Origin of the sequence: Micromonospora sp. WMMD961 (genome assembly GCF_029626145.1) — a bacterium.
Classification (GTDB): domain Bacteria; phylum Actinomycetota; class Actinomycetes; order Mycobacteriales; family Micromonosporaceae; genus Micromonospora.
The window spans coordinates 436,034-492,798 of the sequence record NZ_JARUBJ010000002.1; the positions used below are offsets into that span (position 1 = coordinate 436,034).

55 protein-coding genes (1 of these 55 cut by a window edge) are annotated in these 56,765 nt (G+C 71.3%); 32 read left to right on the forward strand and 23 right to left on the reverse strand.

Annotated features, from left to right (window positions below; genetic code table 11):
- The 9 genes from O7614_RS02135 to O7614_RS02175 all read left to right on the forward strand — a co-directional run.
- Positions 1–374 carry the 3' portion of a TetR/AcrR family transcriptional regulator gene (locus O7614_RS02135; RefSeq protein ID WP_278136820.1) on the forward strand. The gene continues 271 nt to the left of window position 1, outside the view, so the window shows 374 of its 645 coding nt (coding positions 272–645); its start codon lies off the left edge, out of view; the stop codon is at positions 372–374.
- A gap of 86 nt (positions 375–460) precedes the next feature.
- The gene (gene clpB, locus O7614_RS02140; RefSeq protein WP_278136821.1) at positions 461–3,052 is read left to right on the forward strand and encodes an ATP-dependent chaperone ClpB; all 2,592 of its coding nucleotides are present in this window, start codon (positions 461–463) and stop codon (positions 3,050–3,052) included.
- Positions 3,053–3,166: 114 nt separating this feature from the next.
- Positions 3,167–3,547, forward strand: a complete 381-nt coding sequence (locus O7614_RS02145) for a hypothetical protein (RefSeq protein ID WP_278136822.1) — start codon at positions 3,167–3,169, stop codon at positions 3,545–3,547.
- 121 nt (positions 3,548–3,668) lie between these two features.
- On the forward strand, positions 3,669–4,253 hold the full coding sequence (locus O7614_RS02150) for a DUF4178 domain-containing protein (protein WP_278136823.1): 585 nt from the start codon (positions 3,669–3,671) through the stop codon (positions 4,251–4,253).
- Between the two features lie 90 nt (positions 4,254–4,343).
- On the forward strand, positions 4,344–5,111 hold the full coding sequence (locus O7614_RS02155; RefSeq protein ID WP_278136824.1) for a hypothetical protein: 768 nt from the start codon (positions 4,344–4,346) through the stop codon (positions 5,109–5,111).
- 72 nt (positions 5,112–5,183) lie between these two features.
- Positions 5,184–5,849 carry a hypothetical protein gene (locus O7614_RS02160; protein ID WP_278136825.1) on the forward strand — a complete coding sequence of 222 codons (666 nt, stop codon included), beginning with the start codon at positions 5,184–5,186 and terminating at the stop codon, positions 5,847–5,849.
- 10 nt (positions 5,850–5,859) lie between these two features.
- The gene (locus tag O7614_RS02165; RefSeq protein ID WP_278136826.1) at positions 5,860–6,669 is read left to right on the forward strand and encodes an SDR family oxidoreductase; all 810 of its coding nucleotides are present in this window, start codon (positions 5,860–5,862) and stop codon (positions 6,667–6,669) included.
- Between the two features lie 169 nt (positions 6,670–6,838).
- Positions 6,839–7,378 (forward strand): orotate phosphoribosyltransferase, encoded by a 540-nt coding sequence (gene pyrE / locus O7614_RS02170; protein WP_278136827.1) that lies wholly within the window; start codon positions 6,839–6,841, stop codon positions 7,376–7,378.
- A gap of 57 nt (positions 7,379–7,435) precedes the next feature.
- A complete protein-coding gene (locus O7614_RS02175; RefSeq protein ID WP_030332125.1) occupies positions 7,436–7,813 on the forward strand; it encodes a metalloregulator ArsR/SmtB family transcription factor in 378 nt (125 codons plus the stop codon).
- A 169-nt stretch (positions 7,814–7,982) separates the two neighbouring features.
- On the opposite strand, the gene O7614_RS02180 is transcribed toward O7614_RS02175, so the two are convergent.
- Complete coding sequence (locus O7614_RS02180) at positions 7,983–8,807, reverse strand: DedA family protein (RefSeq protein WP_278136828.1); 825 nt, start codon at positions 8,805–8,807, stop codon at positions 7,983–7,985.
- Positions 8,808–8,935: 128 nt separating this feature from the next.
- On the reverse strand, positions 8,936–10,528 hold the full coding sequence (locus tag O7614_RS02185; protein ID WP_278136829.1) for an LPXTG cell wall anchor domain-containing protein: 1,593 nt from the start codon (positions 10,526–10,528) through the stop codon (positions 8,936–8,938).
- Positions 10,529–10,709: 181 nt separating this feature from the next.
- Here O7614_RS02185 and O7614_RS02190 point away from each other — a divergent pair, with 181 nt between their 5' ends.
- Positions 10,710–11,189, forward strand: a complete 480-nt coding sequence (locus O7614_RS02190) for a SigE family RNA polymerase sigma factor (RefSeq protein WP_278136830.1) — start codon at positions 10,710–10,712, stop codon at positions 11,187–11,189.
- A 2-nt stretch (positions 11,190–11,191) separates the two neighbouring features.
- Positions 11,192–12,253, forward strand: a complete 1,062-nt coding sequence (locus O7614_RS02195) for an LCP family protein (protein ID WP_278142115.1) — start codon at positions 11,192–11,194, stop codon at positions 12,251–12,253.
- Positions 12,254–12,294: 41 nt separating this feature from the next.
- Here O7614_RS02195 and O7614_RS02200 read toward each other — a convergent pair whose 3' ends face one another.
- Positions 12,295–12,507, reverse strand: a complete 213-nt coding sequence (locus O7614_RS02200; protein WP_278136831.1) for a hypothetical protein — start codon at positions 12,505–12,507, stop codon at positions 12,295–12,297.
- Positions 12,508–12,629: 122 nt separating this feature from the next.
- Between O7614_RS02200 and O7614_RS02205 the strand changes: the two genes are divergently transcribed.
- Positions 12,630–13,013, forward strand: coding sequence for a phage holin family protein (locus O7614_RS02205; protein WP_269681659.1), 384 nt, complete (start codon positions 12,630–12,632; stop codon positions 13,011–13,013).
- A gap of 136 nt (positions 13,014–13,149) precedes the next feature.
- Positions 13,150–14,175, forward strand: a complete 1,026-nt coding sequence (fbaA, locus tag O7614_RS02210; RefSeq protein WP_124771129.1) for a class II fructose-bisphosphate aldolase — start codon at positions 13,150–13,152, stop codon at positions 14,173–14,175.
- Positions 14,176–14,233: 58 nt separating this feature from the next.
- Here fbaA and O7614_RS02215 read toward each other — a convergent pair whose 3' ends face one another.
- Positions 14,234–15,427: a hypothetical protein gene (locus O7614_RS02215; RefSeq protein ID WP_278136832.1), complete on the reverse strand. Its 1,194-nt coding sequence runs from the start codon at positions 15,425–15,427 to the stop codon at positions 14,234–14,236.
- A gap of 247 nt (positions 15,428–15,674) precedes the next feature.
- Between O7614_RS02215 and O7614_RS02220 the strand changes: the two genes are divergently transcribed.
- Positions 15,675–16,103: a DUF3151 domain-containing protein gene (locus O7614_RS02220; RefSeq protein ID WP_278136833.1), complete on the forward strand. Its 429-nt coding sequence runs from the start codon at positions 15,675–15,677 to the stop codon at positions 16,101–16,103.
- Between the two features lie 45 nt (positions 16,104–16,148).
- On the opposite strand, the gene O7614_RS02225 is transcribed toward O7614_RS02220, so the two are convergent.
- Both O7614_RS02225 and O7614_RS02230 read right to left on the reverse strand, forming a co-directional pair.
- The gene (locus O7614_RS02225) at positions 16,149–18,197 is read right to left on the reverse strand and encodes a chromosome partitioning protein (protein WP_278136834.1); all 2,049 of its coding nucleotides are present in this window, start codon (positions 18,195–18,197) and stop codon (positions 16,149–16,151) included.
- A gap of 93 nt (positions 18,198–18,290) precedes the next feature.
- Positions 18,291–19,352, reverse strand: coding sequence for a hypothetical protein (locus O7614_RS02230; RefSeq protein WP_278136835.1), 1,062 nt, complete (start codon positions 19,350–19,352; stop codon positions 18,291–18,293).
- A 124-nt stretch (positions 19,353–19,476) separates the two neighbouring features.
- Between O7614_RS02230 and O7614_RS02235 the strand changes: the two genes are divergently transcribed.
- From O7614_RS02235 to purD, 3 genes are all read left to right on the forward strand, one after another.
- Positions 19,477–20,766, forward strand: a complete 1,290-nt coding sequence (locus tag O7614_RS02235; RefSeq protein ID WP_278136836.1) for an adenylosuccinate synthase — start codon at positions 19,477–19,479, stop codon at positions 20,764–20,766.
- Between the two features lie 211 nt (positions 20,767–20,977).
- Positions 20,978–21,907, forward strand: coding sequence for a type IV toxin-antitoxin system AbiEi family antitoxin domain-containing protein (locus O7614_RS02240; RefSeq protein WP_278136837.1), 930 nt, complete (start codon positions 20,978–20,980; stop codon positions 21,905–21,907).
- A 102-nt stretch (positions 21,908–22,009) separates the two neighbouring features.
- Complete coding sequence (purD, locus tag O7614_RS02245) at positions 22,010–23,275, forward strand: phosphoribosylamine--glycine ligase (protein WP_278136838.1); 1,266 nt, start codon at positions 22,010–22,012, stop codon at positions 23,273–23,275.
- On the opposite strand, the gene O7614_RS02250 is transcribed toward purD, so the two are convergent.
- From O7614_RS02250 to O7614_RS02260, 3 genes are all read right to left on the reverse strand, one after another.
- On the reverse strand, positions 23,266–24,828 hold the full coding sequence (locus O7614_RS02250; RefSeq protein WP_278142116.1) for an AMP-binding protein: 1,563 nt from the start codon (positions 24,826–24,828) through the stop codon (positions 23,266–23,268). The two genes, purD and O7614_RS02250, sit on opposite strands and share 10 nt — an antisense overlap.
- 193 nt (positions 24,829–25,021) lie before the next feature.
- Positions 25,022–26,236 carry an acyl-CoA dehydrogenase family protein gene (locus O7614_RS02255; RefSeq protein ID WP_278136839.1) on the reverse strand — a complete coding sequence of 405 codons (1,215 nt, stop codon included), beginning with the start codon at positions 26,234–26,236 and terminating at the stop codon, positions 25,022–25,024.
- Between the two features lies 1 nt (position 26,237).
- A complete protein-coding gene (locus tag O7614_RS02260; RefSeq protein ID WP_278136840.1) occupies positions 26,238–26,690 on the reverse strand; it encodes an SCP2 sterol-binding domain-containing protein in 453 nt (150 codons plus the stop codon).
- A gap of 68 nt (positions 26,691–26,758) precedes the next feature.
- Here O7614_RS02260 and O7614_RS02265 point away from each other — a divergent pair, with 68 nt between their 5' ends.
- Complete coding sequence (locus tag O7614_RS02265) at positions 26,759–27,397, forward strand: TetR/AcrR family transcriptional regulator (RefSeq protein WP_278136841.1); 639 nt, start codon at positions 26,759–26,761, stop codon at positions 27,395–27,397.
- Here the strand turns inward: O7614_RS02265 and O7614_RS02270 are convergent.
- Positions 27,372–28,037 (reverse strand): VTT domain-containing protein, encoded by a 666-nt coding sequence (locus tag O7614_RS02270; RefSeq protein WP_278142117.1) that lies wholly within the window; start codon positions 28,035–28,037, stop codon positions 27,372–27,374. The two genes, O7614_RS02265 and O7614_RS02270, sit on opposite strands and share 26 nt — an antisense overlap.
- A gap of 167 nt (positions 28,038–28,204) precedes the next feature.
- On the opposite strand from O7614_RS02270, the gene O7614_RS02275 reads away from it, so the two are divergent.
- Positions 28,205–29,356: a histidine kinase gene (locus O7614_RS02275; protein WP_278136842.1), complete on the forward strand. Its 1,152-nt coding sequence runs from the start codon at positions 28,205–28,207 to the stop codon at positions 29,354–29,356.
- Positions 29,353–29,994, forward strand: coding sequence for a response regulator transcription factor (locus tag O7614_RS02280; RefSeq protein ID WP_278136843.1), 642 nt, complete (start codon positions 29,353–29,355; stop codon positions 29,992–29,994). The genes O7614_RS02275 and O7614_RS02280 overlap by 4 nt, the downstream gene beginning before the upstream one ends.
- A gap of 11 nt (positions 29,995–30,005) precedes the next feature.
- On the opposite strand, the gene O7614_RS02285 is transcribed toward O7614_RS02280, so the two are convergent.
- Together O7614_RS02285 and O7614_RS02290 are read right to left on the reverse strand one after the other, a co-directional pair.
- Complete coding sequence (locus O7614_RS02285) at positions 30,006–30,626, reverse strand: DedA family protein (protein ID WP_278136844.1); 621 nt, start codon at positions 30,624–30,626, stop codon at positions 30,006–30,008.
- 193 nt (positions 30,627–30,819) lie between these two features.
- Positions 30,820–31,749: an SMP-30/gluconolactonase/LRE family protein gene (locus O7614_RS02290; protein WP_278136845.1), complete on the reverse strand. Its 930-nt coding sequence runs from the start codon at positions 31,747–31,749 to the stop codon at positions 30,820–30,822.
- 108 nt (positions 31,750–31,857) lie between these two features.
- Here O7614_RS02290 and O7614_RS02295 point away from each other — a divergent pair, with 108 nt between their 5' ends.
- Positions 31,858–32,352, forward strand: a complete 495-nt coding sequence (locus O7614_RS02295) for an Lrp/AsnC family transcriptional regulator (protein ID WP_278142118.1) — start codon at positions 31,858–31,860, stop codon at positions 32,350–32,352.
- 11 nt (positions 32,353–32,363) lie between these two features.
- On the opposite strand, the gene O7614_RS02300 is transcribed toward O7614_RS02295, so the two are convergent.
- The 6 genes from O7614_RS02300 to O7614_RS02325 form a co-directional block, all read right to left on the reverse strand.
- Positions 32,364–33,626, reverse strand: coding sequence for an adenylosuccinate synthetase (locus O7614_RS02300; RefSeq protein WP_278136846.1), 1,263 nt, complete (start codon positions 33,624–33,626; stop codon positions 32,364–32,366).
- Positions 33,623–34,582: a hypothetical protein gene (locus O7614_RS02305; protein ID WP_278136847.1), complete on the reverse strand. Its 960-nt coding sequence runs from the start codon at positions 34,580–34,582 to the stop codon at positions 33,623–33,625. Before O7614_RS02305 ends, O7614_RS02300 begins: the two co-directional genes overlap by 4 nt.
- Positions 34,583–34,591: 9 nt before the next feature.
- Positions 34,592–35,563 (reverse strand): serine/threonine protein kinase, encoded by a 972-nt coding sequence (locus O7614_RS02310; protein WP_278136848.1) that lies wholly within the window; start codon positions 35,561–35,563, stop codon positions 34,592–34,594.
- A complete protein-coding gene (locus tag O7614_RS02315) occupies positions 35,560–36,312 on the reverse strand; it encodes an NUDIX domain-containing protein (protein ID WP_278136849.1) in 753 nt (250 codons plus the stop codon). The genes O7614_RS02310 and O7614_RS02315 overlap by 4 nt, the downstream gene beginning before the upstream one ends.
- A gap of 79 nt (positions 36,313–36,391) precedes the next feature.
- Complete coding sequence (locus O7614_RS02320) at positions 36,392–37,207, reverse strand: MaoC/PaaZ C-terminal domain-containing protein (RefSeq protein ID WP_278142119.1); 816 nt, start codon at positions 37,205–37,207, stop codon at positions 36,392–36,394.
- A 140-nt stretch (positions 37,208–37,347) separates the two neighbouring features.
- Positions 37,348–38,703, reverse strand: coding sequence for a 3-oxoacyl-ACP reductase (locus tag O7614_RS02325; RefSeq protein ID WP_278136850.1), 1,356 nt, complete (start codon positions 38,701–38,703; stop codon positions 37,348–37,350).
- A 55-nt stretch (positions 38,704–38,758) separates the two neighbouring features.
- Between O7614_RS02325 and O7614_RS02330 the strand changes: the two genes are divergently transcribed.
- Positions 38,759–40,051: an acetyl-CoA C-acetyltransferase gene (locus O7614_RS02330; protein WP_278136851.1), complete on the forward strand. Its 1,293-nt coding sequence runs from the start codon at positions 38,759–38,761 to the stop codon at positions 40,049–40,051.
- A gap of 60 nt (positions 40,052–40,111) precedes the next feature.
- Positions 40,112–41,536, forward strand: a complete 1,425-nt coding sequence (purB, locus tag O7614_RS02335) for an adenylosuccinate lyase (RefSeq protein ID WP_278136852.1) — start codon at positions 40,112–40,114, stop codon at positions 41,534–41,536.
- Positions 41,537–41,654: 118 nt separating this feature from the next.
- Here purB and O7614_RS02340 read toward each other — a convergent pair whose 3' ends face one another.
- A complete protein-coding gene (locus tag O7614_RS02340; protein ID WP_278136853.1) occupies positions 41,655–42,218 on the reverse strand; it encodes a YbjQ family protein in 564 nt (187 codons plus the stop codon).
- A 23-nt stretch (positions 42,219–42,241) separates the two neighbouring features.
- The gene (locus O7614_RS02345; protein ID WP_278136854.1) at positions 42,242–42,922 is read right to left on the reverse strand and encodes a DUF1986 domain-containing protein; all 681 of its coding nucleotides are present in this window, start codon (positions 42,920–42,922) and stop codon (positions 42,242–42,244) included.
- Between the two features lie 356 nt (positions 42,923–43,278).
- Here O7614_RS02345 and purS point away from each other — a divergent pair, with 356 nt between their 5' ends.
- The 4 genes from purS (at position 43,279) to O7614_RS02365 (ending at position 47,728) form a co-directional block, all read left to right on the forward strand.
- On the forward strand, positions 43,279–43,542 hold the full coding sequence (purS, locus tag O7614_RS02350) for a phosphoribosylformylglycinamidine synthase subunit PurS (protein ID WP_030491392.1): 264 nt from the start codon (positions 43,279–43,281) through the stop codon (positions 43,540–43,542).
- Positions 43,539–44,222: a phosphoribosylformylglycinamidine synthase subunit PurQ gene (gene purQ, locus O7614_RS02355; RefSeq protein ID WP_278136855.1), complete on the forward strand. Its 684-nt coding sequence runs from the start codon at positions 43,539–43,541 to the stop codon at positions 44,220–44,222. The genes purS and purQ overlap by 4 nt, the downstream gene beginning before the upstream one ends.
- 88 nt (positions 44,223–44,310) lie before the next feature.
- On the forward strand, positions 44,311–46,968 hold the full coding sequence (gene purL / locus O7614_RS02360; protein ID WP_278136856.1) for a phosphoribosylformylglycinamidine synthase subunit PurL: 2,658 nt from the start codon (positions 44,311–44,313) through the stop codon (positions 46,966–46,968).
- A 4-nt stretch (positions 46,969–46,972) separates the two neighbouring features.
- On the forward strand, positions 46,973–47,728 hold the full coding sequence (locus tag O7614_RS02365; RefSeq protein WP_278142120.1) for a 2-phosphosulfolactate phosphatase: 756 nt from the start codon (positions 46,973–46,975) through the stop codon (positions 47,726–47,728).
- Between the two features lie 238 nt (positions 47,729–47,966).
- Here the strand turns inward: O7614_RS02365 and O7614_RS02370 are convergent, their stop codons facing one another.
- Positions 47,967–49,982 carry a carboxypeptidase-like regulatory domain-containing protein gene (locus O7614_RS02370; RefSeq protein WP_278136857.1) on the reverse strand — a complete coding sequence of 672 codons (2,016 nt, stop codon included), beginning with the start codon at positions 49,980–49,982 and terminating at the stop codon, positions 47,967–47,969.
- A gap of 161 nt (positions 49,983–50,143) precedes the next feature.
- Between O7614_RS02370 and O7614_RS02375 the strand changes: the two genes are divergently transcribed.
- From O7614_RS02375 to amcA, 5 genes are all read left to right on the forward strand, one after another.
- Positions 50,144–50,506, forward strand: a complete 363-nt coding sequence (locus O7614_RS02375; RefSeq protein ID WP_278136859.1) for a sterol carrier family protein — start codon at positions 50,144–50,146, stop codon at positions 50,504–50,506.
- Between the two features lie 158 nt (positions 50,507–50,664).
- On the forward strand, positions 50,665–52,203 hold the full coding sequence (gene purF, locus O7614_RS02380) for an amidophosphoribosyltransferase (RefSeq protein ID WP_278136860.1): 1,539 nt from the start codon (positions 50,665–50,667) through the stop codon (positions 52,201–52,203).
- 57 nt (positions 52,204–52,260) lie between these two features.
- The gene (gene purM / locus O7614_RS02385; protein ID WP_124777677.1) at positions 52,261–53,415 is read left to right on the forward strand and encodes a phosphoribosylformylglycinamidine cyclo-ligase; all 1,155 of its coding nucleotides are present in this window, start codon (positions 52,261–52,263) and stop codon (positions 53,413–53,415) included.
- A 131-nt stretch (positions 53,416–53,546) separates the two neighbouring features.
- Entirely contained in the window at positions 53,547–54,638 is a 1,092-nt protein-coding gene (amcB, locus tag O7614_RS02390; protein ID WP_347404392.1) for a cyclophane-forming radical SAM peptide maturase AmcB, read from the forward strand.
- A complete protein-coding gene (gene amcA, locus O7614_RS02395; protein ID WP_278136862.1) occupies positions 54,619–54,846 on the forward strand; it encodes a multiple cyclophane-containing RiPP AmcA in 228 nt (75 codons plus the stop codon). The genes amcB and amcA overlap by 20 nt, the downstream gene beginning before the upstream one ends.
- A 136-nt stretch (positions 54,847–54,982) precedes the next feature.
- On the opposite strand, the gene O7614_RS02400 is transcribed toward amcA, so the two are convergent.
- Both O7614_RS02400 and O7614_RS02405 read right to left on the reverse strand, forming a co-directional pair.
- A complete protein-coding gene (locus O7614_RS02400; RefSeq protein ID WP_030332207.1) occupies positions 54,983–55,198 on the reverse strand; it encodes a DUF3073 domain-containing protein in 216 nt (71 codons plus the stop codon).
- A 301-nt stretch (positions 55,199–55,499) separates the two neighbouring features.
- Complete coding sequence (locus O7614_RS02405) at positions 55,500–56,582, reverse strand: Glu/Leu/Phe/Val dehydrogenase (protein ID WP_278136863.1); 1,083 nt, start codon at positions 56,580–56,582, stop codon at positions 55,500–55,502.
- Between the last annotated feature and the right edge of the window lie 183 nt (positions 56,583–56,765).

The following is a 56,765-nucleotide window of genomic DNA, read 5'->3' on the forward strand; positions in this document are numbered from 1 at the left end:
CGTTCGGCACCTTTCTGGCCGGGGTGGTCGAGGCGGACGTCCACTCGCTCACCGTCCACCTGGCCGGCACCTTCACCCCCACCGAGGAGATGGGTCGGGACGCGATGCGCGCGAGCGAGTTGGCCACCGCACTGTTCGAACGGGCTCGCGCCAGTGGTCGGATCCGCCCGGACGTGGTCGTACAGGATCTGGGGTTGTTGTTGGAGGCGTGTGCCGCGGCCCGCGTACCCGATCCGGAGCGGACCGGCCAACTGCGCCGGCGGCAGCTCGCGGTGCTGTTGGCGGGCCTGTCGGTCGGGCCGGCAACGGATCCACTGCCCGGCCCGGCGCCCGCCGCGGGCGAGTTCGACTGGCGGTGGCGACGCCGGGAGTGACAGGCGTCACAGCGCTAAGGTTGAGTGGAATACGCTCAACTCTGGTTGTGTCCAATCCAGTGGACAACGCCGATCCGGGGGAGCCCATGAACGCCGAAAAACTCACCACCAAGAGCCGCGAGACCATCACGGGCGCCGTCACGCTGGCCAACCAGCGTGGTCACGCCACCGTGGAGCCCTGGCACCTGCTGCTGTCCCTCCTGGACACGGACGGCTCGACCGCTACCGGTCTGCTGCGCGCCGTCGGGGCCGACCCGACCGAGCTGCGCCGGGCCGCCCAGCGCGCGGTCGACGCCCTCCCGGCCGCCCGGGGCTCCAGCATCGCCGAGCCGACACTGGCCCGGGAGTTCGTCAACGCCATCGGTGCCGCCGAGCAGATCGCCCGCCCGTTGGGCGACGAGTACACGTCCACCGAGCACCTGTTGGCCGGCTTGGCCCGCGTGGGCGGCGCGGTGTCCGGCGCGCTGAAGACCGCCGGTGCGACCGAGGAGGCTCTGGTCGCGGCCTTCCCGACCGTCCGGGGTGGCGACCGCCGGGTCACCACCGCCGACCCGGAGCAGACCTACCAGGCGCTGACCAAGTACGGCGTCGACCTCACCGCCAGCGCCCGGGACGGCAAGATCGACCCGGTCATCGGCCGGGATTCCGAGATCCGCCGGGTCATCCAGGTGCTCTCCCGGCGTACCAAGAACAACCCGGTGCTGATCGGTGAGCCCGGCGTCGGCAAGACCGCGATCGTCGAGGGCCTGGCCCAGCGGATCGTCACCGGTGACGTGCCCGAGTCCCTGCGGGACAAGAAGCTGATCTCGCTGGACCTCGGCGCGATGGTCGCCGGAGCGCAGTACCGGGGCCAGTTCGAGGAGCGGTTGAAGTCCGTCCTTGAGGAGATCAAGAACTCCAACGGGCAGGTCATCACGTTCCTCGACGAGCTGCACACCGTCGTCGGCGCCGGCAAGGGCGAGGGCTCGATGGACGCCGGCAACATGCTCAAGCCGATGCTGGCCCGCGGTGAGCTGCGGATGGTGGGCGCCACCACGCTGGACGAGTACCGCGAGCACATCGAGAAGGACCCGGCTCTGGAGCGCCGTTTCCAGCCGGTGCTGGTCGGCGAGCCGACGATCGAGGACACCATCGGCATCCTGCGCGGGCTCAAGGAGCGCTACGAGGTGCACCACGGCGTCCGGATCACCGATGCCGCCCTGGTCGCCGCCGCCACGCTCTCGGACCGCTACATCACCGACCGGTTCCTCCCGGACAAGGCGATCGACCTGGTCGACGAGTCCGCGTCCCGGCTGCGCATGGAGATCGACTCCCGGCCGGTCGAGGTCGACGAGATCGAGCGCGCGGTCCGCCGGCTGGAGATCGAGGAGATGGCGCTGGCCAAGGAGCCGGACGCCGCCTCGGCCGAGCGGCTGGAGCGGCTGCGTAAGGAATTGGCCGACAAGCGGGAGCAGCTCACCGTGCTCTCCGAGCGGTGGCAGACGGAGAAGAGCCACATCGCCAAACTCTCCACCGCGAAGGAGGAGTTGGAGCGCCTCGGCGGCGAGGCCGAGCGGGCCGAGCGCGACGGCGAGCTGGAACGCGCCGCCGAGCTGCGCTACGGCCGGATCCCCGCCCTGAAGGTCGAGCTGACCCAGGCCGAGGAGGAGCTGGCCCAGCTCCAGGCCGACGGCGCGATGCTCAAGGAGGAGGTCGGCGCGGACGACATCGCCTCCGTGGTCGCCTCCTGGACCGGCATCCCCGCTGGCCGCCTGCTCGAAGGCGAGACGGCCAAGCTGCTCCGGATGGAGGAGTCGCTGGGCGGCCGGGTGGTCGGCCAGTCCGAGGCGGTCGGCGCGGTCTCCGACGCGGTACGTCGCGCCCGTGCCGGAATCGCCGATCCGGATCGCCCGACCGGCAGCTTCCTCTTCCTCGGCCCCACCGGTGTCGGCAAGACGGAGCTGGCCAAGGCCCTCGCCGAGTTCCTCTTCGACGACGAGCGGGCGATGGTCCGCATCGACATGAGCGAGTACGGCGAGAAGCACTCTGTCGCCCGCCTGGTGGGTGCCCCGCCCGGTTACGTCGGCTACAACGAGGGTGGCCAGCTCACCGAGGCGGTGCGCCGTCGGCCGTACTCGGTGGTGCTGCTGGACGAGGTGGAGAAGGCCCACCCGGACGTCTTCGACGTGCTGCTCCAGGTGCTCGACGACGGTCGGCTCACCGACGGCCAGGGCCGTACGGTGGACTTCCGCAACGCGATCCTGATCCTCACGTCCAACCTCGGGTCGTCGGTGATCGGTGACCTGACGCTGGCCGAGGAGCAGCGCCGGGAGGGGGTCCTCGCCGTGGTCCGGTCGCACTTCAAGCCGGAGTTCCTCAACCGGCTGGACGACATCGTGGTCTTCGCCTCGTTGCGGGGTGACGATCTGCGCTCCATCGTCGACATCCAGTTGGACCGGATGCGACGGCGGTTGGCCGACCGCAGGCTGGGCCTGGAAATCACCGACGACGCCCGCGACTGGCTCGCCGAGCACGGCTACGACCCCATCTACGGTGCTCGCCCGCTGCGTCGCCTGGTTCAGACCGCGATCGGAGACCAGTTGGCGAAGGCCCTCCTGGCCGGTCAGATCCGCGACGGCGACACGGTGAAGGTCGACCGCGGAACCAACCCGAACACCCTCGAGGTAACCGCCGCCTGACACGTGCCCCATTGACGTTGATCATGAAGTTGTTGCCCGACAGCTCGGCGTGTCGGGACAATAACTTCATGATCAACGGGGTCAACGTGGGCTGGGCGGGGAAGAGGTGGGGGCATGTTTGGTATCGGCAAGAAGTGGGAGCGGGACCTCGAGTCGGCAGTTGACGCCTTGGTCACGGCGGACACGCTCGCCTTTGGTGGGGTCGGTATCGCCGGCACGTTGTTGCCGGTGACCGAGGCATACCACCAGGTTGCGGCCACCCTCGACGACCACCCCGAGGAGGTACGCCGGCAGCTCGACCGGGTGCTCGCCGACGGCACACCCGCCGGCCGGGCGTACGCGGCGACGCTGCTGGAGCGGATCGACCCGGCGGCGGCCCGAGCGGCGTGGACGTCGCTGCGGGACGACCCGAGCGAGTTCACCACCTTCGTCGGCTGCGTGATGGACCGCGAAACCATCGGGAACTACGCCACCCAACGGCTCGCCGCAGCATGATCCATTCGCCGATCGGTGCTGCCCGATCGGTCCTGCGTGGCTGAGCTGTCGGCCACAGCGCGGGCCTTCCAGGTGCCGAAGGTTGTTACCGTCTGGCCGACGTACCTGGGGAGGTGGTCGGGTGGACGCGGTGACGACGTGCCTGGTGGCGGCAGCCGCCGTACTCGCGGTGGTCGCGATCCTGGTGCGGTCCCGCCAGCGGGCGACGAGCCGGACCGACGGCCAGTCGGCAGCACCGCCGCGCAGGGGCCCGCTGCGCCTGGCCCTGCACGACCGCGTCCGCATCCGCGACCGGGAGTACGCGGTGAGCGGCACCATCCGCCTCGTCGAGGGGGACTGGAGTTGGGTGCAGCACCTGCTCGACGACGACTCCGGCACCCGCCACCGGCTCTCCGTGGAAAACGGGCCCGAGGTGGAGTTGGTGCTCTGGACGGCCGAGCCGGGCGCGACAGTCACCCCGGGCGCCCCGACCATCGAGGTCGGCGGGCGGCGCTACACCTGGACCGAGACCGGGCAGGCGCGCTACACCGCCATCGGGGAGACCGGGCTGCCGTCGGCCGGAACGGTGCGCTACCACGACTACCAGTCGGGTGGTGCCGCGCGTCTCTCCTTCGAGGCGTACGGCGAGGAGGGCTGGCGGGTGGCCCGCGGTGACCTGCTCGACCCCGCCGACCTGACGATCCGCCCGACGACCGAGGACCGCTGAGCCGAACGGACGGGACGCGCGGGTCGCGACGGCATGCCGAAGTGGCCGGTTGTCGATACGGTGTGGGCGCGATCTTAGGAAAGGAGAATCGTGGTCGATTCCCAGAACACGCCGGCCCGTCAGCGGCCGTCCATCGTGTCGATTTCCAGCTATCTGATCTTCGTGTTCCTGGCCTGCCAGGTGATCAGTCTGATCATCACGCTCAGCACCATCGGTAAGACGCGCGACGCTCTCCGCGACGCGTACGAGGGCAGCACGGTCGAGAATGCCGACCAGGTGGTCGACGTCTTCGTCGCCGTCGGCGTCGGAGCCGGCATCCTGCTGTTGCTGCTCGCCATCGTGCTGGGCGTTCTGGCTCTGTTCAACAACCAGGGCCGCAACGGTGCCCGGATCACCACCTGGATCGTCGGCGGCATCATGGTCTGCTGCGTCGGTGGGGGCCTGTTCAGCAACGCGGCCGGCGGTTTCACCGGTGGTCAGACCAGCGGTGGCGGGCCGAGCGGCGAGGAGGTTCGGCGCAGCCTCGAGGATGCGCTGCCCTCCTGGATCACCCCGGTCAGCCTCCTGCTCGGCGTGATCAGCCTGATCGCGCTGATCACGGCGCTGATCCTGCTGGCGCTTCCGAAGGCCAACGAATTCTTCCGCAAGCCCACCGCGGCCTGGGAGCCGCCGACCCCGGGCGCCAGCTACCCGGGGCAGCCCCAGGCCCCTGGTCAGCCCGGCTACCCGCAGTCGACGGGCGAGCCCGGCTACCCGTCGGGCGGGGAGCCGAGCTACCCGCCGCCGCCGGCCACGAACCGACCGGACGACACTCCGCCAGCGGATCGTCCCGGGTCGACCCCGCCGTCGACGAGTTGACCGAGGGATAAGCACGACTCCGACGATCCCTCCGAGTAGGTTGCAACCCGACGCCTACCGGAGGGATTCGTCGTGTCGTACCCGGAATCGGCACCGGCCCGCCGGCCCGCCGTCGTCCTGCTGGCCTCGGGCGCGCTGCTGGTGATGGCGGTCGCCGCGCTCGCGTACGCAGTGGTCGACCTGGCAGTGCTGGGCGGGACTGTCGACGCGTTCCGCTCCGCGGCCCGGGACACCTCGGCCAGTCCGGAGCAGATCGCCGACGTGGTGACCCTGCTCCGCGCGTCAGTTGTGCTGTCCGCGGTGGTGGCCGCGCTCTCCGCTCCGGTGCTCGCCGGCCTGGCCCTGGGGCTGTTGGCGGGTCGCAGCGGCGCGCGGGTGGCCACCTGGGTGGTCAGCGGACTCGGCCTGCTCGCCGGCTGTTGCAGTGTGGCGGTGTTGGTCGGTGAACGGGCCGCGCCCCTGCAACTGGGCTCCGGCGAGCAGGCTGTCGCCGAGTTGCTGGGGCTGGTGGGCGACGCGTACCCGTCGTGGTGGATCCCGTTGAACGCCGGGCTTTCCGTCGCGCAGGGGCTCGGTTACCTTGTAGTAGCTACGCTGCTGGCGCTGCCGGCGGCCAACGCCTGGTTCGGTCGCCACCGCTCGACCGCGCCGACCATGCCGTCCGCACCACAGGCGTTCACGCCTGCCTCGTACCAGCCGCCGTCGGCGCCACCCGCGCCCCCGTACCCGCCCAGGTGAGGAATCCGCCGTGCCGCTCGATCCCACGACCGTTGAGCGCCGGGCCCTGATCACCGGGGCCACTGCGGGCATCGGCGCGGCGTTCGCCCGGCGGCTGGCCGCCGACGGCTGGCATCTGGTGCTGGTCGCCCGCGACGCGGCCCGGCTGACCGAGATGGCCACCGAGCTGGGCTCGACCCACGGTCGCGTCGTGGAGACGATCCCGGCGGATCTGTCCACGGACGACGGCTGTGCCGTGGTGGAGCGGCGGATCGCCGACGGCAGCCCGCTGCACCTGCTCGTCAACAATGCCGGCATCAGCCTGAACAAGCCATTCCTGCGCTCCACGGCGGAGGACGAGGCCCGCCTGTTGCGGCTCAACGTGCACGCGGTCATGCGGTTGACGCTGGCGGCGCTGGGACCGATGACCGAACGACGGGACGGGGCAGTGATAAATGTCTCTTCGGTCGCCGGTTTCGGCACGGCGATGCCCGGCTCGACGTACTCGGCCAGCAAGGCGTGGGTCACCAACTTCAGCGAGTCGGTGGGCCTTTCGGCGCGACCATTCGGTGTCCGGGTGATGGCTCTCTGCCCCGGCTACACCCGCACGGAATTCCACCAACGGGCCGGCATCAACATGTCCAAGACGCCGGAGTGGCTGTGGCTGCGGGCCGAGGATGTGGTCGACGAAGCCCTGCGTGACCTGCGCAAAGGCAAGATGGTCAGCGTCCCGGCGTGGAAGTACAAGGTGGTCGTGGCCGGCATGCGGCATGCGCCGCGCAGGTTGCTCCAAGCCGTCGCGAAGGACACTCGCGGTCGCATCGGTCGCGACGAGCGCTGACCCTCGGCAGGCCCACCGCGCCCCAGGGGCCGCCGCGTCACCGTTGGCGCGCCGCAGTCACGCCGGTAGCTGAGCGTAGTCGAACATCGCCAACCATCGGTCCCCCACCGGGTCGGTCAGGGTGGACCCCGCACGCGGCGTTCAGACTTGAGCAGTAACCTCTATCGCCATGGGGGACCACGACGACCTGCGTAAATTCATTACCGACCTGGCTGTGGTCCACGGACGGGTCGTGCTCTCCTCGGGGCGTGAGGCAGACTGGTACGTGGATCTGCGACGCGTCACGCTCCATCACCGGGCTGCCACTCTGGTCGGTCGGGTGTTGCTGGACCTCACCGCCGACTGGGAGTACGACGCCGTCGGTGGCCTCACTCTGGGCGCGGATCCTGTCGCGCTCTCGATGCTGCACGCCGCCGCTCCGACCGGTCGGGCCCTGGACGCCTTCGTGGTGCGCAAGGCGGGCAAGGCGCACGGTCTGCAGCGGCGGATCGAAGGACCGGAGGTGGCCGGCCGCCGGGTGTTGGCGGTGGAGGATACGTCCACGACAGGCGGAAGTGTGTTGACCGCTGTCGAGGCACTTCGCGAGGCCGGGGCGGAAGTCGTGGGCGTGGCGGTTATTGTTGATCGAGGTGCCGGCGACGCGGTGCGAGCCGCCGGATTGCCGTACCGGGCGGCCTATACGTTGGCTGACCTCGGCCTTGTGGCGTAAAAGTTTGCCGATTCGGATCTGCTGATATGCAGGCGGATCGATGCTGCTGGTGGAAGGATGGAATACGTGGGAACTGCGTTGGCCGAAATGACTATGCCTCAGATCTCGCCGCTTAACGGCGAGCCGATCGAACGTGCCGATGCCGAGCGTCTCGCCGGGGTCCTCAAGGCCCTTGCCGATCCTGCTCGGTTGCGGCTGCTCAGCCTGATCCAGTCGGCCCCCGAGGGCGAGGCGTGCGTCTGTGACCTGACCGCGCCGCTCGGCCTCTCCCAGCCGACGGTCAGTCATCACCTGCGTATCCTCACCGAGGCCGGTTTGCTGCAGCGGGAGAAGCGCGGTGTCTGGGCGTACTACAGCCTGGTCCCGAGTGCGATCGCGACGATCGCCGACCTGCTGACCCCGCCGCGTAAGCGAGCCACCAAGAAGGCCCGCTGACGTAGGGACAACACGCCGTCCCGCGTCGGGGCGGCGTCCGGTGACGAGCCAGGGGTGGCGTCACCGGTAGGTGACACCTGCTCGCCCCCGGTCGCACCACCGGAGGCCGGGTACGACATGCCGACGGCCGACCCCCTCTCCAGGGGGCCGGCCGTCGTCGTTCGTCGGGTCAGCGGTCCTGACCGTGCTCCGGGCGCCGGCGGTCGTGCTGGTGGTGCCCGTCGTGGTCGAACGCCTCCCGGGCCGCCTCCACCGCACCGGCGGCACTGGCTGCCGCGATCACCGCGACGGCCTCGCCGCGCTTACGGGCCCGCCGGTCACGGAGGAACTCGAAGAAGATCGGCAGCACCGAGATCACGATGATCAGGGCCACCACCGGCAGGATGTAGTGGTCGATCTTGTCGCCGATGGCCTGGTAGATCTGCTCCGCCAGCAGGTAGCCGATCAGCAGGATGCCGTCCACCCAGAGGACCGCGCCGACGATGTTCCAGAGCAGGAACTTCTTGGCCGGCATGCCGAGTGCGCCCGCGACCGGGTTGAGGAAGGTCCGAACGATCGGGATGAAACGCGCCAGCACCACTGCCTTCGCCGGGCCGAACTTCTGGAAGTAGTACTCGGCCTTCTCCACGTACTCCTTCTTGAAGAGTCGGGAGTTCGGCCGCTCGAACATCGGCCGGCCATACCGGGCGCCGAGCCAGTGCCCCAGCTGGGCGCCGACGATCGCGCAGATCGGCCCGCCGATCAGCAGGCCGGTCAGGGAGAGGCGGGTGCCGTCGCCGAAGATCGCGTCCGCCACCGGCGACGAGGCCACCCCGGCGAGGAACAGCAGCGAGTCGCCAGGGAAGAAGAAGCCCACCAGCAGGCCGGTCTCGGCGAAGAGGATCACCCACACGCCGATCAGCCCGAAGGTCTGCAAGAGTTCCTTGGGATCGAGCGGGTTCAGGGCGACGCTCTCCCCGAGAGCGCGGATGTTCTCAGCTGTGTCCACGGCCACAAAGGGTACCGAAGCCCAGGTCTCGTGCCGCGCCGGACCGGCCCTCCACCACCCGCCCGCGTGGTGGGGCCCAACGACGGTGCCCCGCCGACCTGGTGGCCGACGGGGCACCGGTGGTGCGGGATGGATCAGGCGACGAAGCGGGTCCGGCGACGCTTGGCCACCAGGTATCCGCCGACGCCTGCGGCGAGCAGCAGCGCGCCGAGGCCGGCGATCAGGCCGGTGGACTGGCCGGTGACCGGCAGACCGCCTCCGTCGCCGCCCTGGCCGCCACCATTGCCGCCGTTGCCGTTGTCGTTGCCACCGTTGTCGTTGCCACCGTTACCGCCGTCCGTGGAGGTCGGGTTGATGACGATCTTGGCGGTGTCGTTGCTCTTGTTCGGGTCACCGGTGAGCGTGGTGGTGAGGGATCCTGCGGCGTCCGGGACGACCGTGTCGATCCGCAGTCCGAACGAGTACGAGGTGTCGTCGTCCTTCCAGATCTCCAGGACCTGGCAGGCGTACTCCTTGGCGCCCGGCTCACCCCATGCTGCGTTCCACGGGTTCCACTCCTTCACGGGAACGAACGGCACGCAGTCGCCGGGGGCCTCGACCACCGTCGTGCCGGCCGGAACGGAGACCCGCACCGGCAGGTCCTCGAGTTGGATGCCCGGCGTCGCCTGGCCCAGGTATTCGAGCACAGCCGGCCCGAGGTTGGTGAAGCTCGGCTCGACGGTGACCACGTCACCCTTCTTGCCGCTCGCGGTCGCGCCCTTGGTCGCCAGATCAGCGTGGTTGCTGCCGGTCACCCGCACGGTCCCGACGGTGGTGTCGTTCGACCGGTCCAGATCGGTCTGCGGCACTCGCGCAGCTTGCATCGACTGCTCGACCAGGCGAAGCTTCCCGCCCTTGCCGGGCTTGACGTCCACAAACCAGTCCTTGAATGCCATATTCCAGTCGTCGGTGGTCCACCAATCCAGCAGGACCGGGAACCTGGCACCCGTGCGTACCTCCGGGGCGAGCTTGATGGGCAGGTTCCCGGCAAGCTTGTACGACTTGCCCGGCTCGATCTTCGTGTCGAACGTGCAGAACGAGGCCATTCCCCATTCGTCCGTCGTGCAGTTCGAGAAGTCTCCGCCGTAGGCGGCAAGGTACTCGGCTTGGATGACGAGGACAGCGCCATCGACGGCGGTCTCACCGGCGTTGCGCACGACGGCCGGCAGGCCGGCCGTGCCACCCGGAACGCCGCTGCTCTCGACGGTCGGGTCGCTGACCAGGTCGACGCCTTCGGCGATGGTGATGTCGGCCGTCGCCTTGGCGGTCTTGCCACCGGCGGTCATGCTGATCGCCAAGGAGCCCTTCTGGCCAGGCTTCGCGTCGTCCTTCGCGGTGACCATGTAGTCGAACGAGGGCGACTGCTCCTCCTCGATGTCGGTCTCGCAGTGCAGCTTCGTCGCCGAGACGTCGCAGGTCCAGCCCCAGGCCGGCTCCACGGTCGCGAAGGCGGCGACCGCCGACAGGTCGATGTCCACGGACGTCCGACCGAAGTTCATTCCGGACTCGGTGTCGGTCTGTTGGGCGTACAGGTAGCCGTAGTCGGTGTGGCCGGGTGCCACGAGCAGGTCATGTGTCGCGATCTCGAAGGGGGCCTCGGCGGCGACGGCAGGGCTGGCGGAGGCGGCGACGAACGCGCCTGCTACGCCGACTCCCGCGAGCCAACGCCGGGTGGAGTGAGAAAGCATGAAGGGGTTCCTCCAGTTGGGGGATCAGGTGGAGCCTGCGGATCTTAAGGAATCACTAAGGTTCGCCGCCGCCCCCGCCGCCGCTCATCGGCCAAGAGCAACCAAAAGGTTGATCAACGGCACCGCAATGTTCGGTCGGTCCGCTCCCGTCATCTGAGGCAGGAGCCCTCCGGGAGGTGCAGTGAGGTACGAGGAGTTCGCGGACACGCGGCTGGCCCCGCTACTGCGGTACGCGGTGATGCTCACCGGCGATCCGCACCAGGCCCAGGATCTGGTCCAGGAGACCATGGTCCGGGTCCAACTCAACTGGCGACGGGTCGCCCGAGCGGACTCGCCCGAGCGATACGTACGCCGGATGCTCACCAACCAGTACATCGACTGGCGGCGTGGTTCCTGGGTTCGCCGGGTGCTGTTGCGCGGGGAGCCCGACGCGTCGGCGCCGGCGCCCACCGATCACGCCCAGTCCGCCGTGGATCGGGACCAGATCTGGTCCTGGCTGTCCCGGCTGCCGCGTCGCCAACGCGCCGCCCTGGTGCTGCGCTACTACGAAGACCTACCCGACGCCGAGATCGCCGACATCCTCGGCTGTGCCGTCGGGACCGTACGTTCGTCCATCTCCCGGGCCCTGGCCACGCTCCGGGCCGAGTACGTGGAGGCGTGAACATGATCGAGGACGACCTGCGTGCCGCCTTCGCCCGGCACGAGCAGTTGACCCCGTCGACCGGCCCACTGCGGGCCGCGATCGACCGGCTCGCCGCCACCCGCCGCCGCCGTCGGCAGCGGTTCCAGGCCGCCGGCGTGACGGTCGCCCTGCTCGCCGCCCTCGGCGTCGGGATTCCGCAACTGCGACCTGATCGGGCGGTGCAGGGCCCGTTGTTGCCTGAGCGGCCGGCTGCCCCGCCGGCCGGGGCGCTGAACGTCCTGCTGCTCGGGGTGGACGGCTTCGGCGAGGAACCGCCGTACCGGTTGGCGGACTCCATCCTGCTGGTGCACATCCCCGCCGACCGGAGCCGGCCGTACCTCATCTCGTTGCCCCGCGACCTGGAGGTGTCGATCCCCGGCCGGGGGACCGACAAGCTCAACAGTGCGTTCTTCACCGGCGCCGGCGAGCCCCGACCCGACCTGGACGCCGGCTACGACCTGACCCGCCGGGTGGTCGCCGACCTGACCGGGGTACGCGTCGACGCCGGGGCGGTGCTGACCTTCGCGGGGCTACGCCGGATCACCGACGCCGTCGACGGGGTGGAGGTCTGCCTGCCGAACGAGGTCCGGTCCTGGCACACCCGGCGGATCTTCCCGGCCGGTTGTCAGGAACTCGACGGAGCTGCCTCAGTCGACCTGCTGCGGCAACGGCGGTACCTGCCCGACGGCGCGACCGACCGGGACCGTAACGCCCAGCGCTACGTCGCCGGGCTGATCCGAAGGGCGGCCGCTCAGGACGTGCTGAGCAACCCGGTCCGGCTCGCCGCGCTGCTGTCGGCGGCAGGCAAGAGTCTGACCGTCGACGACGACGGCCTACCGCTGACCAGGCTGGTGTCGGTGCTGCCCAGGTTGAAGAGCGTCGACCCGGTGGGGCTCGCCCTTCCGGTGGGGTCTCCGGTGGACGACGCCTCGCGGCTGCCGCTGGACCCGGAGCAGGGCCGGGCCCTGCTCACCGCGCTGGGCGAGGACCGGTTGGCGCAGTGGGTGGACCAACACCCGGACCAGGTCACCCGCTTCCGTTGACGTACGAGGAGTTCACGGAACGAACCGACCCTGCGACGGGGTCAGCGGTAGTCGTCCTCGTCGCCGGTGACCACCCGGGCCTGCTCCATCGCGTCCCAGTCGTCGACCTCCAGGCCGCGGTGCGGTTCACCGTCGACGTCATCGGGGCCGGCGGCGGTGGCCTGCTCGACCGCGTCGGCCGGCTCGGCCTCCGGGTCACGCTCGTCCGGGGCGAGGTGGTCGCCGGGCGTGAAGTCCTCGTCGGGCTGACCCATCGTCCCTCCCGGGGTCTCGGGGCACGGTTCCCACCCACCGTACGGGTTGGGACGGCGCCGCGCCCGGAAGCGAGTAGGCGGAATCAGCCCTGGACGACCCGACCCGATGCCAGGATGGTGCGGTGGGCTTCCTCATCCGACTGGCGATCACCGCGGTCGCGTTGTGGATAACCACCCTGATCGTGCCCGGTGTGGACGTGCACGGCCGCTCGGGTGGCAACACCGTCCTCACCCTGATCGTGGTGGCGCTGATCTTCGGCGTGATCAACGCGGTGCTCAAGCCGGTGATCAAGGTCGTCGGCTGCGTGTTCTACCTGCTGACCCTGGGCCTGTTCGCGCTGGTGGTGAATGCCCTGCTGTTCCTGCTCACCGACCGGATCGCCCGCGGGCTCGACCTGCCGTTCCAGGTGGACGGTTTCTGGGCGGCGTTCTGGGGAGCCATCGTGATGACGGTGGTCACCTGGCTGATCAGCGTCATCGTGCCGGACAACCTGGACCGCCGGTGAGGGGCTGACACCCGGGTCGGTTGTTCCGGCGCACGCCACCTGCGGGATACTGCCGGGCGGAGGACAGCGCGGTCCGGCGCACACGTGAACAACAGCGGCCAGCACGGCCGAGAGTGGTAAGTAAGGAGCGCATCACATGCCCATCGCTTCCCCCGAGGCCTACGCGGAGATGCTGGACCGCGCCAAGGCCGGCCGGTACGCGTACCCCGCGATCAACGTGACCTCCTCGCAGACGCTGAACGCGGCGCTCAAGGGCTTCGCCGACGCGGAGAGCGACGGCATCATCCAGGTCTCCACCGGCGGTGCCGAATACCTCTCCGGCCCGTCGATCAAGGACATGGTCACCGGCGCTGTGGCGTTCGCCGCCTACGCCCACGAGGTGGCCAAGAAGTACTCGGTCAACATCGCGCTGCACACCGACCACTGCCCGAAGGACAAGCTGGACAAGTTCGTCCGTCCGCTGATGGGCATCTCGCAGGAGCGGGTGAAGCGCGGCGAGGAGCCGCTGTACCAGTCGCACATGTGGGACGGCTCGGCCGTGCCGGTAGCGGAGAACCTCCAGATCGCCGCCCAACTCCTCGACGAGGCCGCCAAGGCCAAGATCGTCCTGGAGATCGAGGTCGGCGTCGTCGGTGGCGAGGAGGACGGCGTCGAGAACGCCATCAACGACAAGCTCTACACCACCACCGAGGACGGCCTGGCCATGGTCGAGGCGCTCGGCCTCGGCGAGAAGGGCCGCTACATGGCAGCCCTGACCTTCGGCAACGTGCACGGCGTCTACAAGCCGGGCAACGTGAAGCTCCGCCCCGAGATCCTCAACCAGATCCAGGAGGCGGTCGGCGCGAAGTACGGCAAGGACAAGCCGCTCAGCCTGGTCTTCCACGGCGGTTCGGGCTCCCTGCTGAGCGAGATCCGCGAGGCGCTGGACTACGGCGTGGTGAAGATGAACATCGACACCGACACCCAGTACGCCTTCACCCGGCCCGTCGCGGACCACATGCTCCGCAACTACGACGGCGTGCTGAAGATCGACGGCGAGGTCGGCAACAAGAAGCAGTACGACCCGCGCGCCTGGGGCAAGGCCGCCGAGGCTGGGCTGGCCGCCCGGGTCGTCGAGGCGTGCGAGCACCTGCGCTCCACCGGCACCACGATGACCAAGTAGTTGGTTGAAAGGAAGGGCCCCCTATTAGCACCCGTCTGTTAATAAGGGGCCCTTCCTTTCAAGCGGTCAACAGGCGGACGGCCTCGTGGACGTCGTCGGTGAGGTGGATCGACGCCGAGAGGTCGCCGAACGGGGACGCGGCCAGCAGCGGACGCAGCAACGACTCCACCGGCAACTCAAAGGTCCAGTAGGTGCGGTCCAGGAAGATGTACGCGCCGCTGACACCGTCGGTGCCGTAGTAGGTCTTGGTGGCCGCCTGGAACACCTCCTGCACGGTGCCCGCCCGCCCCGGAGCGAAGACGATGCCTCCCCGGGCGAGTCGCAGGATGGTGTCCTCCCGGATCGCGTTCGAGAAGTACTTGGCGATCCGCCCGGCGAACAGGTTCGCCGGTTCGTGCCCGTACAGCCAGGTCGGGATGGCCAGCCCACCCGCTCGCGCCCAACCCAGGTCGTCACCCCGCTGCCGGGGCACGCCCGCGTACCGCTGCCGGACCGTCAGCGCCGTCGCCGTGTAGCGGTGGTGGTCGGTGAAGTCGGGCGCGGTGGCCAACAGGTCGATCGCCGCCGTCACGTCGGTCGCCGGCCGGTCCGCCAGGTACGCGCCGAGGTTCGCCGCCTCCATCACACCGGGACCGCCGCCGGTCACCACCAGGCGGTCGGCCCGTGCCAGCTGCCAACCCAGCACTGCCGCCATCCGGTACGCGGGACTGCCGCGCCGTACCGCGTGGCCACCCATGATGCCCACCACCGACTGGGGACCGTGTCCGGCCAGCCACGCGCGGGTCGCGTCGGCCAGCGCGTTGTCCACACCGTGATCGTGCAGCCGCTGACCCAGCGCCTCCTTGACGTCCGGCAGCGCGCCGCCGTGCGCTCGGTAGTGGTCGTACACCCGGGTGTCGTACATCCCGGCGAACCCGCCCTCGGCGAACCCGGCGGCCAGGTCCTCCGGGGTGTAGAGGTGCGTCGGCTGGGTCGGGTACGGCAACCCGGAGAACGGAGGCACCACGTTCGCGCCGCGCCGGACCAGGTCGGCGCCGACGTCCCGGGACGCGAAGCGGCAGCCCACGAAGAGGGTGCCGGCGACGTCGATCCCGGTCAGGTCGGGCACCGGCGCGAGGTCGAGCCGCAGGCCCTGCACGGTCAGTCCGGTCAGTCGGCCGGTGGCCAGCTGCCGGTGCAGCTCGTCCGGGGTCTGGATCTCGCCGGCGTGCAGGTGCGGCTCGATGACGTCGGCGGGAGGTGGGGTCGGCACCGGGCCATCCTGCCCCTTTGCCGGGGCCGGTCAAACCTCGGGCCCGGACGGAACGACAGGAGCCCGGTGACCGTGGCCACCGGGCTCCTGCGTTACCGGTTCCTGGGGAGGCTCCGGACCATTAGTTGTAGTGGAAAACACCTGACGGCGGCATAGGCCGCAGGCGTGACCAACTCCTCAGCCGTTCAGCGGAACGTGTCGGCCGACCCGCTCGCGTGTCGCCCTGTCCAGCGGGTTGAATGGGGCGATGCAGAACCTTTTGCCAGAGCCACCGGCTACCCGCCTGCCCGCGAACGACGAGGCCGACGCCGCCCTGGCTGCCGCCGACGAGGCCGGCACCGACGAGGCGTTCGCCGCCGTGGCGGCCGGCTTCCCGACCTTCAGCGCGGCCTGGGCGGAGCTCGCGGCCCGGGCGTTCGCGCAGGACCAGGTGGTCACGGCGTACGCCTACGCGCGCACCGGCTACCACCGCGGCCTCGACCAGCTGCGTCGCAGCGGTTGGAAGGGGCACGGCCCGGTGCCGTGGTCGCACGAGCCCAACCGGGGCTTCCTCCGCTGCCTCTACGTGTTGTCCCGGGCCGCGGACGAGATCGGCGAGGCCGACGAGGCGGCCCGCTGCGCCCAGTTCCTGCGCGACTGCGACCCGGAAGCAGCGGACGCGCTGGCCAGCAACTGACCCGATCCGACGGCCGGCCCGACACCCGGGCCGGCCGTCGGTGGCCTACAGCCCCTCGGCGACCGCCGCGGCGATCTTCAGCCAGGCGTCCCGGGTGGCGGAGGAGAGCCCGCCGTAACGGATCGGCTCGCCCGTGTCGATGAGTCGTTCGTAGGGGGCCAGCAGCACCGCCCGGGTACGGGCCGCGAAGTGCTCCTGGATGGCCGGTAGGTCGATCTCCTTGCGGGACGGCGGCATCGACACCACCGTCACGGCCTGCCGGACCAGCCGTTGCCGGCCGCTCTGCTCCAGGTGGTCGAGCATCCGGGCGGCGGTCTCCGCCGAGTCGTTACGGGCCGACATGGTGACCACCAGTTGGTCGGTGGCGTCCATCGAGGCCTGCCAGTTCTGTGCCCGGACGTTGTTCCCGGTGTCCACGAAGATCAACTTGTAGAACCGACTGACCACCTCGCGGATCTCGGCGAACGCGGCAGCGGTCAACATCTCGCCACCCGTGGCCGACTCGTCCGAGGCCAGGACGTCGAACATCCCCTCGCCCTGTGAGCGCACGTACTGCGACAGGTCGCCGACCCGCCCGTGCGCGCCCTGGAACTGCCCGAGGTCACGCAGCATGTCCCGGACCGTGCGGGAGTGGAAGTCCTGCTGGGCGCGCATCCCCAGGGTGCCCTGGGTCTCGTTGTTGTCCCACGCCAGCACGTAGCCACCGCGCTTCTGGCCGAACGTCATCGCGAGCAGCAGGATGGCCACCGTCTTACCGGCACCGCCCTTCGGATTGACCACGGTCACCTGCCGCAGCCCGCCGAAGTTGCGGCGCACCATCTCGATGTCCCGCTTGAGTTCCTGCTCGTGCCGGCCCGGGGAGAGCCGGAGCAGGCCCATCTTGTTGACCACCGCGCGTACACCCATGGTCGCGACCGGGTCGGCGGGCCGCACCTGCCGGCGTCGGCTGAAGTCCTCGGCGGTCGGCACCGGTGTGGACTCCGGAGTCCAGCTCGCGTCCGGGTAACCGGTGGTGTCCGGGTAGCCGGTGGCCGGCACCCGGGTCACTCCCTCGGCCTCCTGGTAGGGCTGACCAGGCGGGGCGCCGGGCGTGCCCTGTTGCCACGGCGGCGGGTACCAACCAGGGGAGGGCGGGTACGGCCCGGGCGGCGCGGCCGGCTGAGGAGCCTGCTGCGGCGGGTTGCCGAACCGGGTCAGGTCGGGCGGGGGCGGGATCGACGCCGGGCTGACCTGACCAGGGATCGCCGGGCCGACCGACGGCCCGGCCGGATCGGGGCCGGCGTGCGTGACCCCGGGATGCGGCCCCGGCGGAGCGGGGATCGGGGGCGTCGTGGCGGCGGGTTCGTCGTGGGACGGTGCCCCCGCTGGGCGTTGCGGCGGGTACGCCCACGGCGACTCGTTGGCCGGCCGTCCCGCCGCCGCCACGGCGGACGCGTCGTCTCCACTGCCGTCAGCCGAGGGCGCCGGCGCGGTCGGCGGGGAGTCTGCCGGCGCGCGACCGGTGGCGCTGCCGCGGCCGGCGGGCGTGTCAGCCCCCGCAGGGCCGGCTGGCGTGTCAGCCCCCGCAGCGCGGTCAGTGGATGTGCCAGCCGCGGTGGGGCGGTCCAGGGTGAAGGGCAGGTCCAGGTCGACGCCGCCCGGGACGACGTCGTTCGCGGGAGGGTCGCCCGCCTGCGGCGTGCCATCGGTCCCCGGCGGCCCGGTTGGCGTCGACGCGGCGGGCGGATCGGCCGGTGGCGGCCAGCTCGCCTGCGCAGGCGCCCATCCCGACCCTGCGCCTGGGCCCCACGCCCCGGGCGGTGGAACGGCACCGCTGAGCGACGGGTAGTCGGACGGGGACGGGGGTGGCAGGGGTGCTGCCCCGGGCTGGCCGGGGACCGGAGGCCGGTTGATCGGCGGCGCGGCCACCGGTGGTGTCACCGGTCCGGACGCGACCGGCGGCGGCGCGGTGCGCTGCTCGGCGACCGCCGCCCACGGTGGTACGACCTTCCCCGCGCCCTGGTCGGTCGGATCCGGTGGCCAGAGTGGTTCGATGTCCCGCTCCGGCACCGGCTGCTGGCCGTGCACCTGTGCCCGGTCGGCGTTCTCGTCCATTACGGCCCTCCCCAGTCCTCCTGCGAGGATAGGCGCAACCACCCACGGAGGGCGGTCGGCGCAGCCGAGGTCGGCCGCTCTACCCGGCCGAGGTCAGCTCGACGACCAGACTGCCCAGGCGCCCGGCTCGACCCACCAGGAACGCTTCCGGGTCAGCTCGCCCTCGACACCATCGTCGAGGTACGGCACCTTCCCCTCCCGTGGCAGCACCGAAACCGCCCGGCCACGGGCCCGCCGGACTTCGAGGCGTACCCGCTTGCGACCCAACGCCGAGCGGACGACCACCGGCACGGCGACCGCGACCTCGACCAGGCCGTCGGCCGGGTCCGGCGCGGTCAGCAGCGTCACATCATCGAGCGTCGCGTACCCGCCGGCGTTGCCCACCGCGCAGGCCAGCAGCGGTTCGTCACCGTCGCTGAGGATCGTGTCGTCCACCTCCACCCGGGCACGCCACTGCAGCGGCCGGCCGGCGTCGTCGGCTGCGCCGAGCAACGCGCCGTCCAGCGTCACCGAGCCGGCGTCGTTGCGCAGCAGATCCAGTCGGCGCGGCGTGCCGTCCAGCACCGCAGCGGCCACCGCCGCCGGGTCACGGGGCAGCCCGAGCTGCGCGGCCAGGTCCCGCTGGGTGCCACCACGGGCCGGATCGAGCGGGAGTACGGCCACCGGCGGCAGGTCGGGCAGGGTCCGGTCACCGGGCAGATCAGCCGGACGCCGGCTCGGCGCCGGGGCGTACCGCCGCACCAGCCGACGCAGCACGGCGCGCAGCTGCCCGTCGCTGGCCGTCGCGACGACCAGCCGGGTCTTGCCGTCCGGATCCGGCCAGGTCAGCCCGTCCGGGCGGGGCGGACCGTCGAGCCGGGCCAGCACCGCGTCGATCTCCGCATCGGAGCGGGCGGTGACCATCTCCACCCGGGCGCCGCGCGTGTTCAGCGCGTCGGCGCAGGCCAGCACCGGCACCCGTGGGCGCTCGGTGGCGCAGCGCTCGGTGTCACCGACCGCCTGACCGGTGTCGACCTCGCTGTTCGGGCCGGTGTCGGTCTGGCGGGTCGGAGCGGTGTCGGCCTCGGCCGCACCGCCGCAGCAGGCCCCTCCGCTGCCACAGCCCCCGGGAGCATCGCGCTCCGAACCGAGGGTGAGCAGCACCACGTCGTACACGGAAGGAGCCTCCTGCCTCTCGACGCGACCCCTGCCGGCCGCGCCGTCACTACTTGTTAACCTGACACCCCGGGCTCGCCAACCGGTCGCCACCTGGCACCCGAGCCTTCTGGAGGCGGAAAAGATGCCAGCGATCGTGCTCCTTGGCGCTCAGTGGGGCGACGAGGGCAAGGGCAAGGTTACCGACCTGCTGGGTGAGCGGGTCGACTACGTCGTGCGCTACTCCGGCGGCAACAACGCCGGCCACACGGTGATCACCCCGGACGGCCAGAAGTACGCACTGCACCTGATGCCCTCCGGAGCGCTATCACCGAACGCGATGATCGTCATCGGCAACGGTGTGGTGGTCGATCCGAAGGTGCTGCTCGCCGAGATCGACGGCCTGGCCGAACGCGGCGTCGACGTGTCCCGGTTGCGGATCTCCGGCGACGCGCACCTGATCATGCCGCACCACCGGGCGTTGGACCGGGTGATCGAGCGCTACCTCGGCTCGTCCCGGATCGGCACCACCGGCCGGGGCATCGGCCCCGCGTACGGTGACAAGGTCGCCCGGATCGGCATCCGGCTGCAGGACCTGCTCGACCCGGGCATCCTGCGCAAGAAGCTGGAACTCGCCCTGCGCGAGAAGAACCAGATCCTGTTCAAGGTCTACAACCGCAAGGCGATCGACCTCGAGGCGACCGTGCAGGAGTACCTGGAGTACGCGGAGCGGCTCAAGCCGTACATCGCGGAGACCCGGGCGATGCTCTGGGACGCCCTGGACCGGGACGAGACGGTGCTGCTGGAGGGCGCGCAGGCCACCATGCTCGACATGGACCACGGCACGTACCCCTTCGTGACGTCGTCCAACCCCACCGCCGGTGGCGCGTGCGTGGGCGCCGGCATCCCGCCGACCGCGATCAGCAAGGTGATCGCGGTGAGCAAGGCGTACACGACCCGGGTCGGTGCGGGGCCGTTCCCGACCGAACTGTTCGACGCCAACGGTGACCACCTGCGCAAGATCGGTGCCGAGTACGGCACGACCACCGGACGGGAGCGCCGGTGCGGGTGGTTCGACGCGGTCGTCGCCCGGTACGCCTGCCGCCTCAACGGCGTCACCGATCTGGTCATCACCAAGCTGGACGTGCTCACCGGCATGCCCAAGGTGCCGATCTGCGTCGGCTACGAGATCAACGGCGTGCGGGTCGACGACATGCCGATGAGCCAGACGGACTTCCACCACGCCAAGCCGGTCTACGAGGAACTCGACGGCTGGTGGGAGGACATCACCAAGGCCCGCACGGCCGAGGACCTGCCCGAGAACGCCCGCCGCTACATCGCGCGGATCGAAGAACTCTGCAACGCCAAGGTGAGCGTCGTAGGCGTAGGCCCAGGCCGAGACGAAAACGTCATCCTGAACCCCCTCCTCCCCTAACCCCCCACCCCCCACCCCCACCCCCACCCCCACCCCCACCCCCACCCCCCACCTCCCCTCCGCGTTGATCATGAAGTTATTGCCACGACACGCCGACACGACTGGCAATAACTTCATGATCGACGCGCACTGATCGCCTGGTTATCCACAGGGGCGAAGTGGTTGTCCACAGGGGACTGCTTCAGGTTGCGGGTTGGGCCAGGGTGGCCGGGTGGACGCGTTGGATGTGGTGCGGCGGGTTGCTGCCGTGCGGGACGGAATCGTGACTCTCGGGCAGGCGCGCGCGGCCGGCCTGACCACGCATGAGGTGCAGCGGCTCTGTCGGGCTGGACGCTGGCGGGCCGTGGCGCGTGGCACCTATCTGGTGGACGCTGACCTGTACGACGGAATCCCACGAGCGGCGCGGATCAGGGCTGCGGTGGCCTCCTTCGGGCCAGCGGCAGCCGCTGTGCTCGCAACGGCTGCCGAACTGCACGGGCTGGCCGGTCTGCGCGCAACTGACGTGATTGACCTGTCGGTGCCGGGCCCGATCGCCAGGCCATCCCGGCTCGGCCACCCGGAGGTGGTGGTCCATCAGTTGGTCATCAAGCCCGAGCAGCTTGTCCGGGTGAACGGAGTCACCGCTACCGACCCGCTGCGAACCCTTGCTGACGTGAGCCTGCGGGTCGATCGTTTTTCGGCGGTGAGCGTGCTGGATTCGGCGCTGAATCGTCGGCTCGTGACGACCGATGACCTGCTTTCCGTTCAGCGGCTCATTCGCGGACGGCGCGGTGCGGTCGCGGCACGCGGCTATCTCAGCGAGGCCGATGGCCGTTCACAGTCCCCGCTTGAGACGCGGACCCGACTGCGCTGCGTGGACGGGAAAGTGCCACCCGACGCACTGCAACTTGAGATCCGCGATGAGGACGGCTACCTGTTGGGGATCGGCGATCTCGGCTGGCGTGGTCCCCAGGTCATCGCCGAGGCCGACGGACGCGGCCCACACGGTGCCCCGGAGGCCGCCTACGCCGACCGTCGCCGCCAGAATCGCCTGGTCAACGCCGGCTGGACCGTCCTCCGCTTCACCTGGCAGGACACCCTCCGCCCCGATTACATCCCCTGGACGGTCCGCCAAGCGATCACGGTCGCCCGGCGCCGGTGACCGCCACGGCTGATCATGAAGTTACTGCCATGACACGCCGCGGTGGAGGGCAATAACTTCATGATCAACGGCAGGGTGAGGGGGGACAGTAGGATCTCGGGGGTGCGGGTTCTCTTGGTGGGTGGTGGCGGGCGGGAGCATGCGCTCGCGCTCGGGCTGGTGGCGGATTCGGGCGTCTCTGCGCTGATTGCCGCGCCGGGCAATCCGGGGATCGCCAGCGTGGCTGAGCTGCGGGCGGTCACTGCGACAGATCCGGCGGCGGTGGCGGCGTTGGCCGTGGAGACCGCGGCTGACCTGGTGGTGATCGGGCCGGAGGCGCCGCTGGTCGCCGGGGTGGCCGACGCGGTCCGCGCCAAGGGCATCCCCGTGTTCGGCCCGTCCGGTGCGGCCGCCCAGCTCGAGGGCTCCAAGGCGTTCGCCAAGGACGTGATGACCGCCGCCGGCGTACCGACCGCCCGGGCGTACGTCTGCACGGACGACGAGAGCACCGCGCGGGCGCTGGACGAGTTCGGCGCCCCGTACGTGGTGAAGGACGACGGGCTGGCCGCCGGCAAGGGCGTGGTGGTGACCGACGACCGGTCGGCCGCGCTGGCGCACGCCCGTGAGTGTGGACGGGTCGTGGTCGAGGAGTTCCTCGACGGCCCGGAGGTCAGCCTCTTCGTGGTCACCGACGGCGAGGCGGCGCTGCCGCTGGTGCCGGCACAGGACTTCAAGCGGCTCGGCGACGGCGACACCGGGCCGAACACCGGCGGCATGGGCGCGTACGCACCGCTGCCCTGGGCGCCGGCCGGCCTGGTCGACGAGGTCATGCGGGACGTGGTCCACCCGACGCTCGCGGAGATGCGTCGCCGGGGCACCCCGTTCGCCGGTCTGCTCTACGTCGGGCTCGCGATCACCGCCGCCGGCCCGCGGGTGATCGAGTTCAACGCGCGCTTCGGCGACCCGGAGACCCAGGTGGTGCTGGCGCTGCTGGAGACGCCGCTGGGCGGGCTGCTGCACGCGGCTGCCACCGGCACGCTGGCCGCGCACCCGCCGCTGCGGTGGCGTGACGGCAGCGCGGTCACAGTGGTGCTCGCCTCCGAGGGCTACCCGGCCACACCACGTACCGGCGATGTCATCACCGGCGCGGACCGGCCGGGCATCATCCACGCCGGCACCGCCCGCCGGGCCGACGACGGCGCGTTGCTCTCCGCCGGCGGTCGGGTCCTCTGCGGTACGGCCACCGGCGCCGACCTGGCCGCCGCCCGGGATGCCGCGTACGCGCTGGTGGACGGGGTGGACCTGGTTGGTTCGCAGCACCGCACCGACATCGCCGCCACCGCGATCGAGGGCCGGATCACCGTCCCCGGCGGGGCACCTCAGCCGTAGTAGCGGCGTAGTTCCCGGGTGAGCACCTTGCCGGTGGCGTTGCGGGGCAGGTACTTCACGAAGATCACATCCCGGGGCACGCTGAACCGGGCCAGGAAGTGCCGGACGTACTCGCGTACCGCTTCGGGGTCGAGCGTTTCGCCGGGGTGCAGGGCGAGAAACGCGGACAGGCGCTGGCCGTACTCCGGGTCGGGCACTCCGATCACGGCCACTTCGCGAACCTGGGGCAGTTGGGCGAGCAGGTCCTCCACCTCGGAGGGGAAGACGTTCTCCCCACCGGAGACGATCATGTCGTCGGCCCGACCGTCGACGAAGAGCAGGCCGTCGGCGTTGAGCCGGCCGAGGTCGCCGGTGTCGAGCAGGCCGTCGTGGGTTTCCCGGCTGGCACCGGAGGTGTAGCCCTCGAAGAGCATCTCGTTGCCGACGAAGATCCGCCCGACCCGTCCGTTCGGCACCGGCTGGCCGTCGTCGTCGAGCATCTCCAGCCGGGTGCCGTGCGGTGGCCGGCCGGCCGTGGTGGGTGCCTGGCGCAGGTCCTGCGGGTCGGCGATGGACGCCCAGGAGACCTCGGTGGAGCCGTAGAGGTTGTACAGGACGTCGCCGTAGACGTCCATGAACCTCGGTGCGAGCCCGCCCGGCAGGGCCGAACCGCTGACCGCGACGACAGTGAGCGGGGGACGCGGGTCCGGCGGGGGCACCTCCATCAGCCGCTGCACCATCACGGGTACGGCGAACAGCGCGTCGCACCGGTGCGCCGTCAGGGCGGCGAGTGTGGCGGCGGGATCGAAGCGTCGGTGCAGCACGATGGTGGCGCGCAGTGCCAGGCACACCTGGAGAGCGGCGAACCCCCAGGTGTGGAAGATCGGCGCGGCGATCATCACCCGGTCCCGGGCGTGCAGGGGAATGCGGTCGATGATGGACACCAGCGGGCCGAAGCCGCTCGGTGTGGGCCGGCGAGCGCCCTTGGGCGTACCGGTGGTACCGGAGGTGAGCACGATGATCCGGCCGTCGCGCTCCGGCGGGTGCAGGTCACCCGGCAGTGCTCCGGCGACCAACTCCTCGCGGGCGCGTTCGTCGAGCCGGGCAAGTTCGGCGGGGAGACCGAGGATCCGCTCGGCGAACTCGTCGTCGTGCACCAGCAGGCGCAGCCGCTGCTCCTCGGCGACGGTGCCCAGCTGGGCCGCGGAGAGCCCGGTGTTGACCAGCACCGCGTCGACGCCGAGCAGGGTGGCGGCGACGATCGTCTCGATCAGACCGTGGTGGTTGCGGCAGAGCACGCCGATCCGGTCACCCGTCTGCACGCCGAGCCCGGCCCGCATCGACCGGGCCATCCGCTGCGCCCGGTCGAGCAGGTCGTGGTAGGTCAGTTCGACGCCGTCCTCGTCGATCACCGCAGTTCGGCCGGGGTCCCGGGCAGCGGCCTGACGCAACTCGCCGGCCAGGCTCCATCCCCACGTACGCAGGGCGTTGAGCTGCGCGGCGACCCGGATCGGGCTGCCGGGGGTCAGCAGCCCGCGACGGGTCAGCGTGGCGACGACGAACGGCAGGTCCATGCCGCAGACCTCCTCAGGGTGGTGCTCGGACGGGCGGCGCGGCTCCCCGTCCATCAGGGCTTCTTCCTTGATCATGCACTGGGCGCGGCTGAAGACCCAGTCGGCGTCGGCGTGGGGTGATGAAGACGGCACGGATCGTGGGGTTTGCGGCCGGGTCGGCCCGACCCTCGCGTTTGTGGGTCGGGCCGGCGACTCAGCGGATCTGCATCCCGGAGATCGCCCGGGAGATGACCAGTCGTTGGATCTCGGAGGTGCCCTCGAAGATGGTGTAGATCTTGGCGTCCCGGTACCAGCGTTCGACCGGGTGGTCGCGCAGGAAACCGGCGCCGCCGAGCAGCTGCACGGCCTTCTCGGTGACCGACACGGCCACCTCGCCGGCCTTGAGCTTGGACATCGAGCCCTCGCCCGCGGTGAACGGCCGGTTGTTGCGGCCCATCCACGAGGCCCGCCAGACCAGCAGCCGCGCCGCGTCGATCTCCATCCGCATGTCGGCCAGCGCGAACGCGACAGCCTGGTTCTCGATGATGGGCCGTCCGAACTGGACCCGCGACTTCGCGTAGTCCAGGGCGTACTCGTAGGCGGCCCGGGCCACGCCGAGCGCCTGCGCGCCGACCGTGGGTCGGGACAGCTCGAAGGTCCGCATGGCGGCCTGCCCGCTGGCCCGTTGACCGGAGCGGGCCCGGTCGAGGCGTTCCAGCAGGGCGTCCCGCCCGCCGAGCAGGCAGCGGCCGGGCACGCGTACCCCGTCGAGGAAGACGTCGGCGGTGTGTGACGCGCGGAGGCCGAGTTTGCGCAGCTTGCGGGTGGCGGCCAGGCCGGGGGTGCCGGGCGGTACGACGAACGCCGCCTGGCCCCGGGAGCCGAGCGTGGGCTCGACCGAGGCGGTGACCACGTGCACGCCGGCGATTCCGCCGTTGGTGGCGTACGCCTTCTGGCCGGTCAGCACCCACTCGTCGGTGGCCTCGTCGTACACCGCGCGGGTGCGCATCGCGCCGACGTCGGAGCCGGCTTCCGGTTCGCTGGTGCAGAAGGCGGCGACGGCTGGCGAGTCGGCGTCACCGAAGCACTGCGGCACCCATTCGACCATCTGGTCCGGGGTGCCGGCGCCGTAGATGGCGGCCACGGCGAGGGAGGTGCCGAAGAGGGAGAGGCCGATGCCGGCGTCACCCCAGAAGAGTTCCTCGCTGGCGATCGGCAGGGAGAGCCCGGTCGGGTCGGCCCAGCAGGTGGCGAGGAACTCGAAGCCGTAGAGGCCGACCTTGGCGGCTTCCTGGATCACCGGCCACGGGGTGTCCTCGCGCTCGTCCCACTCGGCGGCGGCCGGGCGCACGACCTCGGCGGCGAAGCCGTGCACCCAGTCGCGTAGATCCCGCTGTTCCTCGTTCAGGTCGAGCGAGAACTCAGCCATGTCAGGCCTTGGGGATGTCGAACAGGTTGGCGATGTTGGCGGCGAGGCCGAGGTCGCCCTTGGCCTTCAACTTGCCGGTCATGAACATCATCACCGGGTTGGCGCCACCGGAGACGATCTTCAGGAACTCGACCGGGCCCATGGTGAGGCTCAGCTTCGGGTCGTGCTGCGGGGTCTCGTTCACGACGCACGTGCCGTCGGCGATGACCACCTCGTAGGTGTCGCTGCCGCCGTCGGGGCGACCGGTGATGATCCAGTGGATGACCGCGTTGGTGGAGCCGGCCCGGTCCGCGCGGAACAGCGACGGCATCCGGCCGAACACCTCACCGAGGATCTTGCCCCGCATGTCACCGGACATCACCTGGGCGATCTTGTCATCCGGGGTGGACTTGACCAGCTGGGCGAACTCCTTGGGGCCGACGTTGGCGAAGGTGGCCGGGTCGAAGTCAGTCATCAGGTGCGCCTTCCGGAAGTTTTGGCTACTGGCGCGTAACCCTACGCACGAGTAGGTATGCTCGCAAGGTGTCCACCGTTCCCGCCTTCAAGCGCCTGCCACGCGCCGTGCGTGAGCAACAGATGCTCGACGCGGCCGTGAAGGTCTTCTCCCGACGCGGCTTCCACGCCGCCAGCATGGACGAGATCGCGGAGGACGCCGGCATCTCCAAGCCCATGGTGTACGCGTACCTCGGCACCAAGGAGGAGCTCTTCGTCGCCTGCCTGCACCGGGAGGGCACCCGGATGATGCAGGCCATCGCCGGCGCCGCGGCTCCCGACCTACCCGCCGACGAGCGGCTCTGGCGAGGGCTGAGGGCCTTCTTCGGCTTCGTCGGCGCACACCGCGACGGCTGGGCGGTGCTCTACCGGCAGGCCCGGGGCGAGCAGCCGTTCGCCGGTGAGTTGGCCACCATGCGCGCCCGACTGGTCGAGGTGGTCGCCGGGATGCTCGACCACGCGCTGCGTGCCGAGGGCCGGGAGATCGCACCCACCGACCTGGAGGTCGTCGCGTACGCCCTGGTCGGCGCGACCGAGTCGCTGGCCGACTGGCTCGCGGACCATCCGGAGGCCGACCCGGAGAAGACCGCCACCCGGATGATGAACGTGGCCTGGCTCGGTGCCGCCCAGCTCCTGCACGGTGTCACCTGGCGTCCGCCGGCCGGCTGACGGCCCCGGTCGAGAGACTGTCGGTGCCCGGATCGGCCCGCGCCGCGCGGCGGCGGTTGCGGAGCCAACGGGCCACCTCGACGACCACCGTCACCGTCAGGGCGAGGCCCAGACCGAGCAGGAGACCACGCAGCGGGTCCTGCTCGAAGGCCAGCCCACCCAGGTAGCCGACCAGCGCCGAGTAGAGCCCCCACGAGCCGGCGGCGAGCGTGTCGAAGGCCAGGAACCGTCGCCGGGGATAGTGCACCGCACCCATGGTGAGGGTGACCGCGGTCCGGCCGCCCGGAACATAGCGGGCCACGGTGAGGATTAGACCGCCCCGGGTGGCGATGCCCCGACGGGCCCGGTCGATGGCGGCCCGCCGTCGACCGCCGGGCGGCAGCCGGTCGAGCAGCCGTCCCCCACCACCCCGCCCGATGGCGTACGAGACGTGGTCACCGACCAGCGCCCCGGCGGCGGCCACCAGGATCACGGCCGGCAGGTACGGCGCTCCCGAGGCGGCGAACACCCCGGCCGTGATCACTGCCGTCTCGCTCGGCACCACCGGGAAGAAGCCGTCGAGCACCGCGATGGCGAAGATCGCCAGGTACACCCAGGGCGAGGACATCGTGTCGTGCAGCAGGTCCAGCAGATCCATGATCCCGATGCTGGTGCGCCCGGCGGTGGCCTACATCGGCCAGTGGTCAGGTGGACGCCACTACTTAGGTAGTGACAGTCCCCGAGGGCGGGTAGGGGTCTTCCCCCACCGCGCCCCGGTCCGGCGGCGCGGGGCGGCCCGATCCGTCGGCTGAGCCCTACGCTCGCTGGGTGGCCTTCAGCGCCGTCGCCCTCCGGCGGGTCGTCCAGCCGTACGCCCCGCTGCTGCTCGCCGTCCTGGTAGCCGCGGCCGTCTGGGCCAGCGCGACAGGTGACATCGGTGTCCGCTCGCCGCTGCCGGGCGCGGTAGTGCTGCTGATCGCGCTGGGCTCGGCGTGGGCCGCCGGCACGGTTCGCACCCGGCGCTGGCCGTTGTTCCTGGCCGCGGCGGTCGGCTGGTTGGTGCTCGCCGCGGCGGCCGCCGGGGTGCTGGCCTCGTACCAGGCCGGGCTGCGGTTGCGCGGTCGCCAACTCGCCGGCTACCTCGCCGGTGCGGCAGTGGTGCTGACCGGTGGGGTGCTGGTCGGGCTGGCGGTGGGTGGCGTACGCCGGATCACCACCGCCAGCACCGGCAACGTGCTGCTGCTCGCCGCCTGTCTGGTGGGGCTCCCGTTGGTCTTCGGCCTGTGGGTGCGGGCGCGCCAGGACACCCTCGCCGCGCTGCGGGACCGGGCCGAGCGGCTGGAACGCGAGCAGGAGGCCCGCGCCGACCGGGTCCGCGCCGAGGAGCGGACCCGGATCGCCCGGGAGATGCACGACGTGGTGGCGCACCGGGTCTCGCTGATGGTCGTGCATGCCGGGGCGCTGGAGGTGACCGCCGCGGACCCGGCGACCGTCGAGGCCGCCGCGCTGATCCGGACGACCGGCCGGCAGGCGCTCACCGACCTGCGCGAGGTGCTGGGCGTGCTGCGCCAGGCCGGCCCGGCCGTGACGCCGGAGCGAGGGCTCGACACGTTGGACGAGTTGATCGGGGAGTCCCGCGCCGCCGGGCTGCGGGTGTCCCGGCAGGACGAGGGTGCGCCGACGGTGCTACCGGCGACGCTGGGGCGTACCGCGTACCGGGTGGTTCGTGAGGCGCTGACCAACGTGCGCAAGCACGCGGCCGACGCCGAGACGACGGTCTGCCTGCGCTACCTGCCCGACGGGCTGGAGGTGGTGGTCCGCAACGGCCCGTCCGCGGGCGGGTCGGCGCTGCCCGGTGCCGGGCAGGGCCTGCTCGGGCTGCGTGAGCGGGTGGAGTTGCTCGGCGGCCGGTTGGAGGCGACTCCGGTGGACGGCGGCTTCCTGGTCCGGGCCCTGATCCCGCTGGCGGGCGCGGCGTGATCCGGGTGGTGGTGGTCGACGACGAGCAGTTGGTCCGGGCCGGGCTGCGCCTGATCCTCGAAGCGGCGCAGCACATCACAGTCGTCGGTGAGGCGGCGGACGGCGCCGGCGCGCTGGAACAGGCCCACCGGTTACGCCCCGACGTGGTGCTGCTCGACGTGCGGATGCCGGGCGTCGACGGCCTGACCGTCGCGCCGGAGCTGGTCGCCGCCGGCCCGAAGGTGATCATGTTGACCACCTTCGACCTCGACGAGTACGTGCACCGGGCGCTGCGGGCCGGCGTGGTCGGCTTCCTGCTCAAGGACACCCCGCCCCGCGAGTTGGCCGCCGCCGTCCGGACGGTGGCGGCCGGGCACGCGATGCTCGCCCCGGCGGTGACCCGGCGGCTGATCAGCTCGTTCGCCGACCGTGGTCCGGCCCGACGGGATGCGGCTCGCCAGCGGCTGGCACCGCTCACCGCACGGGAGTTGGAGATCGTGCGGGAGGTGGCTCGCGGGCACGGCAACGCGGAGATCGCCCGGCGGCTGACGATGAGCGAGGCCACCGTTAAGGCACATGTCAGCCGGGCGCTGGCGAAACTGCACGCGGGCAACCGGGTGCAGTTGGCGATTCTGGTGCACGACGCCGACCTGCTGTGACGGGTACGGCGTCACCGTCGCGCGGCGGCGCGACGGTGTGCCCGGCGGCGCAGCCACCGGATCCCCTCCAGGCCGAACGTGACGATCAGCGACAGCCCCACGCCGACCAGGACGCCCTTCACCGGGTCACGTTCGAACGCCAGCCCGCCGAAGTAGCCGAGCAGCCCGCAGTACAGCGCCCAGGTGACCGCGCCGACGCCGTCGTACAGCAGGAACGCCCGGCGGGGATAGCGCACCGCGCCCATGGTGAGGGTGACGGCGGTCCGGCCGCCCGGCACGTACCGGCTGGTGGTCAGGATGATTCCGCCGCGCCGGTGCAGGGCGCGGCGAGCCCACTCGGAGCTGGCCCGTCGGCGACTGCCGTCGGGCAACTGGGCCAGCCGGTGCGCGCCGCCACCCCGACCGATGGCGTACGAGATGTGGTCGCCGACCAGCGCGCCGACGGCGGCGCTGACGATCACCAGGGTCAGGCTGGGATGCCCGCCGCTCGCCGACAGCACCCCGGCCGTGATCACCGCCGCCTCGCCAGGCACCGCGGGGAAGAACGCGTCGACAGCGGTGAGCCCGATGATCACCAGGTAGACCCACGGTGACGTGACCGTCCCACGGAGGAGGTCGAGCAGGGCTTCCATTCCCCCATGCTCGGCGGCTCGGCGGCGGTCGGTGGCGCTTCGCCGACATTGCGCCGACTGGTCGGCCCGAGCGCCGTCTCAGCTCCTTTCGTCAGTCGGCATGCGGCGTCCACCCGCAGCTCGCGGGCGATGCACTGTTGGACCGCCGCCGTCGCAGTGATCGGGGCGGGCGTCTCGGAAAGCATCGCGTCGCTCATCGCTTCTCGCTGTTGGGCAGGGGGTAATCGGCGCCGTTGAAGGTGACTCGCAGCGTGTACACCGAGGTTCCGGCGGTGACGAACAGGTGGTTACGTTTCGGACCGCCGAACGTTAGGTTGGCCGCCGGCTCGGGTAGCAGCAACTTGCCGATGAGGGTGCCGTCGGGGTCGAAGCAGTGCAGACCGTCCCAGGCCGCCGCCCACACCCGCCCGGCGTGGTCGAGGCGGATGCCGTCGAAGCGGCCGAAGTCGCACTCGGCGAAGATCTTCCCACCGCCGAGTTCGCCGTCGGCCGTGACGTCGAAGACCCGGATGTGACTGGGATCCTGCCGGGTGTCCACGATGTAGAGCTGCTGTTCGTCGGCCGAGAACGCCAGGCCGTTGGGGCGGCAGAAGTCGTCCGCGACGATGCGTATGTCGCCCGTGGCAGGGTCCAGGCGGAACACGTAACAGGTGCCGCCGAACTCGCTGTCACCCCTGTTGCCCTCGTAGTCGCTGTGGATGCCGTAACTCGGGTCGGTGAACCAGATCGTGCCGTCGGCCCGGACGACCACGTCGTTGGGGCTGTTGAACCGCTTGCCGTGGAAGCGGTCGGCGAGCACGGTGATCGCGCCGTCGTGCTCGGTGCGGGTGACCCGCCGGTTGCCCTGCTCGCACGTGACAAGCCGGCCCTGGCGGTCCACCGTGTTGCCGTTGGCGTAGCCCGAGCTGTGGCGGAAGACGCCGACGGCACCGGTGGTCTCGTCCCAACGCAGCAGCCGATCGTTCGGGATGTCGCTCCACAACAGGTAGCGGCCGGCCGGAAAATACGCTGGCCCCTCAGTCTTGCGTGCGCCGCTGTGCAGTCGTTCGACCACGAAGTCGCCGTCGCAGCCACGGAACCGCTCGTCCAGCAGGCGGAATTCAGCGGGAACAGTCTCGGGCATCGCCATGCCTCCATGCGCTGAAGCGTCATTTGGCAAGAGCATATAAGTGCCGTGCCTGGTATGGTCAACAGGCCATTTGCCAAAATCTCATTCAGGAGGATGCCTTCGGTGGTAGATGACATCGACCGTGCGTTGCTTGCGCACCTGCAGCGCGACGCCACCCAGCCCTACGTGACGCTGGCCAAGGCGGTGGGCCTGTCCGCCGGGTCGGCCCATGACCGGGTACGCAAGCTGCGCGAACGCGGCGTGATCCGCCGTACCACCGTCGACGTCGATCCGCCTCTCGTGGGCCGTGGCGTGTCGGCCTTCGTGATGATCAGCGCCGACTCCTGGATGGGCGACGCTCCCACCGGCGACGCGCTTGCGGCTATTCCCGAGATCCAGGAAGCGCACATCATCGCCGGCGCGGCGTCACTGCTGGTGAAGATCCGCACCACGACCACCGAAGACCTGCAAGCGGTGCTGCGCCGCATCTTCGGCATCGACGGGGTCACTGGCACCCAGGCCATGGTCGTGCTGGAGACGTTCTTCGAACGTCCGGTGAGCGTGCTCGACCAGCCCGGCGAGCCGCACCCGGCGGATGCCGACGCGCCACCACGTTAGGACCGTAGGAGTCAGGCCGAGCGGACCAGGGCTGGTGGGGCGAGCAGCGGGCCGCACGGGGTCTTGTCGTCGGCGGTGGGGCCGTGCGAGGTCAGCACCACCGGGGTGGTCAACTCCGCGCCCACCGCCTCGGCCCAGTCGGCTGGCGGGTCGTCGTACACCGGGCGGGAGCGCAGCAGGCGGGCGGTGAGCGCGGCCTGCCGGTCCAGGTCGCCGGGCGGGCCCGGGGTAAGTCGGTCGGTGGTGTCGTAGCGGCGGCAGATCCGCAGGTCGGGGCCGGCCAGGTCGAGGTGGGTGAGGGCCAGGCCGTCGACCCCGCCGGCCGCGGCGAGGGCGTACCGGTGGGCGACCGCGTCGAAGTGCCCGAACCGGAACCGGCCCTGCCACGGGTTCGTCGGGTTGTGCGGGTCGGCGAAGGGCAGCGCCGGGTCCTCGGTCACCAGCGGGCCGGCCCCGTGCCGGGTGGTCACCACCCGGAGCACCCCGATCCGGGTCGCGCCGCCGGGCAGGCCCGCCTCGGCGAGCAGGCTGTCGGCGTTGGCGAACGTGGTGGTGCTCCACGTGGTGTACGGGTGGAAGCCGTGCCACTCGTCGAGCAGTACGCCCTGCGCGCCCTCGAAGACGCAGGTCCCGGAGCGCAGCGCAGCGGCGAGCCAGCTCCGGTCGACGATCGCGACCCGCCCGGCGAACCCGGTGTACGCGGGCAGGCAGTCCTCGACCGGCGGCGCGTCCAACGGGCCGAGTTCGGCGGTCAACCGGTCCCGCAGGACGGTCAGCCGGTGGCGCAGCAGCGCTGGGCTGCGGCAGTCGGCGACCCGGGGCGCGTCGTCCGGGTGGGCGAGACCGTACGCGACGGCCTCGCCCACCCCCAGCCCGCAGGAGCCGTGCCGGTCGGCTCCCCGGGCGATCTCCCGGGCCCGGTTGGCGGCCCGGTGGTACGGGGTGGCGAGCAGCGCCTCGGAGTCGACGGTCAGCCGGTCGAGCGCGTCGGCCACCCCCACCGTGGCGAGATGGTCGGCCTCGGCGGCCAGCGCCAGCGGGTCCACCACCACGTGCCGCGACAGGTGCGTACGCACACCGGGGTGGAACGTGCCGGCGCCGAACTGCGCGAACGTGTGGTGCCGCCCGTCGCGCAGCACGACGTTGTGTGCCGCCTGCGCGCCCCCGTTGAAGCGGACCACGGTGTGCACGGGACGGGTGGCGCAGAGCCAGTCCACCACCGTGCCCTTGCCGGCGTCGCCGTAGCCGAGGTCGACCACCGCCACGTGGTTCACAGCCGGGTCACCCCGCCAGCGGTGTCGCGGAACGCCGGCAGCGTCGACACCTCGGCCCGCCGCCCCCGGCCGAGGCGGGCCAGCGCCTTCGACACGGTGCCGGTGGCGCTGGAGCCGCTGCGGTCCAGGTGACGAAGGCCCTCGTCCAGGTCGATGGCCTGCTCGCCGAGGCCGATGGTGAGCGCGATGGTCTCGCAGACCGCGTCGAGGTCGTCGAGTACGACGGCGTTCTGCCCGAGCAGGTCCCGCCAGAAGTCGAGCACCGTGGCGTTGCCGGCGTAGTGGCTGCCGGCGGGGAGCAGGTAGTAGGTGTCCCAGCGGCGGGTCACCTCGTCGACGATCTGCCGCAGCGGCACGTCCTCGGCCAGGTCGTCGCCGATCAGGCGGGCCACCTCCCGGGCCTTCACCTGCTGGTACGCCAGCTCGTCGCCGATGATGAACAGGTAGCCGCGCCGGCCGCGCTTCTCCCAGCTGTCGGTGCTGGTGTGCCGGGCCATGAAGTACATGGCCAGCTCGTACGACTCGCTCATCTGCCCGCCGCCACCGCCTTCGAGGACGATCCGGCCGAGGTCGTCGTCCATCCGGTTGTCCGACTCGAACTGGCCGACCTGCAACGGCACCCGGTCGCAGGTGGCGTCGCCGATCGCGCCGAACATGATCTGCGGGTCGGTGGCGTAGCCCTGCCGTTGCAGCAGTCCGAGCAGTTGCGGCAGCTTGGTCTGCAGGACGCGCGGCACAGTGCGCATCGAGCCGGTCACGTCGAAGAGCACCGCGACGGGTGTCGACCGGGGGTGCTCGTCGGAGTCGCGGCTCTCGCGCTTCGCGTCGCGGGGGTCGAGCGCGGGGTGCACGGTGCGCGCCCCGCTGTCGCTGTAGGAGAAGGCGCTCCTGCCGGTGGACCGGCGGTAGCGGTCGGCGGCGTCGTACACGTCGGTGGACCAGATTCCACTGCCCATGACAGCTCCTTAAGGGGTGAGGGTGAAGGGGCGGAAGGTGCGGGGCCCGTAGAGGCGGTCCAGCACCTGGTCGAGTTCGCGCAGCAGGCGCCAGGCGTCGTCGGGCCGGTCGGAGACGAGGCGCTGCCGGCAGCCCTGGGCGAAGTCGAGCAGCTGGCGGGGCGCGTGGCGGTTCAGCAGCGAGGTCATGCAGCGGGTGGCCATCCAGATGTCGGTGCCCGGACCGCACTGCCGCTTCTGGACGACCTCTGCCGGGTACCAGTCCTCGTGGCCGGGCACCAGCGCCGGGATCGTGCTGCCGACGGGGGCCGAGAAACACCAGTCGACCAGCACCACGCCGTGGGCGTCCGGCTCGATCAGCACGTGTCGCGGCAGGACCGCGCCGTGTACCACGCCGGACCGGTGGGCCAGGCCGAGCACCACCAGCAGCCGCCGCCACATCCAGGCCACGTCCCGGGCGTCCAACCCGTCCGGGTACGCGCGCCGTACCGCGTCGAGGTCGTGCAGCCCGGGCGCGGTGGCGAGCACGTTGATCCGACGTTCCGCGCCGGTCGCGGCGTCGCGGTGCGGGAACTCGTCGACGAGCCGGGGCACGTACGGCAGGTAGCGCGGGTCGCCGCGCTCGGCGATGGTGCGCAGGGCGTGTGCCTCGCGGGCCACCAGGTCGTTGTCGGTGGGCTGCCGGGGGAGCTTGAGCAGCCGATCGTCACCGACGTCGTAGAGGTCGGCCAGGTCACCCGAGTAGGTCAGCTCGCCGAGCCGGTAGTCGCCGAGGACGGTGACCTGCCGGGCCCGCCACCGGGTGGTGACGTGGATGAACGCCTCGGTGGCTTCGGCGCGTACCCCCGGGTCGGCGGGCAGGCGGTCGGGGTGCAGGGCCGCGACCAGCTCGCGGTAACGCCGGGCCGGTTGGTCCGCGCCGAACAGGTCGGCATCGGTGCGGGCCGCCGCGACCAGGTCGATGGCCTCCGCCGTCCTCATCGCACCGTCTCCTCGCGGGCCGGGCGCAGCAGTGCCGGGTGCAGCAGGCGGGCGTCGCCGGCCCGGTAGAGCCGGGCGCGCGGGCCACCCCGGCTGCCACCGCGCTCGGTGCTGGCACCGGTGCTCTCCACGAAGCCCGGCACGGAGAGCACCTTGCGGTGGAAGTTGCCGGCGTGCAGCGGGTGACCCCACACCGTCTCGTAGACGGCGCGCAGCTCGCTGATGGTGAACTCGGTCGGGAGGAAGCGGGTGGCGAGTGGCGTGTACTCCAGCTTGGACCGGGCCCGTTCCAGCGCGTCCTCGATGATCCGGCCGTGGTCGAAGGCCAGCTGCCGGCTGCTCAGCGCGGTCACCGGCAGCCAGATCGCCTCGTCGGCGTCGGTGCCGGCGGCCGGGTCCGGCAGGTCGGGGGCGAACGCGAGGTGGGCGACCGAGACGATCCGCATGCGCGGGTCGCGGTCGGGAGCGCCGTAGCTGCCCAACTGCTCCAGGTGTACGCGGCGCAGCGCCTCGCCGCCGAGCCCGGTCTCCTCGGCCAGCTCCCGTCGGGCGCCGGCGGTCAGGTCCTCGTCGGGGTGGACGAAGCCGCCGGGCAGCGCCCAGTGCCCTTCGAAGGGTGCCTGACCACGCCGGATCAGCAGCAGGTGCAGCGCGTCGTCGCGGATGGTGAATGCGACCACGTCGACGGTCACCGCGACCGCCGGGTAGGCCCGGGGGTCGTACGCGTCCAGGAACTCCTGCTCGTTCACCGCATCTCTCTCACTGTGAGAATGTCTCCATGTGAGAACAACATAGCGCACGAGTGCGCCCCTGCCAAGGGGGCGCCCGTCAGCGGACCAGACCCGCCAGGTGCGGTCGGCCGCGCGAGTCGTGCAGGGCGAACCCACCGTCCGGCAGCAGCGCGAAGTTCACAGTGCTCGGCAGCGGCACGGGCAGCTTGAAGGCGACCTCGACCGTGTACGCGTCCGGCAGGCGGTTCTCCACCGCGGCCAGGCAGCGCGCCTTGCTCCACATGCCGTGGGCGATCGGTCGCTGGAAGCCGAACAGTCGCGCACCGAGCCGGGAGGTGTGGATCGGGTTGTGATCCCCGGACACCCGCGCGTACTCCGTGCCGACGCGAGGTTCCACCCGCCAACGGGCCGTGCCGGGCGGCGCCGACGGGCGTCCACTTCGGTCGCCCCCGCCAGACGTGCGTTCCCGACCCAGGTACGTCGAGACACCCTCCCAGACCTTCTCGCCGCCAACCGAGCCGACCAGCACCACGTCCACCTGCCGCCCCCGGTCGTGCGGGCGCAGGTTCTCCGCGTACGCCGTGAAGTCGAGGGCCTCGTCGGCGGTGATCGGGCGCTGCACGGCGATCCGGTTGCCGACGTGCACCAAGCCGGTGAGGGGGATCGGGAACGCCGGCAGGGTCATCAGCCGCAGGGTCAGGGGAAAGCCCAGGACGTGCGGGAAAGTCCCCGGCAGTCGGTCGCTGAGCCGGAACCCGCAGACCCGGTCGTAGTCGGCCAGGCGGGCCCGGTCGACCGTCACCCCGCTGACGGCCAGCTCGACCGCCGGTAGGCCGGCCCCGCGCCGTCCGCCGCCGAGGCCCGGTAGCGCGCCGAGCAACGCCCGCCGGTTCAGCGCCCCGACCGCCGGCATCCGGGGCAGATCGATCCGGGTGCGGCCGCCCGCCGCCGGATCGAGAGCCGCGGCCAGGGTCTCCGCCGTCAGCGCCTCGGTCGGGCCGTCGATCAGCTCGTGCAGGGAAAGGTCGTCGTCCGGCTCCCTCTTGCCCCGCATCACGCCCCCAGCAGGCTCTGGCCGCAGACCCGGACCACGTTGCCGCTGACCGCGCCGCTGGCCGGCCAGGCCAGCCAACCGATCGTCTCGGCCACGTCCACCGGCAACCCGCCCTGGGCCAGGCTGTTCATCCGGCGGCCCGCCTCGCGGACCACCAGCGGGATGCGTGCGGTCAGCCGGGTCTCGATGAAGCCGGGCGCCACCGCGTTGACGCTGATGCCCCGCTCCCGCAGGGTCGGGGCGAGCGCGTCGACCAGCCCGATCACTCCGGCCTTGCTGGTGGCGTAGTTGGTCTGACCCCGGTTGCCGGCGATCCCGGCGATCGAGGAGACCGCCACGATCCGCCCGCCGGTCGGGATCAGCCCGCGTTCCAGCAGCACGTCGTTGATCCGCTCCTGGCTGGACAGGTTGACGTCGAGGACCTGGTCCCACCGGTCGGCGTCCATCCGGCCGAGCGTCTTGTCCCGGGTGATGCCGGCGTTGTGCACCACCACGTCGACCCGACCGTGCCGACTGGCCAGGTGGTCGGCGAGCCGGGTCGGCGCGTCCGGTGCGGTCAGGTCGAGCTGGACGGCGGTGCCGCCGATGTCGTTGGCCACCGCCGCGAGCGCGTCCCCGGCGGCGGGGATGTCCAGGGCGACGACCTGTGCGCCGTCGCGGGCGAGCACCTTCGCCAGCGCCGCGCCGATCCCCCGGGCGGCACCGGTGACCAGCACCACCTGCCCGTCCAGTGGGCGCTCCCAGTCGGCCGGGACGCTCGCCTCGCCCGCACCGACCCGGATCACCTGACCCGAGACGTACGCGGACCGCCCGGAGAGCAGGAAGCGGAGCGTCGACTCGAGGCTGGTGCGCACGCCGTCCTCGGCCCTGGTCACGTAGACGAGTTGGGCGGTGGTGCCCCGACCGAACTCCTTGCCGATGCTGCGGACCAGCCCCTCCAGGGCGCGCTGGGCGGTCGCCTCGCGGGGCGTCGGGCACTCCTGTGGCGGGGTGCCCAGCACGATCACCCGGCCACTGGGCAGCACGGCCCGGGCGTGCGGGTGGAAGAAGTCGTAGAGCTGGCGGAGCTGGGTGGAGTCGGTGATGCCGCTGGCGTCGTACACCAGGGCTCCGAAGCGGTCCTGCGGTCCGGCGCCGGCGGCGCTGTCGGCCAGCTCGACCCCGGCGGTGGTCAGGATGCTGCCGACCGGCTCGGCGAGCCGGCCGCCGGTGGCCGCGCCGAGCAGTACCGGCCCGGGCAGCAGCGGGTCGCCGGGGTGGTGCCGGCGCAGTCGAGGCGGGTCGGGCAGTCCGAGGCGCTTGACCAGCGCGCGGCCGGCGGCCGATTGGACGAAGCTCGCGTACCTGTCGGTCATGGGCGTAGCCTACTGGCGAGTAGGGTTGGAGCAACACTTTGCGAGGAGGCGGATCGTGCAGAGCATCCGGAGGGTCGCGGTCATCGGGGGCAACCGCATCCCCTTCGCCCGGTCCAACTCCCGCTACGCGGACGCGTCCAACGCCGACCTGCTCGGTGCCGCGCTGGACGGCCTGATCGCCCGGTACGGGCTGGCCGGGCAGCGCGTCGGCGAGGTAGTGACCGGGGCGGTGCTCAAGCACTCCCGCGACTTCAACCTCACCCGCGAGGTGGTCCTCGGCTCCCGGCTGGACCCGCACACCCCGGCGTACGACATCCAGCAGGCCTGCGGCACCGGTCTGGAGGCGGCGATCCTCGTCGCCAACAAGATCGCCCTCGGTCAGCTCGACGTGGGCATCGCCGGCGGCGTCGACACCACCTCCGACGCGCCGCTCGCGGTCAACGAGGAGATGCGGCGCACGCTGCTCAAGCTCAACTCCGCCCGTACCCTCGGCGAGCGGTTGAAGATCGCCGCCCGGCTGCGCCCGCTCCAGCCGTTCAAGCCCGACATCCCGCGCAACGCCGAACCCCGTACCGGCCTGTCCATGGGTGACCACGCCGCCCGCACCGCGCTGCGCTGGCAGATCGACCGGCGATCCCAGGACGAGCTGGCGTTGCGCTCGCACCAGCGGCTCGCCGCCGCGTACGACCGGGGCTTCTTCGACGACCTCATGACGCCCTACCTGGGGTTGACCCGCGACCAGAACCTGCGCCCGGACACCAGCGTGGAGAAGCTCGGCTCGCTCAAGCCGGTCTTCGGCACCCGTGGCCCGGACGCCGAGCAGGCGACCATGACCGCCGGCAACTCGTCACCGCTCACCGACGGAGCATCCACCGTGCTGCTGGCCAGCGAGGAGTGGGCCACCGCGCACAACCTGCCGGTGCTGGCCTGGTTCAGCTGGTCGGAGACGGCGGCGGTGGACTTCGTGCACGGCGACGAGGGGCTGCTGATGGCACCCGCGTACGCGGTGCCCCGGATGCTGGCCCGGGCCGGGCTGACGTTGCAGGACTTCGACTACTACGAGATCCACGAGGCATTCGCCTCGCAGGTGCTGGCCACCCTCGCCGCCTGGGAGTCGCCGGAGTTCTGCAAGGACCGGCTCGGCCTGGACGCGCCGCTCGGCACGATCGACACCGACCGGCTCAACGTGAACGGCTCGTCGCTGGCCGCCGGGCACCCGTTCGCCGCCACCGGCGGGCGGATCGTGGCGACCCTGGCCAAGCTGCTGGCCGAGAAGGGCAGCGGACGCGGGTTGATCTCGATCTGCGCGGCCGGCGGTCAGGGCGTGACGGCGATCCTGGAGCGCTGACCGGCACACCGGGCCGGCCCGGTCCGGGTGCCGGGCGGCACGTGCGGGACAATGAGGTACGTGACGACGATCCCCAACGTGCTCGCCAACCGGTACGCCTCGCCCGAACTGGTCGCCCTCTGGTCTCCGGAGGAGAAGGTCCGGATGGAGCGTCGGCTCTGGCTCGCCGTGCTCCGCGCCCAGCGTGACCTCGGCGTCGCGGTGCCGGACGGCGTGGTCGAGGCGTACGAGCGGGTGCTCGACCAGGTCGACCTCGCCTCGATCGCGGAGCGGGAACGGGTCACCCGGCACGACGTGAAGGCCCGGATCGAGGAGTTCAGCGCACTCGCCGGGCACGAGCACGTGCACAAGGGCATGACGTCGCGGGATCTGACCGAGAACGTCGAGCAGCTCCAGGTGCGTGCCTCGCTGGAGCTGATCCGGGATCGCGTGGTGGCCACCCTGGCCCGCCTCGCCTTCCTGGCGTACGAGCACTCCGAGCTGGTCATGACGGGCCGTTCGCACAACGTGGCGGCGCAGGCCACCACGCTGGGCAAGCGCTTCGCGTCGGCGGCCGAGGAGCTGCTGATCGCGTACGAGCGGCTGGAGGAGTTGATCGCGCGGTACCCGCTGCGGGGGATCAAGGGCCCGGTCGGCACGGCCGCCGACCAGTTGGACCTCTTCGACGGGGACGCCGACAAGGTGGCCGAGCTGGAGCGGCGGGTCGCCGAGCACCTGGGCTTCTCCCGGGTTCTGGACAGCGTCGGGCAGGTCTACCCGCGCTCGCTCGACTTCGACGTGCTGGCCGCGTTGGCGCAGACCGCCGCGGCGCCGTCGTCGCTGGCCACCACGATCCGACTGATGGTCGGCCAGGAGTTGGCGACCGAGGGCTTCAAGCCGGGCCAGGTGGGGTCCAGCGCGATGCCGCACAAGATGAACACGCGTTCGTCGGAGCGGGTGAACGGCTTCGCGGTGATCATCCGGGGTTACCTGTCGATGGTCGGCGAGCTGGCCGGCGACCAGTGGAACGAGGGGGACGTGTCCTGCTCGGTGGTCCGTCGGGTCGCCCTGCCGGACGCGTTCTTCGCCGCCGACGGGCTGTTCCAGACGTTCCTCACCGTGCTCGACGAGTTCGGCGCGTACCCCGCGGTGATCAACCGGGAGTTGGAGCGCTTCCTGCCGTTCCTGGCCACCACCAAGATCCTGGTGGCGGCGGTCCGGCGCGGCGTGGGCCGGGAGGTCGCCCACGAGGTGATCAAGGAGCACGCGGTCGCCGTGGCCCTGGCGATGCGCGAGAAGGGCTCCCCGGAGAACGACCTGTTCGACAGGTTGGCGGCGGACGGGCGGCTCGGCCTGTCCCGCGCCGACATCGACACCCTGGTCGCCGACCGCAGCGCCTTCGTCGGCGCCGCCCAGGCCCAGGTGGCAGCGGTAACCAAGCGGATCACCAAGGTGGTGGAAACCCACCCCGACGCCGCCACCTACAGCCCGCCCCCCATCCTCTAACCCCCACCCCGTCCCTCCGCGTTGATCATGAAGTTATTGCCCTGCGCACCGGCGTGTTGTAGCGATAACTTCATGATCAGCGCGAGAGGGCGCGCGCCGGCGGGGCCGGCGGGGGGCTCTACTCGCCGGTTGGGGTTTCCGCGGCCGTTCTCAGGTTGGGGGCGCTGGCCGGTTCGGCGATGCCGCCGAGGGACTCGGCGAAGGCCGGGTCGGTGGCGGTGTCCGCGGCGATCGCCGGCTGGTCGGCCGGCATGACCTCGGGCATGACGGGTACGGCGATCACTGCCGTTCCGTACGCGCAGATCTCCATCCACATCTCACCGCAGTCCCGGCTGTCGAACCGCATCCCGATCACGGCGTTCGCGCCGAGGCGCAGGGCCTCCTCGCCGAGCCGGGACACCGAGTCGGTGCGCCACCGGGTCAGGTTGTCCGGTGCCATCGGGTCGTACGCGCCACCGCGCAGGTTCTTCACGCCCTCGCGGTACGGGTTGCGCGTCCTGGCCATCGATGACACCACCTCACCGAGAATCTGGCGGATCTCGTAGCCGGGCAGTTGCTCCGTCGTCACGACCAGCACGTTTCCGATGCTGTCAGGAGGGGCCCGACCCGATCGGGCGCATTGTTCACCTGATCGGATGCTGCAAAACAGCGCGGCGCGGACGGCCGGCACGGGGCCGACCATCCGCGACGCTCCGGTGGTAACCGTCAGACACCGGCCACCGAGGTGATCCAGGCCCGGTTGTACGCGACACTGCCGTAGTTCTGGATGCTGTAGCCGTCGGCCGTGGAGGCGACGCCGACCTGCTGACCGTTGTAGAACTGCGGGCCGCCCGAGTCGCCCCGCCAGGCGTTGCCGCTGATCTCGGTGCTGCGGATCGCCTGCCCGCCGTACGCGTCGGTGACGCTGTTGCTGGTCACCCGTACGGTGGCGGTCTTCAGTTGGGTCGACGCCGAGCAGCCGCTGTAGCAGGTCATGCCCCACCCGTAGATCGAGTTCGTCGAGTTGATCGGCGGGTTGCTGCTGGCCAGGCTCACCGTGGAGGTGCTGACGCTGCTGGAGAGCCGCATGAGCGCCAGGTCGTAGCGGGTGTAGGTGGCGCTGACTGTGCGGGTGACCCCGCCGGAGGTGCGGTTCACGCTGCCGATCCGGACGGACATGGTGCCGCTGATGCAGTGCCGGGCGGTGAGCACCCACTGCGAGGAGATCACGCTGCCCGAGCAGGTGAACGAACCGTTGCTGAACACCGCGGCGGCCCAGGGCGCGGACGAGACGGTGCCGCCGCCGATGATTAAGGGGCTGGGCGGGGCGGCGGACGCGCCGGACGCGGCGCCGAGGGCGCCGACCAACGCGATGCTGACGACGGCGAGCAGGGGGCGGATGCGCATCGGGTGGACTCCTTGGACGGGCAGGACCCGGGATCGCCGGGTGCGGACGGGCGACGGCGGGAGGTCCCCGCCAACGCCTCAATCGACTTACGTCGATGTAGAGTAGGGCCCGAGCCGGTCGTTATCAAGGATCTGATCGAGGTTACTCAATGTAACGATTTGGCCTCCCGTTGCGCCGTATATGCCCTGCTGAGGCCACCTGCCCCGCCTCTCGGGCCGCCCTGAGCGCCGGCAATGTCGATCACTGCTTGAACTGCACCCGGCCGGTGCGTCCGCGGCCGTATCTGCCAGGTACGCTGGCTGCGCTCGCCCCATGTGGGTCGGCACCCAACTGCGTACACAGTCAGGAGTGCCCAGTGCCTCGCGTCGTCGTCGACGTCATGCTCAAGCCCGAGATCCTCGATCCGCAGGGCCAGGCCGTCGCAAACGCGCTGCCCCGGCTCGGCGTCGGTGACGTCGCCTCGGTCCGGATCGGCAGGCGGATCGAGATCGAGTTCACCGGTGAACCGGACCTGGACCGCGCTCGGGAGATTGCCGACAAGTTGCTCGCCAACCCGGTCATCGAGGACTTCACCGTCCGCCTGGTCGAGGCCGACGAGACCGCGGACGCCCGCTCGTGACCGCCCGGGTCGGTGTGGTCACCTTCCCTGGCTCGCTCGACGACGGGGACGCGGCCCGGGCCGTCCGGATCGCCGGTGCCGAGCCGGTCCGGCTCTGGCACGGCGACGCGGACCTGCACGGGGTGGACGCTGTCGTGCTGCCCGGCGGCTTCTCCTACGGTGACTACCTGCGGTGCGGTGCCATCGCCCGGTTCGCCCCGGTGATGGAGACGATCGTGGACGCCGCCCAGGGTGGTCTGCCCGTGCTCGGCATCTGCAACGGCTTCCAGATCCTGTGCGAGGCGCACCTGCTGCCCGGCGCGCTCACCCGCAACCAGCACCTGCACTTCCGCAACCGGGACCAGGTCCTGCGCGTCGAGTCGGTCAGCACCGCGTGGACCAACGCGTTCCAGCCCGGCCAGGAGGTGCTCGTCCCGGTCAAGAACGGCGAGGGCTGCTACGTCGCGGACACCGCGACCCTGGACCAGCTCGAAGCCGAGGGTCGGGTGGTCGCCCGCTACGTCGGCGGCAACCCGAACGGGTCTCTGCGGGACATCGCCGCGATCGCCAACGCCGCCGGCAACGTGGTCGGCATCATGCCGCACCCCGAGCACGCGGTGGAGGCGCTGACCGGCCCTTCGCTGGACGGCCTCGGCTTCTTCACGTCAGTCCTCAAGCACCTGGTCGGGGCGCCCGCGTGAGTGCGAGGAGCGCCGCGGTGACCGGCGTCACGATCATCGGTCTGCTCAACCGCCGGTCTGGCGGGCACGAGCGCAGCGAGGAGAGGTCATGACCACCCATCCGGACCCGGTACGGGACACCCCGGAGGCGTACTCCGCCCCGGCGCAGCCGGCCGAGCCGAGCGCGGCGCAGCCCGTCGCCCCGACGGCCGCTCCCGCCCAGCCGGCCGCCGCCGTCTGGGCCGAGGGCGTGGACACCGTGCCGCGCGCCGGTGGCACCCCGGGCGAGCTCCAGCCGTACACCGAGCTGGGGCTGCGCGACGACGAGTACGACCGGATCCGGCAGATCCTCGGCCGCCGGCCCACGCAGTCCGAGCTGGCCATGTATTCGATCATGTGGAGCGAGCACTGCTCCTACAAGTCGAGCAAGGTGCACCTGCGCCAGTTCGGTGAGAAGGCCCCGCCCAGCGACCGGATGCTCGCCGGCATCGGCGAGAACGCCGGTGTCGTGCAGATCTCCGACGAGCTGGCGGTGACCTTCAAGGTCGAGTCGCACAACCACCCGAGCTTCGTCGAGCCGTACCAGGGCGCGGCGACCGGCGTCGGTGGCATCGTCCGGGACATCCTCGCCATGGGTGCCCGCCCGGTCGCGGTGATGGACCCGCTGCGCTTCGGTGCTGCGGACCACCCGGACACCGCCCGGGTGCTCACCGGCGTGGTAGCCGGCGTCGGCGGCTACGGCAACTGCCTGGGCCTGCCCAACATCGGTGGCGAGCTGGTCTTCGATCCCTCCTACCAGGGCAACCCGCTGCTCAACGCGCTCTGCCTGGGCGTGCTGCCGGTCAGCCGGCTGCAGAACAAGGCCGCCGCAGGCCCGGGCAACGTTGTCGTGCTGATGGGCGCCAAGACCGGCCGTGACGGCATCGGCGGCGTCTCGGTGCTGGCCAGCGCCACCTTCGACGAGGGCAGCGAGGCCCGCCGGCCCGCCGTGCAGGTCGGCGACCCGTTCACCGAGAAGCTACTGATCGAGGCGTGCCTCGAGCTGTACGACGGCCAACTCGTCGTCGGCATCCAGGACCTCGGCGGCGCCGGTCTGACCTGCGCGCTCACCGAGACCGCCGCCGCGGCCAGCACCGGCATGCGGGTCTGGCTGGAGCGGGTTCCGCTGCGCGAACCCTCGATGGACCCGCACGAGATCCTGGCCAGCGAGTCGCAGGAGCGGATGCTGCTGGTCGTCGAGCCGGACAAGCTCGACGCGGTGCTCAAGACCTGCGAGAAGTGGGGCGTCCTCGCCACCGCGATCGGTGAGGTCACCGCACCCGAGCCGGACGGCAACCCCGGTCGACTGCTGATCACCTGGCAGGACCACCTGGTCGTCGACGTGCCGCCGGGCTCGCTGGTGGACGACGGCCCGGTCTACGCCCGGCCGATGCGTGAGCCGGCCGACCTGATCCTGCTCCAGGCCGACCGGGCCGAGACCCTGCCCCGGCCGTCCGACCCGGAGGCGCTGCGGGAGACCGTGCTGCGCATGATCGCGTCGCCGAACCTGGCCGACAAGAGCTGGGTCACCGAGCAGTACGACCGCTACGTGCTGGGCAACACCGTGCTCGCCCAGCCGGAGGACGGCGGCGTGATCCGGATCGACGAGCGCACCGGTCTCGGCGTGGCGCTGTCGGTGGACGGCAACGGCCGGTACGCCCGACTGGACCCGTACAACGGCACCAAGCTGGCGCTGGCCGAGGCGTACCGGAACGTGGCGGTGACCGGCGCGAAGCCGATCGCCGTGACCGACTGCCTCAACTTCGGCTCCCCCGAGGACCCGGGTGTGATGTGGCAGTTCGCCGAGGCTGTCCGTGGCCTGGCGGACGGCTGCCTGGAGCTGGGCATCCCGGTGACCGGCGGCAACGTCAGCTTCTACAACCAGACCGGCGCGGCGGCCATCCACCCGACCCCGGTGGTCGGTGTGTTGGGCGTGCTGGACAACGTCGCCGACCGGGTGCCGATGGGCTTCGTGCCGCGCCCTGGTGGCGACCACGACCAGCTGTACCTGCTCGGCGAGACGAACGTGGAGCTGTCCGGCTCCGAGTGGGCCTGGGTGACGCACGAGCACCTCGGCGGCATTCCGCCGCAGGTCGACCTCGCCCGGGAGAAGGCGCTGGCCGACCTGCTGGCCGAGGCCGCCCGGGTGGGTCACCTGGCGTCGGCGCACGACCTCTCCGACGGCGGTCTCGCCCAGAGCCTCGTCGAGTCCTGCCTGCGGCGCGGCGTCGGTGCCCGGGTCGCGGTGCCGGAGCAGTTCACCGAGGGCTCGATGCCGTTCGTGTACCTGTTCAGTGAGTCCGCCACTCGGGCGCTGGTCTCGGTGCCGCGCGGCCACGACAAGGCGTTCGCGGCGCTCTGCGCCGAGCGGGGCGTGCCGTTCGAGCTGATCGGTGTCACCGACCCGTCCGGCGGCGCGCTGGAGGTGCACGGCCAGTTCCGGATCGGCCTGGACGAGCTGCGTGCCGCGCACACCGAGACGTTGCCGCGCCTCTTCGGGGGCTCGGCCGCCGTCGAGGTGCCCGCGCCGGCCGCCGGTGTGGCGGGTGCGGTCGAGGCCGTACCGCTGCCGATCTCCTCGGACACGGCGCCCGCACCGGTGGACCCCGCCGAGGTGGTCTCCGAGCCCGTCGCTTCTTCGGGGCCCTCCCCGGAGACCGGCGCTGTCGAACCGATCGGGTCGGAGTCGCCCGATGGGCCCACCGAATCGTCGCCTGACGAGCGCTGAGGCGTTGACGGCCGCCGTCTACGGCCAACCCGGTTCGGGCGCCCGGTTCGACTGGGGCCTGACCGGAGCGGCCGAACTCGGTCGCGTCTGCGCGGCGCTGGTGGTGGTGGACGTCCTGTCGTTCACCACCTCCGTGGAGGTGGCGGTCGCCCGGGGCATGCGGGTGCACCCGTTCCCGTGGGGTGAGCAGGCCGCCGAGTACGCGCTACGCGTCGGCGCGGTCGCCGCGGTGGGGCGGCGGCAGGTGACCGCGGACCATCCGTGGTCGCTCTCGCCGGCCGCGCTGGGTGCCGCGCCGGTGGTGGCGGACCTGGTCCTGCCCTCACCGAACGGCTCCGCCATCAGCGCCGCCGCCAGCGCCACCGGCCTACCGGTCGTCGCGGCGTGCCTGCGCAACGCACGCGCCGTCGGGCGTTGGCTGCGCCGCCAGGGGTACGGCACTGTGGACGCCCCGATCGGTGTGATCGCTGCCGGGGAGCACTGGCCGGACGGGTCGCTGCGCCCGTCGGTGGAGGACCAGCTCGGTGCCGCCTCGGTGCTGGACGCCCTCTCCGGAGTGCCGGGCGGGCTGTCCGTGGAGGCGGCCATGGCGCTCGCCGCGCTGGCGAGCACTCCGGACGTGCCCGCCGCCGTGCGGGGTAGCGTCTCCGGCCGCGAGTTGACCGAGGGCGGCTTCGCCGACGACGTGGATGTCGCCGTCCGGATCGGCGTGTCGGACGTCGTGCCGGTGCTCCGCCAAGGCGTCTTCTCCGCCGCCTGAGCGAGGCGCGCAGCCCGTCGCCCGCCCACACCGGCAACGCCTGCCGCCTGCCCTGCTCGCCGCCGGTCGCCTGCCCTGCTCGACGCCGGTCGCCTGCCGGCGGCGGTGATCGACTCGCGTTCCAGGACATCGGGGTGTCCAGGTCCGGGCGATACCCCGACTTCCGGAAAGGCGAGTGGATCAGACGAAACGGCCACCCGGATCTCCAGGTGGCCGTTTCGGTGTGCGCTGTGGTCGGTCAGTCGTCCAGCCAGTCGAGGCGTCGACCGCCCCGCTCGGTCGGCGGCGGGGTGTCCGGCCGGGATCGCCCGGCCGGTTGGCCGTAGCCGCCCTGGTCGTAGCCCCGGTCGTCGTAGCCGCCGCGCTGCGGTGGGGGCTCCTGGCCGTAGCCGCCACCCTGCTCGTATCCACCGGCCGGTTGGCCGTAGCCGCCCTGGTCGTAGCCCCGGTCGTCGTAGCCGCCGCGCTGCGGTGGGGGCTCCTGGCCGTAGCCGCCACCCTGCTCGTACCCACCGGTCGGTTGGCCGTAGCCGCCCTGGTCGTAGCCACCGGCGGCCGGCCCGCCGTATCCTGCGGTCGGCTCGGTAGCCCGTCCGCCGTACGGGGGGGCCGAGTCCGGCTGGCCGTAGCCCTGCCCCTGCTCGGGCTGGTAGACACCGGTCGCGTACGGGTCGGCCGGTGCCGGGTACTGGGTGCTGTCTCCGGTGTAACGGCCGGTCGGCTCGTCGTACCGCTCTCCGTAGGCTCCTGCGCCAGCGGGAGCCGGCGGGTAGCCGGCCGCTCCGGCCTGGGCGGTGTAGTCACGGCTGCCGTATCCGCCGCCGGAGGCGGGGTCGTTGCCGTAACCACCACCGGAGGTCGGCGCGCTGCCGTAGCCGGCGCCGGAACCGGGCGCGGCGCCGTAGCCGTCACCGGCCGCGCCAGCGGCGTAACCGCCCGCGGCCGCGCCAGCGCCGTAGCCGCCACCCGAAGCGGGGGCGTTGCCGTAACCGCCGGCGCCGTAGCCGCCGGGCGCGGGCTCGTCGCCGTAACCGGTGCCGCCCCAGCCCTGCTGGCTCGCGCCGTACGCCGGGGCCGGCGCGCCGTACGGGTCTGGCGGCACGTCGTCGACGACCGGGCGGTGCATCATCGTCGGTGCCTCGCTCAGCGACGCACCGCCGACCATGGTCGGGTCCGCGCCGCCGGGTCGGCCACCGACCACCCGGGTCTGGTCGTCGGGGCCGCGGAAACCACCCCGCGCGGGCGGGATCGGACCGCCGCCAGCCGGGACCGCGTCGTCGTCGTCACCGCCGTTCTCCTTGCGCTTCATCCAGAGCAGCACGATGGTGCCGACGCCGGCGGCCACCAGGAGACCGCCGAGCAGGATGATCAGGTACGAACCCGCACCGCCGCCGCTGTCCTCGTTGTTCGAGGCGTTCGCCGGGGCACCGGGGCTGGCGTCCTCGCTGGCCTCGTCCTCGGTGCCCTCCTCGAGCGCCTCCTCGGTGGGAGTCGCCTCGGTGCTGGCCGACGGGGTCGGGCTGGGCGTCACCTCGGTCTTGATCGCGAGGCTGATCCGCTGCCCGGTGAGGGCCTGCCCGGCTGCGGCGTTGATGGTCTTCCTGGCCACCACGTTGTCGAAGCTGGCGCCGAGGTCGAGTCGACCCGGCGCGATCGGGTTGCTCGTGGTGCCCGTGAAACGGAAGTTGCCGCTGCCGTCGCTGGTGGTGTCGAAGCGCTTGCCGGTGCTGTCCAGCAGCATGACCACCGCGTTGGGCACGGCCTTGCTGTCGGCCTGCACGACCACCTTGCCGGAGACCGACTGCACGGTCTGCTTCTGCGGCGGAGGCGCGGCCTTGCCCTTGACGGTCAGCGCCAGGGAAGCGGTGCTCGGGCCGGATTCGGCTTCGACGGCCACTGTGACAGTGGCGTTCGCGTCGCCGGCACTGTCGTTGGCCGCGATCCTGACCAGCACCGACTTTGTCGGGTTGCCCAGGCCGCCGGAGAAGTCGAAATCGCCGCAACCGCCAGCGCAGGTGACACCGGACGGCAGGCCGGAAAGACTGATCTTTCCTTTATTGTCCTTGTCCTCGTTACCGCCCGTGACGCGGACGGTGACTGTAGCGTCGCTGCCGGCGTTGACGGTGACCGAGGTCGGGGATACCTCGACGCTTGCGGCGAGGGCTGGTGTGGCGGGGACGGCGAGCAGAGCGCCGGCAACCAGCGCTACGACCACACCGGCCCGCTGCTTCCAGGCACGTCGGTGTGTTGACACGTCCACCGCCTTCCGGGCTGACTTCCCTCCGACCGGCGGGGCGCCGGGCCGGGGATCATCACGGTTCGAATACGCCGTCGGCAACTATGCCTTGTCCGACTGGATCGGCGCGACCCAGGGCCAGCGTCAGGTAGTTGGCCTGCGGGTCGTATCGTCCCGTCGTGTCCTCTCCGCACAGTAAGTCCGCTGCCGTAACGGCCGCATTATCCGCGCTCGACGAGGGGCGTACGCCCGAACGGACAGTGTTCCGAGAGGCGGTCCGGTCGTTGTTGGCCGTCCTCGCGGAGCGCGCCCCCGGCCGATCGGTGGAGGTGCGCGTCCCACCATACGGGGCGATCCAGTGCGTACCTGGACCTCGACACACCAGGGGAAACCCGCCGAACGTGGTCGAGATGGCTCCCGACACGTGGCTGAGGTTGGCGACCGGGAGGGTCGATTGGGCGGAGGCGGTCGCGGAGGGTCGCGTCCAGATGGGCGGTGTTCGAGCGGACCTCTCGACGTATCTGCCCCTCGAATTGTCCTGACGTCCCACTGAGGGTGACGCTCAGCGCGGAATTCGTGACTTTCTGTGTTGACGGCGATTCGCGTACACTGTCAGGCGATGACAGTGGTCCCGGCACAGGAGTGTGGATCCGTCCGTGATCCCGCCCGGCCGGTCCAGACCAGCATGAGGGAGCGGTAGGTGCCCCGAGGCGACGGCCGGCTGAGCCACGACCTTGACCCCCAACGACCTGGCCCCCAGGACGCCTGTGGCGTCTTCGGTGTCTGGGCCCCCGGCGAAGAGGTCGCCAATCTGACCTACTTCGGCCTCTACGCCCTGCAGCACCGCGGCCAGGAGGCGGCGGGCATCGCGGTGAGCGATGGTTCGGGTGTGGTGGTCTACAAGGACCTCGGCCTGGTGGCCCAGGTCTTCGACGAGCCCACCCTGGCGAGCCTGCGCGGCCACCTGGCGATCGGGCACGCCCGTTACTCCACCACCGGCGCGTCGAACTGGGAGAACGCCCAGCCGACGATCCGGTCGACCACCGCGGGCACGACCATCGCGTTGGCCCACAACGGCAACCTGGTCAACACGGCCGAGCTGGAGAAGGAGGTCGCCGAGCGCGGCCTCGTCGCGGACGGCTCGACCAACGACACCTCCCTGGTGACGATGCTGCTGGCCGGTCGACCGGACCTGTCGGTCGAGGCGGCGGCGCTCGAGGTGTTGCCGCAGCTGCGCGGCGCGTTCAGCTTCGTCTTCATGGACGAGTCGACCCTCTACGCGGCCCGCGACGCCCACGGTGTCCGCCCGCTGGTGCTCGGCCGCCTGGAGCGCGGCTGGGTGGTGGCCAGCGAGACCGCCGCACTGGACATCGTCGGTGCCAGCGTGGTGCGCGAGGTCGAGCCGGGTGAGCTGATCGCGATCGACGAGAACGGCCTACGCTCCACCCGGTTCGCGGCGCCGGAGCCCAAGGGCTGTCTCTTCGAGTACGTCTACATCGCCCGCCCGGACGCCACGATCGCCGGGCGCAACGTGCACGCGGCACGGGTGCAGATCGGTCGGCAGTTGGCCAAGGAGCACCCGGTCGAGGCCGACCTGGTGATCCCGGTGCCCGAGTCGGGCACTCCGGCCGCGATCGGGTACGCGGAGGCGTCCGGCATCACCTACGGCGCCGGCCTGATGAAGAACCCGTACGTGGGTCGCACCTTCATCCAGCCGTCGCAGACCCTGCGTCAGCTGGGCATCCGGCTCAAGCTCAACCCGCTGCGAGAGAACGTCCGGGGCAAGCGTCTGGTGGTCGTGGACGACTCGATCGTTCGCGGCAACACCCAGCGCGCCATCGTGCGGATGCTGCGTGAGGCGGGGGCGCTGGAGGTGCACGTCCGCATCTCCTCCCCGCCGGTCAGCTGGCCGTGCTTCTACGGCATCGACTTCGCCACCCGGGCGGAACTGCTGGCCAACGGGTTGGACAACGACGGCATCCGGCGCTCCATCGGCGCCGACACGCTGGGTTACGTTTCGCTTCCCGGCCTGATCGCCGCGACCGAGCAGCCGAAGACCAGGTTGTGTCGGGCGTGTTTCGATGGGGAGTACCCGATCGAGTTGCCGGCCGGCAACCTGATCGGCAAGCACGTGCTCGAAGGTGTGGGCCGGCGCGTCGCCAACTCGGCGCTGGAAGGCTCGCACGCCAACGGCTCGTCCGTCGCCACTCCGGGTGGCGTTACCGCAAACCGCCCGTAGCACCAACCGGCGCGGCCCGGCTACCGCCGGCGGCACCGAGAACCAAAGGGGAGAACCGTGACGCACGTGTCCGAGCGCAGCGGCGCAGGAAGCAGCCCGACCGGCGCCGGCGGCGACCGCCAGCCGTGGACGGGCGGTGCTGGCCGCCAGGCGCGCAAACGCTCGGTCTCGTACGCCGATGCCGGGGTCTCCATCGACGCGGGTGACCGCGCGGTGGAGTTGCTCAAGTCGAAGGTGCGCCAGACCCGCCGACCGGAGGTGCTGGGTGACCTCGGTGGCTTCGCCGGCCTGTTCCGGCTGGACACGAAGAAGTACAAGAGCCCGATCCTGGCGTCCTCCACCGACGGGGTGGGCACCAAGCTGGTGATCGCTCAGCAGATGGACATCCACGACACGGTCGGCATCGACCTGGTGGCGATGGTCGTGGACGACCTGGTGGCCTGCGGTGCCGAGCCGCTGTTCCTGCTCGACTACATCGCCACCGGCGAGGTCGTGCCGGACAAGGTCGCCGAGATCGGGGCGGGCATCGCCGACGGCTGCCGCTACGCGGGCTGCGCGTTGCTGGGCGGGGAGACCGCCGAGCACCCGGGCGTGCTCCGTCCGGACGAGTACGACATCTCCGCGACCGGTGTCGGCGTGGTCGAGGAGGCCGACATCCTCAGCCCGGAGCGGGTCGAGGTGGGCGACGTCGTGATCGCCATGCGTTCGTCCGGCCTGCACTCCAACGGCTACTCGCTGGTCCGGCACGTGCTCCTCGGCGCGGCCCGGATGCGTCTGGACATCGTGATCGACGACTTCGGTCGGCAGCGGACCCTGGGCGAGGAACTCCTCACCCCCACCAAGATCTACGCCAAGGACTGCCTCAAGCTGATCGCCGAGGCCGAGGTGCGGGCGCTGTCCCACATCACCGGTGGCGGCATCCCCGGCAACCTGGTCCGGGTGCTGCCCGAGCACGTCGACGCGGTGGTCAACCGGTCCACCTGGAAGCCGCAGCCGATCTTCGACCTGATCCAGACCAAGGGTCGGATCGACGACCAGGACATGGAGTCGACCTTCAACATGGGCGTCGGCATGTTCGCGATCGTGTCGGCCGAGGATGCCGACCGGGCGCTGGCGACGCTCACCGGCCGTGGGGTCGAGGCGTGGCAGGCCGGCGAGATCATCGAGGGCACCGGCAACGTGCAGATGGTCGGTCAGCACACCCGGGGATGATCACCCTCTGGTGATCGTACGGGCACCTGATCAGGGCTTCACCCGAGTGGCCAACGCCGCCTAGCCTGAAGGGCACCCTTCAGAGCCGGCGGAGGAGGGCGATGGCTGCTCGGGGACAGTCGTTCAACGGGATGCGCGGTCTTGCCGCCGTCCCGTCGTACGTCGTCATGCAGCCCACGACCCTCTGCAACCTCGACTGCGCGTACTGCTATCTGCCGTTTCGGGCCACCGACCAGCGCATGCCGGTGGCGGTGGCCGAGGCGGTGGCGGCGGCGGTAAACCCCTGGGCGGCGGCCGGTCGGTTCTCCGTGGTGTGGCACGGCGGTGAACCGCTGGCCGCCGGCCCGGAGCACCTGGCCAACCTGATCGCGCCGTTCGGGCCCGAGGTCGAGCATCACGTGCAGACCAACGCCACCCTGATCGACGACGAGTGGTGCGACTTCTTCGCCCGGCACGAGGTGCGGGTGAGTGTGAGCGTCGACGGGCCCCGGGCGCGCAACGGTGACCGGGTCAACCGGGGAGGCCAGCCGGCGTACGACCGGATCGTGCGTGGCATCGCGGCGCTGCGTCGGCGCGGTCTGCCGTTCTCCGCCCTGGCCGTGGTGTCCCGGCCGGAGCGGGGGCTGGCAACCGAGTTGTACGACTACTTCCTCGACCTGGGTTGCGACGTGTTGGGCATCAACATCGAGGAGACCGAGGGCGTCAACACCCGGGACAACCGCCACGACTCGTCGGCGGTGACCGCGTTCTGGGCGGAACTGGTCGCGGCCTGGCGCCGTGCGCCCCGGATCCACCTCCGCGAGGTCGAGTGGTCGTTGCGCTACGCCGCGGCGGTGCTCGACGGATCGGCTGACGGTGTGCTGCCCCGCCACCTGGACCCGATCCCGACGATCGGCCACGACGGCTCGGTGACAGTGCTGTCCCCGGAGTTGGCTGGGTTCACCCACCCCCGCTACGGCGACTTCAGCAGCGGCAACGTCCTGAGAACCCCACTGGCGGAGATCCTCGGCGTGGCGGCGGCGACGCCCTGGGTCGGGGAGTTCCTCAGCGGCGTGGAGGCGTGTCGAGTGTCCTGCCCCTACTTCGGCTTCTGCGGCGGTGGCCATGCCGCCAACCGTTACTTCGAGCTGGGGCGTTTTGACGGTACGGAGACCGAGCACTGCCGCAACAGCAAGATCCGCCTATTGGAGGGAGTGTTGGAGCATGCCCGAGAGCACCAGTGAACGGCGGCCCGAGCGCGCAGCGGATGACGGAGTCAACGAGCGCGTGCGGGAGGCTGCTCCGGCCCTCGTCGCGCTGTTGCGGGAGGCCGAGGCCGCGCGACGCCTGCGTTCGGAGGTGTCGGGCGGGGACGGCGCCAGCGCGGTCTGCGCCTGGAACCACTTCGAGAACATCCCGACGTTCTACAACTGGAACAACCGCCCGCGCTGAGGGGGCCGTGAACAGGGGCCTGTCGAGCGGCCGGAGTGATTCCGGTCGGGCCAGGCCCCTGTTCGTCGGCGACTGCACCTGCACGGGACGTGCGTGAGCACGCGGGGATCACCGCGTGCTCAGCTGCGTCGAGAGGTCAGCGGGTCGGACGGACCCAGGGATCCGGATCGTCGTCCGCGTGATCCTCATCATCGTCGTCGACGAACTCTTTAGAGTCGTCGTCGAAGTGGTGCTCAGACTTACCAGCACCCGCCAGTTCGCGCTGCAAGGCGGTGAGGTCGGTGTTCGGGGAGTGGTACTTCAACTCCCGCGCCACCTTAGTCTGCTTGGCCTTAGCACGGCCGCGCCCCATGGCTCGACCCCCTCGCACAGAATGCGGGGCAGCCCGAAGGCGGGCCCCGATGACGTCAGGCATCTCTCGTGGCTCTTACGGTACATGGGGATGCCGCCGTTCGGCACCTCGGGTTACCGTCAGCCGGCTCTGCGCGTCGCGTCGATCCGGCCGTCACCCAGTGTACCGGGTAAGGAGCGGAACGGTTAGCGCCCGTGACACCGGACAAACCGCACCAAAATTCGATCCGGCCTCAGCTTACCCAGCCGTGCCCGTACGGGAGGCCCGGAGGCGGATCCCGTCGACCCGCCTCCGGTAACGCTCAGCGCAGGTGGATCCCGCGCAGTCGGCCGATCTCCGCCATCCGCCGCTCGGCCAGCCGGTCCGCGGCCACCGCTGGCGGCACACCCTCGGCGTCCGCCAGACGGAGGATCTCGCGGGTGGTGTCGTAGATCCGCGTCGCCCGGAGCTTGGCCCGGTCGAAGTTGAAGCCCTCGATCTCGTCGGCCACCTGGATCACGCCACCGGCGTTGACCACGTAGTCCGGCGTGTAGAGGATGCCCCGGTCGGCCAGCAGCTTCTCGATGCCCGGGTGGGCAAGCTGGTTGTTCGCCGCCCCGGCCACCACCTTGGCGCGCAGCGCCGGCACGGTGTCGTCGTTCAGGGCGCCGCCCAGCGCGCACGGCGCGTACACGTCGATGTCCGCCGCGACCAGGGCGCTGGCGTCGTCCACCAGGGTGACCTGCGGGTGGTTGGTGCGCACCCACTCCAGCGCCTTCGGGTTGACGTCGGTGGCGACCACCTCGGCGCCGTCCTCCAGCAGGTGCCCGGTGAGGTACTTGCCGACCTTGCCCAGGCCGGCCACGCCGACCCGGCGGCCCTGCAGGCTCGGGGTGCCCCAGACGTGTTCGGCGGCGGCCCGCATGCCCTGGAAGACACCCCAGGCGGTGAGGATCGACGAGTCGCCGGCGCCGCCGTGCTCCACGCTGCGACCGGTCACGTAGCGGGTCTCCCGGGCCACGACGTCCATGTCCGCCACGTACGTGCCGACGTCGCAGGCGGTGTAGTAGCGACCGCCCAGCGACTCCACGAAGCGCCCGTACGCGCGCAGCAGCGCCTCGCTCTTGATCTGCTCCGGGTCGCCCCAGATGACGGCCTTGCCGCCGCCCAGGTCCAGGCCGGCGAGCGCGTTCTTGTACGCCATCCCACGGGACAGGTCCAGCACGTCGGCGAGGGCGGCCTCCTCGCTGGCGTACGGGTAGAAGCGGGTGCCGCCGAGCGCCGGCCCCAGCGCGGTGGAGTAGATCCCGATGATCGCCTTCAGGCCGCTCTGCTTGTCCTGGCAGAACACGACCTGTTCGTGACCGGTCGATACCGGATCGTCGGTGCTCGCGAATACGCCCATGGTTGGCTCCTGGAGTGGTGTGCGCCCTTGTGGGACGCGGACCTGGTGAACCCCGGCGGGGATGCTGCCGGTGTGGTCGAGCCTAGTATCGGCCGCCGTGAAGGTGCTCGACGCGCCGCCGCCGTCCCACGTTGCGGCGCGCGTGGTCCGGCCGCTGAGCCCGTACGGCTGCGGTTCGTGGGA

Bases quoted from the DNA above. Each gene is read 5' to 3' on its own strand.
- clpB (WP_278136821.1), top strand. From the start codon at position 461: ATGAACGCCGAAAAACTCACCACCAAGAGCCGCGAGACCATCACGGGC.
- O7614_RS02145 (WP_278136822.1), top strand. From the start codon at position 3,167: ATGTTTGGTATCGGCAAGAAGTGGGAGCGGGACCTCGAGTCGGCAGTT.
- pyrE (WP_278136827.1), top strand. From the start codon at position 6,839: ATGGGGGACCACGACGACCTGCGTAAATTCATTACCGACCTGGCTGTG.
- O7614_RS02175 (WP_030332125.1), top strand. From the start codon at position 7,436: ATGGAATACGTGGGAACTGCGTTGGCCGAAATGACTATGCCTCAGATC.
- O7614_RS02185 (WP_278136829.1), bottom strand. From the start codon at position 10,528: ATGCTTTCTCACTCCACCCGGCGTTGGCTCGCGGGAGTCGGCGTAGCA.
- O7614_RS02195 (WP_278142115.1), top strand. From the start codon at position 11,192: ATGATCGAGGACGACCTGCGTGCCGCCTTCGCCCGGCACGAGCAGTTG.
- O7614_RS02200 (WP_278136831.1), bottom strand. From the start codon at position 12,507: ATGGGTCAGCCCGACGAGGACTTCACGCCCGGCGACCACCTCGCCCCG.
- fbaA (WP_124771129.1), top strand. From the start codon at position 13,150: ATGCCCATCGCTTCCCCCGAGGCCTACGCGGAGATGCTGGACCGCGCC.
- O7614_RS02220 (WP_278136833.1), top strand. From the start codon at position 15,675: ATGCAGAACCTTTTGCCAGAGCCACCGGCTACCCGCCTGCCCGCGAAC.
- O7614_RS02225 (WP_278136834.1), bottom strand. From the start codon at position 18,197: ATGGACGAGAACGCCGACCGGGCACAGGTGCACGGCCAGCAGCCGGTG.
- O7614_RS02235 (WP_278136836.1), top strand. From the start codon at position 19,477: ATGCCAGCGATCGTGCTCCTTGGCGCTCAGTGGGGCGACGAGGGCAAG.
- O7614_RS02250 (WP_278142116.1), bottom strand. From the start codon at position 24,828: ATGGACCTGCCGTTCGTCGTCGCCACGCTGACCCGTCGCGGGCTGCTG.
- O7614_RS02255 (WP_278136839.1), bottom strand. From the start codon at position 26,236: ATGGCTGAGTTCTCGCTCGACCTGAACGAGGAACAGCGGGATCTACGC.
- O7614_RS02260 (WP_278136840.1), bottom strand. From the start codon at position 26,690: ATGACTGACTTCGACCCGGCCACCTTCGCCAACGTCGGCCCCAAGGAG.
- O7614_RS02285 (WP_278136844.1), bottom strand. From the start codon at position 30,626: ATGGAAGCCCTGCTCGACCTCCTCCGTGGGACGGTCACGTCACCGTGG.
- O7614_RS02290 (WP_278136845.1), bottom strand. From the start codon at position 31,749: ATGCCCGAGACTGTTCCCGCTGAATTCCGCCTGCTGGACGAGCGGTTC.
- O7614_RS02305 (WP_278136847.1), bottom strand. From the start codon at position 34,582: ATGGGCAGTGGAATCTGGTCCACCGACGTGTACGACGCCGCCGACCGC.
- O7614_RS02310 (WP_278136848.1), bottom strand. From the start codon at position 35,563: ATGAGGACGGCGGAGGCCATCGACCTGGTCGCGGCGGCCCGCACCGAT.
- O7614_RS02320 (WP_278142119.1), bottom strand. From the start codon at position 37,207: ATGCCGGCGGTCGGGGCGCTGAACCGGCGGGCGTTGCTCGGCGCGCTA.
- O7614_RS02325 (WP_278136850.1), bottom strand. From the start codon at position 38,703: ATGACCGACAGGTACGCGAGCTTCGTCCAATCGGCCGCCGGCCGCGCG.
- O7614_RS02340 (WP_278136853.1), bottom strand. From the start codon at position 42,218: ATGGTCGGCCCCGTGCCGGCCGTCCGCGCCGCGCTGTTTTGCAGCATC.
- O7614_RS02345 (WP_278136854.1), bottom strand. From the start codon at position 42,922: ATGCGCATCCGCCCCCTGCTCGCCGTCGTCAGCATCGCGTTGGTCGGC.
- purL (WP_278136856.1), top strand. From the start codon at position 44,311: ATGACCACCCATCCGGACCCGGTACGGGACACCCCGGAGGCGTACTCC.
- amcB (WP_347404392.1), top strand. From the start codon at position 53,547: ATGCGCGGTCTTGCCGCCGTCCCGTCGTACGTCGTCATGCAGCCCACG.
- amcA (WP_278136862.1), top strand. From the start codon at position 54,619: ATGCCCGAGAGCACCAGTGAACGGCGGCCCGAGCGCGCAGCGGATGAC.
- O7614_RS02400 (WP_030332207.1), bottom strand. From the start codon at position 55,198: ATGGGGCGCGGCCGTGCTAAGGCCAAGCAGACTAAGGTGGCGCGGGAG.
- O7614_RS02405 (WP_278136863.1), bottom strand. From the start codon at position 56,582: ATGGGCGTATTCGCGAGCACCGACGATCCGGTATCGACCGGTCACGAA.